At 40.9% G+C, this 57671-nt stretch carries 57 protein-coding genes and 1 tRNA gene (1 of these 58 running past the window's edge); 46 read left to right on the top strand and 12 right to left on the bottom strand.

Going from position 1 to position 57671, the window contains the following annotated elements; genetic code table 11:
* Window positions 1–711, top strand: partial view of a 3-oxoacyl-ACP reductase FabG gene (fabG, locus tag OFO12_RS00290; protein WP_270869050.1) — the 3' portion only. The gene continues 33 nt to the left of window position 1, outside the view; only the last 711 of its 744 coding nucleotides appear in the window; its start codon lies off the left edge, out of view; it ends in the stop codon at window positions 709–711.
* Window positions 712–838: 127 nt separating this feature from the next.
* Window positions 839–1453 (top strand): hypothetical protein, encoded by a 615-nt coding sequence (locus OFO12_RS00285; protein WP_270869049.1) that lies wholly within the window; start codon window positions 839–841, stop codon window positions 1451–1453.
* A gap of 471 nt (window positions 1454–1924) precedes the next feature.
* Here OFO12_RS00285 and OFO12_RS00280 read toward each other — a convergent pair whose 3' ends face one another.
* Window positions 1925–2905, bottom strand: coding sequence for a helix-turn-helix transcriptional regulator (locus OFO12_RS00280; protein WP_270869048.1), 981 nt, complete (start codon window positions 2903–2905; stop codon window positions 1925–1927).
* A gap of 117 nt (window positions 2906–3022) precedes the next feature.
* Between OFO12_RS00280 and acpP the strand changes: the two genes are divergently transcribed.
* The 4 genes from acpP (at window position 3023) to rho (ending at window position 6855) form a co-directional block, all read left to right on the top strand.
* Window positions 3023–3256 (top strand): acyl carrier protein, encoded by a 234-nt coding sequence (acpP, locus tag OFO12_RS00275; RefSeq protein ID WP_270859356.1) that lies wholly within the window; start codon window positions 3023–3025, stop codon window positions 3254–3256.
* A gap of 29 nt (window positions 3257–3285) precedes the next feature.
* Window positions 3286–4500, top strand: a complete 1215-nt coding sequence (locus OFO12_RS00270) for a beta-ketoacyl-ACP synthase II (protein ID WP_270861947.1) — start codon at window positions 3286–3288, stop codon at window positions 4498–4500.
* A complete protein-coding gene (gene accA / locus OFO12_RS00265) occupies window positions 4500–5435 on the top strand; it encodes an acetyl-CoA carboxylase carboxyl transferase subunit alpha (protein ID WP_270861946.1) in 936 nt (311 codons plus the stop codon). The genes OFO12_RS00270 and accA overlap by 1 nt, the downstream gene beginning before the upstream one ends.
* Before the next feature lie 64 nt (window positions 5436–5499).
* Entirely contained in the window at window positions 5500–6855 is a 1356-nt protein-coding gene (rho, locus tag OFO12_RS00260; RefSeq protein WP_270859359.1) for a transcription termination factor Rho, read from the top strand.
* 56 nt (window positions 6856–6911) lie between these two features.
* Here the strand turns inward: rho and OFO12_RS00255 are convergent, their stop codons facing one another.
* The 6 genes from OFO12_RS00255 to OFO12_RS00230 form a co-directional block, all read right to left on the bottom strand.
* Window positions 6912–7535: a hypothetical protein gene (locus OFO12_RS00255; RefSeq protein ID WP_270869047.1), complete on the bottom strand. Its 624-nt coding sequence runs from the start codon at window positions 7533–7535 to the stop codon at window positions 6912–6914.
* Window positions 7536–7686: 151 nt separating this feature from the next.
* Complete coding sequence (locus OFO12_RS00250) at window positions 7687–9636, bottom strand: tetratricopeptide repeat protein (protein WP_270869046.1); 1950 nt, start codon at window positions 9634–9636, stop codon at window positions 7687–7689.
* A complete protein-coding gene (locus OFO12_RS00245; protein WP_270869045.1) occupies window positions 9633–10553 on the bottom strand; it encodes an ABC transporter permease in 921 nt (306 codons plus the stop codon). The genes OFO12_RS00250 and OFO12_RS00245 overlap by 4 nt, the downstream gene beginning before the upstream one ends.
* Window positions 10553–11341, bottom strand: coding sequence for an ATP-binding cassette domain-containing protein (locus OFO12_RS00240; protein WP_270869044.1), 789 nt, complete (start codon window positions 11339–11341; stop codon window positions 10553–10555). The genes OFO12_RS00245 and OFO12_RS00240 overlap by 1 nt, the downstream gene beginning before the upstream one ends.
* 140 nt (window positions 11342–11481) lie before the next feature.
* Window positions 11482–12345: a signal recognition particle-docking protein FtsY gene (ftsY, locus tag OFO12_RS00235; RefSeq protein WP_270869043.1), complete on the bottom strand. Its 864-nt coding sequence runs from the start codon at window positions 12343–12345 to the stop codon at window positions 11482–11484.
* Window positions 12345–12932: a TlpA family protein disulfide reductase gene (locus tag OFO12_RS00230; protein WP_270869042.1), complete on the bottom strand. Its 588-nt coding sequence runs from the start codon at window positions 12930–12932 to the stop codon at window positions 12345–12347. The genes ftsY and OFO12_RS00230 overlap by 1 nt, the downstream gene beginning before the upstream one ends.
* Before the next feature lie 81 nt (window positions 12933–13013).
* On the opposite strand from OFO12_RS00230, the gene OFO12_RS00225 reads away from it, so the two are divergent.
* The 19 genes from OFO12_RS00225 (at window position 13014) to OFO12_RS00135 (ending at window position 29851) form a co-directional block, all read left to right on the top strand.
* Window positions 13014–13631: a 5-formyltetrahydrofolate cyclo-ligase gene (locus OFO12_RS00225; protein ID WP_270869041.1), complete on the top strand. Its 618-nt coding sequence runs from the start codon at window positions 13014–13016 to the stop codon at window positions 13629–13631.
* Window positions 13564–15117, top strand: a complete 1554-nt coding sequence (gene rny, locus OFO12_RS00220) for a ribonuclease Y (protein WP_270859364.1) — start codon at window positions 13564–13566, stop codon at window positions 15115–15117. The genes OFO12_RS00225 and rny overlap by 68 nt, the downstream gene beginning before the upstream one ends.
* 19 nt (window positions 15118–15136) lie before the next feature.
* Window positions 15137–15709 carry a lipid-binding SYLF domain-containing protein gene (locus OFO12_RS00215; RefSeq protein WP_270861941.1) on the top strand — a complete coding sequence of 191 codons (573 nt, stop codon included), beginning with the start codon at window positions 15137–15139 and terminating at the stop codon, window positions 15707–15709.
* A gap of 23 nt (window positions 15710–15732) precedes the next feature.
* The gene (locus tag OFO12_RS00210) at window positions 15733–16305 is read left to right on the top strand and encodes a DedA family protein (RefSeq protein ID WP_270869040.1); all 573 of its coding nucleotides are present in this window, start codon (window positions 15733–15735) and stop codon (window positions 16303–16305) included.
* Window positions 16298–16732, top strand: a complete 435-nt coding sequence (locus OFO12_RS00205) for a ribonuclease domain-containing protein (protein WP_270869039.1) — start codon at window positions 16298–16300, stop codon at window positions 16730–16732. The genes OFO12_RS00210 and OFO12_RS00205 overlap by 8 nt, the downstream gene beginning before the upstream one ends.
* A complete protein-coding gene (locus tag OFO12_RS00200; RefSeq protein WP_270869038.1) occupies window positions 16732–16989 on the top strand; it encodes a barstar family protein in 258 nt (85 codons plus the stop codon). Before OFO12_RS00205 ends, OFO12_RS00200 begins: the two co-directional genes overlap by 1 nt.
* An 81-nt stretch (window positions 16990–17070) precedes the next feature.
* Complete coding sequence (gap, locus tag OFO12_RS00195; RefSeq protein ID WP_270869037.1) at window positions 17071–18075, top strand: type I glyceraldehyde-3-phosphate dehydrogenase; 1005 nt, start codon at window positions 17071–17073, stop codon at window positions 18073–18075.
* 1 nt (window position 18076) lies between these two features.
* Entirely contained in the window at window positions 18077–19288 is a 1212-nt protein-coding gene (locus OFO12_RS00190; RefSeq protein WP_270869036.1) for a phosphoglycerate kinase, read from the top strand.
* Window positions 19285–19977: a triose-phosphate isomerase gene (locus OFO12_RS00185; RefSeq protein ID WP_270869035.1), complete on the top strand. Its 693-nt coding sequence runs from the start codon at window positions 19285–19287 to the stop codon at window positions 19975–19977. The genes OFO12_RS00190 and OFO12_RS00185 overlap by 4 nt, the downstream gene beginning before the upstream one ends.
* Window positions 19974–20792, top strand: a complete 819-nt coding sequence (fabI, locus tag OFO12_RS00180; RefSeq protein ID WP_270859372.1) for an enoyl-ACP reductase FabI — start codon at window positions 19974–19976, stop codon at window positions 20790–20792. Before OFO12_RS00185 ends, fabI begins: the two co-directional genes overlap by 4 nt.
* Window positions 20793–20845: 53 nt before the next feature.
* Window positions 20846–21826, top strand: coding sequence for a 3'-5' exonuclease (locus OFO12_RS00175; protein ID WP_270869034.1), 981 nt, complete (start codon window positions 20846–20848; stop codon window positions 21824–21826).
* Window positions 21804–22655 (top strand): DNA ligase, encoded by an 852-nt coding sequence (locus OFO12_RS00170; RefSeq protein ID WP_270869033.1) that lies wholly within the window; start codon window positions 21804–21806, stop codon window positions 22653–22655. The genes OFO12_RS00175 and OFO12_RS00170 overlap by 23 nt, the downstream gene beginning before the upstream one ends.
* 45 nt (window positions 22656–22700) lie before the next feature.
* Window positions 22701–23690 carry a UDP-glucose 4-epimerase GalE gene (gene galE / locus OFO12_RS00165; RefSeq protein ID WP_270868074.1) on the top strand — a complete coding sequence of 330 codons (990 nt, stop codon included), beginning with the start codon at window positions 22701–22703 and terminating at the stop codon, window positions 23688–23690.
* A gap of 1 nt (window position 23691) precedes the next feature.
* On the top strand, window positions 23692–24138 hold the full coding sequence (locus tag OFO12_RS00160; protein ID WP_270869032.1) for an acyltransferase: 447 nt from the start codon (window positions 23692–23694) through the stop codon (window positions 24136–24138).
* 120 nt (window positions 24139–24258) lie between these two features.
* The gene (pglJ, locus tag OFO12_RS00155; RefSeq protein WP_270869031.1) at window positions 24259–25386 is read left to right on the top strand and encodes an N-acetylgalactosamine-N,N'-diacetylbacillosaminyl-diphospho-undecaprenol 4-alpha-N-acetylgalactosaminyltransferase; all 1128 of its coding nucleotides are present in this window, start codon (window positions 24259–24261) and stop codon (window positions 25384–25386) included.
* Window positions 25379–27550: an STT3 domain-containing protein gene (locus tag OFO12_RS00150; protein WP_270869030.1), complete on the top strand. Its 2172-nt coding sequence runs from the start codon at window positions 25379–25381 to the stop codon at window positions 27548–27550. The genes pglJ and OFO12_RS00150 overlap by 8 nt, the downstream gene beginning before the upstream one ends.
* Before the next feature lies 1 nt (window position 27551).
* Entirely contained in the window at window positions 27552–28679 is a 1128-nt protein-coding gene (locus OFO12_RS00145) for a glycosyltransferase family 4 protein (RefSeq protein ID WP_270869029.1), read from the top strand.
* Window positions 28672–29277 carry an undecaprenyl phosphate N,N'-diacetylbacillosamine 1-phosphate transferase gene (gene pglC / locus OFO12_RS00140; RefSeq protein ID WP_270869028.1) on the top strand — a complete coding sequence of 202 codons (606 nt, stop codon included), beginning with the start codon at window positions 28672–28674 and terminating at the stop codon, window positions 29275–29277. The genes OFO12_RS00145 and pglC overlap by 8 nt, the downstream gene beginning before the upstream one ends.
* Complete coding sequence (locus OFO12_RS00135) at window positions 29264–29851, top strand: acetyltransferase (RefSeq protein WP_270869027.1); 588 nt, start codon at window positions 29264–29266, stop codon at window positions 29849–29851. Before pglC ends, OFO12_RS00135 begins: the two co-directional genes overlap by 14 nt.
* A 205-nt stretch (window positions 29852–30056) precedes the next feature.
* On the opposite strand, the gene OFO12_RS00130 is transcribed toward OFO12_RS00135, so the two are convergent.
* Window positions 30057–30245 (bottom strand): hypothetical protein, encoded by a 189-nt coding sequence (locus tag OFO12_RS00130; protein ID WP_270868060.1) that lies wholly within the window; start codon window positions 30243–30245, stop codon window positions 30057–30059.
* 136 nt (window positions 30246–30381) lie between these two features.
* Here OFO12_RS00130 and OFO12_RS00125 point away from each other — a divergent pair, with 136 nt between their 5' ends.
* The 14 genes from OFO12_RS00125 (at window position 30382) to OFO12_RS00060 (ending at window position 44831) form a co-directional block, all read left to right on the top strand.
* Complete coding sequence (locus OFO12_RS00125; protein ID WP_270869026.1) at window positions 30382–30723, top strand: hypothetical protein; 342 nt, start codon at window positions 30382–30384, stop codon at window positions 30721–30723.
* Window positions 30724–30802: 79 nt separating this feature from the next.
* Entirely contained in the window at window positions 30803–31537 is a 735-nt protein-coding gene (locus tag OFO12_RS00120; protein ID WP_270869025.1) for a DUF3944 domain-containing protein, read from the top strand.
* A gap of 41 nt (window positions 31538–31578) precedes the next feature.
* Window positions 31579–32958 carry a WG repeat-containing protein gene (locus OFO12_RS00115; protein WP_270869024.1) on the top strand — a complete coding sequence of 460 codons (1380 nt, stop codon included), beginning with the start codon at window positions 31579–31581 and terminating at the stop codon, window positions 32956–32958.
* Window positions 32959–33296: 338 nt separating this feature from the next.
* Window positions 33297–34391, top strand: coding sequence for a UDP-N-acetylbacillosamine transaminase (gene pglE / locus OFO12_RS00110; protein ID WP_270869023.1), 1095 nt, complete (start codon window positions 33297–33299; stop codon window positions 34389–34391).
* Window positions 34388–36178, top strand: a complete 1791-nt coding sequence (locus OFO12_RS00105) for a polysaccharide biosynthesis protein (RefSeq protein ID WP_270869022.1) — start codon at window positions 34388–34390, stop codon at window positions 36176–36178. The genes pglE and OFO12_RS00105 overlap by 4 nt, the downstream gene beginning before the upstream one ends.
* Before the next feature lie 2 nt (window positions 36179–36180).
* On the top strand, window positions 36181–36792 hold the full coding sequence (hisH, locus tag OFO12_RS00100; RefSeq protein ID WP_270861924.1) for an imidazole glycerol phosphate synthase subunit HisH: 612 nt from the start codon (window positions 36181–36183) through the stop codon (window positions 36790–36792).
* Window positions 36792–37499 (top strand): 1-(5-phosphoribosyl)-5-[(5-phosphoribosylamino)methylideneamino]imidazole-4-carboxamide isomerase, encoded by a 708-nt coding sequence (gene hisA / locus OFO12_RS00095; RefSeq protein WP_270869021.1) that lies wholly within the window; start codon window positions 36792–36794, stop codon window positions 37497–37499. Before hisH ends, hisA begins: the two co-directional genes overlap by 1 nt.
* A gap of 27 nt (window positions 37500–37526) precedes the next feature.
* Entirely contained in the window at window positions 37527–38363 is an 837-nt protein-coding gene (locus OFO12_RS00090; RefSeq protein ID WP_270859394.1) for a 50S ribosomal protein L11 methyltransferase, read from the top strand.
* Window positions 38356–40293 (top strand): ATP-dependent zinc metalloprotease FtsH, encoded by a 1938-nt coding sequence (gene ftsH, locus OFO12_RS00085; RefSeq protein WP_270869396.1) that lies wholly within the window; start codon window positions 38356–38358, stop codon window positions 40291–40293. The genes OFO12_RS00090 and ftsH overlap by 8 nt, the downstream gene beginning before the upstream one ends.
* 1 nt (window position 40294) lies before the next feature.
* Window positions 40295–41032, top strand: a complete 738-nt coding sequence (gene pssA / locus OFO12_RS00080; RefSeq protein WP_270859396.1) for a CDP-diacylglycerol--serine O-phosphatidyltransferase — start codon at window positions 40295–40297, stop codon at window positions 41030–41032.
* Window positions 41033–41114: 82 nt separating this feature from the next.
* A complete protein-coding gene (locus tag OFO12_RS00075) occupies window positions 41115–42632 on the top strand; it encodes a 2-isopropylmalate synthase (RefSeq protein ID WP_270861921.1) in 1518 nt (505 codons plus the stop codon).
* 146 nt (window positions 42633–42778) lie between these two features.
* A complete protein-coding gene (atpE, locus tag OFO12_RS00070; RefSeq protein ID WP_270859398.1) occupies window positions 42779–43117 on the top strand; it encodes an ATP synthase F0 subunit C in 339 nt (112 codons plus the stop codon).
* A 32-nt stretch (window positions 43118–43149) separates the two neighbouring features.
* Window positions 43150–43235, top strand: a tRNA-Leu gene (locus tag OFO12_RS00065).
* Window positions 43236–43433: 198 nt separating this feature from the next.
* Window positions 43434–44831, top strand: coding sequence for a carbon starvation CstA family protein (locus OFO12_RS00060; RefSeq protein WP_270869020.1), 1398 nt, complete (start codon window positions 43434–43436; stop codon window positions 44829–44831).
* A gap of 265 nt (window positions 44832–45096) precedes the next feature.
* Here the strand turns inward: OFO12_RS00060 and OFO12_RS00055 are convergent, their stop codons facing one another.
* The 4 genes from OFO12_RS00055 to OFO12_RS00040 all read right to left on the bottom strand — a co-directional run bounded on the left by OFO12_RS00055 (window position 45097) and on the right by OFO12_RS00040 (window position 49640).
* Complete coding sequence (locus OFO12_RS00055; protein ID WP_270869019.1) at window positions 45097–46062, bottom strand: helix-turn-helix transcriptional regulator; 966 nt, start codon at window positions 46060–46062, stop codon at window positions 45097–45099.
* Between the two features lie 52 nt (window positions 46063–46114).
* Window positions 46115–47518 (bottom strand): anion permease, encoded by a 1404-nt coding sequence (locus tag OFO12_RS00050; RefSeq protein ID WP_270869018.1) that lies wholly within the window; start codon window positions 47516–47518, stop codon window positions 46115–46117.
* 18 nt (window positions 47519–47536) lie between these two features.
* Complete coding sequence (purB, locus tag OFO12_RS00045) at window positions 47537–48892, bottom strand: adenylosuccinate lyase (protein ID WP_270860740.1); 1356 nt, start codon at window positions 48890–48892, stop codon at window positions 47537–47539.
* 262 nt (window positions 48893–49154) lie between these two features.
* On the bottom strand, window positions 49155–49640 hold the full coding sequence (locus tag OFO12_RS00040; protein ID WP_270869017.1) for a YbaK/EbsC family protein: 486 nt from the start codon (window positions 49638–49640) through the stop codon (window positions 49155–49157).
* A gap of 91 nt (window positions 49641–49731) precedes the next feature.
* Between OFO12_RS00040 and mnmG the strand changes: the two genes are divergently transcribed.
* The 7 genes from mnmG to OFO12_RS00005 all read left to right on the top strand — a co-directional run bounded on the left by mnmG (window position 49732) and on the right by OFO12_RS00005 (window position 57418).
* Window positions 49732–51603 carry a tRNA uridine-5-carboxymethylaminomethyl(34) synthesis enzyme MnmG gene (gene mnmG / locus OFO12_RS00035; protein WP_270869016.1) on the top strand — a complete coding sequence of 624 codons (1872 nt, stop codon included), beginning with the start codon at window positions 49732–49734 and terminating at the stop codon, window positions 51601–51603.
* 496 nt (window positions 51604–52099) lie between these two features.
* The gene (locus tag OFO12_RS00030) at window positions 52100–53662 is read left to right on the top strand and encodes a cyclic peptide export ABC transporter (protein ID WP_270869015.1); all 1563 of its coding nucleotides are present in this window, start codon (window positions 52100–52102) and stop codon (window positions 53660–53662) included.
* Between the two features lie 108 nt (window positions 53663–53770).
* Window positions 53771–54094 (top strand): c-type cytochrome, encoded by a 324-nt coding sequence (locus OFO12_RS00025; RefSeq protein ID WP_270869014.1) that lies wholly within the window; start codon window positions 53771–53773, stop codon window positions 54092–54094.
* A gap of 103 nt (window positions 54095–54197) precedes the next feature.
* On the top strand, window positions 54198–55172 hold the full coding sequence (bioB, locus tag OFO12_RS00020; RefSeq protein WP_270869013.1) for a biotin synthase BioB: 975 nt from the start codon (window positions 54198–54200) through the stop codon (window positions 55170–55172).
* Window positions 55173–55226: 54 nt separating this feature from the next.
* The gene (locus OFO12_RS00015; protein WP_270869012.1) at window positions 55227–55850 is read left to right on the top strand and encodes a riboflavin synthase; all 624 of its coding nucleotides are present in this window, start codon (window positions 55227–55229) and stop codon (window positions 55848–55850) included.
* Window positions 55814–56653: a polyphenol oxidase family protein gene (locus OFO12_RS00010; protein ID WP_270869011.1), complete on the top strand. Its 840-nt coding sequence runs from the start codon at window positions 55814–55816 to the stop codon at window positions 56651–56653. The genes OFO12_RS00015 and OFO12_RS00010 overlap by 37 nt, the downstream gene beginning before the upstream one ends.
* A 9-nt stretch (window positions 56654–56662) precedes the next feature.
* A complete protein-coding gene (locus OFO12_RS00005) occupies window positions 56663–57418 on the top strand; it encodes a hypothetical protein (RefSeq protein WP_270869010.1) in 756 nt (251 codons plus the stop codon).
* The last annotated feature ends 253 nt before the right edge of the window (window positions 57419–57671 follow it).

Below are 57671 nucleotides of genomic sequence, written 5' to 3'. Positions count from 1 at the left end.
GGCGCAAGTAGAGGAATCGGCGCAGATATCGCCAGAGTGCTAGCTAGCATGGGGCTTAAAGTATGGATCAACTACCGCTCAAAGCCTGAGCTAGCCGACGCGCTTTTAGAAGAAATTCGAGCTGGTGGCGGCGAGGGCGCTGTGGTGAAATTTGACGCGACAAACGAGGCTGAATTTTGCGAAGCGATAAATGCGATAATCGAGTGTGACGGCGAACTAAGCTACCTCGTCAATAACGCAGGTATCACAAACGACAAACTAGCCCTTCGTATGAAGCTCGAAGACTTCACTCGCGTAATTGACGCGAATCTCACTTCGGCTTTTATCGGCTCACGCGAGGCACTAAAAGTAATGAGCAAAAAACGCTTCGGAGCAGTCGTAAATATCGCCTCAATCGTCGGAGAAATGGGAAATGCAGGGCAGGTGAATTACAGCGCGAGCAAGGGCGGTATGATAGCGATGAGCAAGAGTTTCGCCAAAGAGGGTGCGAGTCGCGGAGTGCGCTTTAACTGCGTGACACCGGGCTTTATCGCTACTGATATGACAGACGCTCTAAGCGATGAGATCAGAGCGAACTACGAGGCAAATATCCCGCTTAAACGCTTCGGAAGCGCGCAAGATGTGGCGCACGGCGTGGCGTTTTTGCTTAGCGATTATGCTAGCTATATCACCGGCGATGTGCTTAAAATCAACGGCGGACTTTATATGTAACCAAATTTTGCCGAATTTTCGGCAAAATTTTAAATTTTCTTCTTAAAATTCTACATTTTTATTTTTTGACACAATATGACAAAAAATCCATGTAAAATTGCTCCAAATCAAAAACAAGGAGCAAAAAATGGAAATTTCACTCACAAGAGCGTTGGCTGAGATTAAGTTGATTGATAAAAAGTTGCAAGGCGGGGATTACAAATTAGCCAAAGTCGCAATAAACGGCGTTTTGGTAAATGCTAGCAACCAAACTCCGCAAGATTTCTTAAAATACGCCAATGGCGTGCTGGATAGCAGGGCGGATTTGCGCAAGAAAAAACGCGCGCTAAAAGGCGCAGTTGCCAAGGCAAATGTGCAAAACACCATTAAAATCGGCAAAGAAGAGCTATCTATCATCGAGGCTATCGAATACAAGGGCATTGTGAGCGCCTGGATCGATGAATTATCTATGATGATTGCTTACCTTGATGAGGCGGCGAAAATCAAGGAAAAAGAGGAAGCCAAAACCGAGGAAAAGGCGCAAAAAACGCTAGAATCTATCTATGGCGCGGCCAAAAACAGCTTGCCTAAAGATACGATTGAACAAACTCTAAAAAGCTTCCGTGATGCCTATAAAATCGAGATTATCTCGCCACTTACTTTGGAAAAAGCGATCGCGCAAAAAGACGAGCTAGTCATGCTTTTAAGCGAGATTGATTTGAGTCTGTCTGAAATCAATGCTAAAACGATGATTGAAATCTAACCTCGCGCAGGTTTGCGAAATAGGGCGAAATTCGAGATTTGATACCGCCCTAGCGAGCATATCGAAAACGAGCGAAAAAGGAGACCAAGAAAGCGCCACTTGGCAAAAAACGGCGCGCTAACAAACTATAAAGATTTGCTAAATCTTTTAGAGACTGTGTATCTCTCTGGCTCATAACCAGAATCAGGCTTGTTGCCTGAGCCGCTTAAAGTGCAAAATTTATAGTTTAAAATGCAAAAATTAAATTTCAAATTTAGTTTTCGCAAAGTTGAAATTTTATGATGCGTGCTAATTTTACGCGCCTTAAAGTTATTTAAAATCCTAGGTAAGGTTTTATAAGTTTTTTTCCTTAATCTTGCTTGTTTGGACTAGGCTGATATGCTCGCTAGGGCGGTAGTTTGGGGGCAGAAATGAAACAGAATTTTGCCTATTTGCGTAGGGAATTTAGCCTGAATTTGCCATTAAATTTAGCTAGGAATTTGGTTTTTGTGGCGGTAAATTTCCGTGTGTATTCTCATAAAATTCCCTAGCTATGCCCTTCACGATACCTTCTAGTTTGCGCGGGGCTAGGACTTTTATGCGCGGAAGCCACTGCTTGATGATGTTTAAAATTTCGGCGAAATTTGTCACGCTAAATTCGACATTTATGCTCCCGTCGTCGTTTTCGCAAACGATTTCTTGGGTGGGGTAGAATTTTTTGAGCCTGAAATACTTGGCGTGTTCTTGCGGGATTTGCAAAATTACTTTGATTAAATTCGCCCTGAAATTCGGCGAATAGCTAGCCCATGGCGAGTTTATGAAATGCAAAAAATCTAGGTAATTTTGGTCGCGCTTAAACTCTTTCCCGCTAAATTTGACCTCGCTCATCATCGCGATTCGAAAAATCACATGCGCGTGCTTGTGCGGGCGTTTTTGCAGTCCTGCGAGGTAGAAATTTTGCTCCATAAACATTATTTTATATGGCTGGATTGTAAAGTGCGAAATTTTGCCCGCGTTTGTGTATTTAAAGGAAATTTCTTTTTTATAAGTTATCGCGCGCTCTAAAATTTTAAACATTTCCCGCCTAGCAAAAATTTCCTCGTAAGGCTTGTGTTTAAAGATATATGGGCTCTCGTCTAGGTTTTTTAAAATTTTATCTTGCATGGATTTGCTTAAATTTTTTGAAATTTCTAGGCTGGATTTGTGAGAGAGTTTTATGATTTCTTTAAGCATAAAAAATTCGCTCGAATTTAGCATATTTTCAAAAATCACTTTTTGCGAGCTTTGGTAATTTCCGCCCCCCAAATGCACGAAAATATCGCCAAAAATTTCTTTGATGACCTCCAAATCTCGCCTTAGCGTGCGCTCGCTGACGCTGTATTTATCCGCTAAATTCGCCAGATTTAGCACACTGCCTTTTTGCAAATCATATATGATTTCGATCACGCGTTTGACCGAGCTATCTTTACTCAAAATTTAACTCCAAATTTTATAATGTCAGGGCGCGTATTATAGTAAAAATGTTTAAATTTCGATACTTTAAGCAAACTTATTATAATATAACGAGTTATTTTTTTAAAGGAGTTCCAAATGGCAGCATTTGAAGATGTAAGAGATGTAGTTGTGGAGCAACTTAGCGTTGCACCTGATCAAGTAAAACCAGAAGCAAAAATTATCGAAGATTTGGGCGCTGATTCATTAGATGTAGTTGAGCTAGTAATGGCTTTGGAAGAGAAATTTGGCATCGAAATTCCAGATAGCGAATCAGAGAAATTAGTAACAATCGGCGATGTCGTAAGCTATGTAGAAAGCTTAAATAAATAATTTAAATTTTAAATTTTAAGGAATTGATCTTGAAAAGAGTCGTAGTAACCGGAATTGGCATGATTACAGCCCTTGGCCTTGATAAAAAAAGTAGTTTCGAAAACATTTGCAGCGGAAAAACCGGAGTAGGCAAGATTACACTTTTTGATGCGAGCGAATTTCCAGTTAGCATAGCAGCCGAAGTTAAGGATTTCGATCCTAGCGTGGTTGTCGAAGACGGCAAAGAGATCAAGAAAATGGATAGATTTATTCAACTAGGACTAAAAGCTGCCGCAGAGGCTATGAGTGATGCTAAATTTAGCGAATTTGACGCTGATGAGTTTGGTATCAGCTCAGCCGCTGGAATCGGTGGTTTGCCGAATATTGAGATCAACTCAAATGTCTGTTTGCAGCGTGGTCCTAGGAGAATTTCTCCATTTTTTATCCCGTCTGCACTAGTAAATATGCTAGGCGGATTTATTTCTATTTATCACAATCTCAAAGGTCCAAATTTAGCCAGTGTTACAGCTTGTGCGGCATCTACTCACGCTATCATCGAGGCGGCGAAAACTATCCAAGTCGGTGAAGCGAAAAAAATGTTAGTCGTTGGCGCTGAGGCTGCGATTTGCCCTGTCGGTATCGGTGGATTTGCCGCTATGAAGGCACTTTCTACTAGAAATGACGATCCTGAGCATGCAAGCAGACCGTTTGACGGGGAGAGAAATGGCTTTGTTATGGGAGAGGGCGCAGCTGCGCTTGTTTTAGAGACTTACGAGGACGCAGTTGCAAGAGGGGCTAAAATTTATGGCGAGCTTATCGGATATGGTTCTAGCGGTGATGCGTATCATATCACTTCGCCTACGCTTGATGGTCCGCTTCGCGCTATGAAAAAGGCCTATAAAATGGCTGGCGAACCAAAGGTTGATTATATCAACGCTCACGGCACATCTACTGCGGTAAATGACAGAAACGAAACAGCAGCTCTAAAAGAGCTATTTGGCGCAAATGTCCCGGCTGTAAGCTCTACAAAGGGTCAAATCGGGCATTGTCTTGGAGCAGCTGGTGCGATCGAGGCAGCGGTTGCCCTACTAGCTATGGAAAGTGGAATTATCCCTCCTACAATCAATCAAATTTCAAAAGATCCAGAGTGTGATTTGGACTATGTCCCAAATACTGCGCGCAAAGCACAGATTGATTGCGTTATGAGCAACAATTTCGGCTTTGGTGGCACAAACGGATCTGTAATCTTCAAAAGAGTGAAATAATGGCAAGTTATCTTGATTTTGAAAAATCTATTAAACAAATAGATGATGATATCGCCAACGCAAAAATTCGTGGCGATGAGGACGCGGTTGAGATTTTAAACAAAAATTTAGAAAAAGAGGTCGCTAAAATTTACAAAAATCTTAGCGAATACCAACGCTTGCAACTAGCCCGCCACCCAGATCGTCCTTATGCGATTGATTATATCAGAGCACTTTTAAAAGACGCTCACGAAATCCACGGCGATCGCGCGTATCGCGATGACGCGTCGATTGTGTGCTACCTAGGTATCATCGGCACACGCAAAATCGTCGTAATCGCAGAACAAAAGGGTCGTGGCACAAAAAATAAATTAAAGCGAAATTTCGGTATGCCTCACCCAGAAGGTTACCGCAAGGCTCTAAGAGTGGCGAAATTAGCCGAAAAATTTAATCTGCCTATTTTATTTTTAATCGACACTCCGGGTGCATATCCTGGAATCGGCGCCGAAGAGCGCGGACAAAGCGAGGCAATCGCGCGAAATTTATACGAACTTAGTAATCTACGCACTCCAACAATCGCCGTAGTTATCGGCGAGGGTGGAAGCGGTGGCGCGCTAGCTATCGGCGTAGCCGATAAATTAGCAATGCTACAAAACTCAATCTTTTCAGTTATTTCGCCAGAGGGCTGTGCGGCGATTTTGTGGAACGATCCAGAAAAAAGCGAAGCAGCGACAAAAGCGTTAAAGATTACCGCTGAGGAGTTAAAAGAGCTTGATCTAATCGACGATGTCATCGAAGAGCCTAAAATGGGCGCTCACAGGGACAGAGACGCCACGGCGAAACTGCTAGGAAACTATGTTTTAGCCGAGCTTGACAAGCTAGCAAATCTCTCAATCGATGAGATTATCACTCGCAGACAACAAAAAATTCTAAAATTTGGTGCGTTTAAGGAATAAAATTTTATAATTACAGCTACCTTTTACCGCCAAATTTTAAATCTTCAAATTTCAAAGAGGAACAATGGAAAACACTAAGGAAAATTCAACCCAACAGACCCAAACCGCCCCACAAGCACCAAATCACACGAAAAAAGTTCATGCTAAAACTCATGTCCCAGTAGAGGGATATCAAATCGAAGAGCTTCGCGCTATGGATTTAGAAAATCTTGTCGCAATCGCTGATGAGCTAGGTGTGGAAAATTCTCGCGAATTTCGCCGCCAAGAGCTCGTGTTTGAGATACTTCGCATGCAGACAAAACAGGGCGGATTTATTTTATTTACCGGAATTTTAGAGGTTACACCTGAGGGATACGGCTTTTTGCGAGGAATCGACTCAAACCTTAGCGATAGCGCAAATGACGCCTATGTCAGCCTAAGCCAAATTCGTAAATTTGCCCTTCGTGTGGGCGATATCGTCACAGGTCAGGTCAGAGAACCAAAAGATCAAGAGAAATATTATGCGCTTTTAAAAATCGAAGCGATTAATTACAAATCAATCCAAGAAGCCAGAGAAAGACCGCTTTTTGACAACCTTACTCCGCTTTTTCCAACTGAAAAATTACAGCTCGAATACGATCCGATGAAACTAACTGGTCGCGTGCTAGACCTTTTTACGCCGATTGGCAAGGGTCAAAGAGCGCTTATCACAGCTCCACCTCGCACAGGTAAAACCGAACTTATGAAGGAGCTGGCAAACGGAATTACGAGAAATCACCCAGAGGTCGAGCTTTTGGTGCTTTTGGTAGATGAAAGACCAGAAGAGGTTACCGATATGGAACGCAGTGTGCGTGGCGAGGTGTTTAGCTCGACTTTCGATCAGCCTGCGTTTAACCATGTGCGCGTGGCTGAGCTCGTGATCGAAAAGGCAAAACGCGCCGTCGAAATTGGCAAAGATGTGGTGATTTTGCTCGATAGTATTACCCGCCTTGCACGCGCTTACAACACCGTAACCCCAGCTAGCGGTAAGGTGCTAAGCGGTGGTGTCGATGCCAACGCACTTCACAAGCCAAAACGCTTTTTTGGAGCGGCGCGAAATATCGAAAACGGCGGATCGCTTACTATCGTGGCGACTGCGCTAATCGAGACGGGATCTCGTATGGACGATGTGATTTTCGAGGAATTTAAAGGCACCGGAAATAGCGAGATTATCCTAGATAGAAATATCAGCGATCGCCGAATTTACCCAGCGATTAATATCACAAAATCAGGCACGAGAAAAGAAGAGTTGCTCCAAGGTGCGCAAAATTTGCAGAAAATTTGGGCTATTCGCTCTGTGGTTTCTACGATGGACGATGTCGAGGCACTGAAATTTTTATACCCAAAAATCCTAAAAACCAAAAACAACGCAGAACTTTTATCGATTATGAACGAGCAGTAGAAATTTTGCTTTTGCTTCTATGCAAAAGCAAAATTTTTATTTTATCTTCTACAATTTTAATTTATTTCAAAAGTTTTTAGTTTTTTATAGAGTTCGGCATTATGTAGTTCTCTGCAAATGTCTTTATTTTCATTTATATTTTTTGTTTCTATAATGTATTTACTGCCACTTTCCTTCAAAACCATCTGAGCGCAAAATTCTATTTGCTCCTTTGATTTCAAGCCTACACTATATTCTATTGGTTTGCCTACTTCAAGTTTTTGTTTTAATGCTTCATTTTTAAAATGTCTAACCGTGGTCATAGATTGTAAATCCCTAAATTCTCCACGCAAAGAAAAATCATCTCTTATCTGTTTTAGTGCAGTTTCAAACTCTTGCGAGTAAGCAAGTCCAATTGGTGTTGTTTTTACTTCTTGTCTAGTCATCCCAATGCTAAGCATACCTAGTAGCATTGGTGAAGTAGCAAAGGCGATAATGATTAATATCCAAGAAATAATCGCAACTAATTTTGAAGCAACTCCTTTAACCGCCTTAATCGTAGCGATAATCGCACAAACAAGAGCAAGTGGAACAAATAAAATTCCTAAAAAGAAAATTCCTAAAATAGCAAATACGATAGCCAAAATTCCAGCCGCATTGCCACTACCTTGATTGACAACTATGATTTTTTCATCTGCCATAAAAACTCCTTAGAAAAAATAAAGAGTGATTATAGCCCCCCCCGTTAAAATTTGCTGAATTTAAGCTTAATACATAAATTTTACGCGTAGTACTTGGAATTTGGAAAATTATATTAAATTTTTATGGACGAGTAAAACTCGCCCATAAATTTTATTTCGCATTTTTTGCTTTTTTATACATTTCGCATGAGTTGTATCGCTCTGAATTATCGCCCAGATCGCAACCTTCGCCGTAATACTCAGTGGCCTTTGCCATATTTTTCTCTACGCCTACGCCATCATAATACATTGCCCCTGCGTTTCTGCACGCACTGGCGTATTCGCCCTCGCAAGCTTTGTGGTAAAATTCCAATGCTATGTCGTAATCCTGCCTTACAACATCGCCTTTGTAATAGACATTTCCAGCGTAGTTGCATGCACGCATATTTCCTAGCTCGCAGGCTTTTTTGTAGGCTTTTGTCGCCTTTCTGCCGTCTGGTTTGATATGTATCATATAGGCGTTTCTGCCGTATCCGTTCCAGTATAATTCACCTAGCTTAAAGCAATCCTCGGCACTATCCTTTTCGCAAGAATTCTCTAAATCTCGAAGCTCAATCCATTTTTCTAAATTTGCGCAGGCTTTTTCGATACCATTATCGCACGCCTTAAAAAGCGCGTTTTTGGCTTCATCGTATTTGTAGCTTTCTTTTTTGTATTCGATTTCTGCTGCGTTCATACCCCAGATATTGCACGCTTCGTAGTTGTTTAGCTCGCAGGCTTTTTTGTAAAATTCTTGTGCTTTGGCTAAATTTGGCGCAATGTATTGGAAATATCTCTCACTTTCGTTTCCGTGTGCGTGCATTTTGCCTGCTTGCAAGCACGCATCAGAGCTGTTTGCGTCGCAGTCTTTCTCAAATTCGCTAAGTGTGTATAGCGCGCCTAAATTTTTGCATGCGATTTTGACATCTGCGTCGCAAGCCTTGCGGTAAAAGGCCCTTGCTTTACCAAAATCCACATTTATCGTATCGTCTGGGTTGGTGCGACTATTGTGGCCGTCTAGGTAGATTTTGCCCACCATGTAGCAGCTGCCGTTGATATCTAGCCCGCACGCTCTATCATAGAGCCTTGCGGCTTCGGCTACTTCGTGATCTCTGCCGGTTGAGAGATAAAAATCAGCCAACCAATGGCAATTTAGCGCGTTTTCTAGCCCACTTCCAGCCTTGCAAAGCTTTTCGTGATTTGCGGTTAAAACTACGATTTTTTCTTTTAGCTCGTCGATTTTACGCTCTTTTTCTTGTCTGTCTTTGATATCGAAAATCCCCATAGATCGCTCGGTTGCGACGATTTGTTTTTGGCAGCCTGTTACGATATTTCCGTCGCAGGCGCGTTTGGTAGCATTTAGTGCGGTTTCTCTATCTTTGCTCGATAAATTGTTGTAGTTTTTCATATAGATATTTGCCACTTCGTCGCAAGATTTCGCCTCGCCACAATCGCAGGATTTTTGAAATACTTTTAGCATTACAGCTTCGCTTACGGTTTGGTTATTTTCGTAGTTTATGCCTTGTAGGTAGTATTTCCTGCCGTCCCCTGGCTCGCATGCCTTATCCTCTAAGGCTTCGAGCGGTTTTAGGGCTTTGATTTTAGCATCAATCTCTTTTTGAGCCTCTTCTTTTTGCCTTTTTATCTCGTCGCTCATACATTTTTCGTTGCCAACAAGGGCTTCGAATTTTGCCTGGGCCGGCTTAAATTTTTTGTTTTCAAAGGTATCTTTGTAAATTTCACTTGCTTTGTTGCAGTTGCCCTCGTTTTCGTAAATTTCGCCCAAATTTACGCAACTTTCGTGGTGATTTAGATCGCAAGCTTTGAGATATAGCGTTTTTGCGTTTTTGTTTTCTTGCTTTGAGGCAAAAATCGCGCCAGCCTTGTTGCAACCTACGGCATAGTTTAGCTCGCAGGCTTTTTGGTAAAATTCCTGCGCCTTTGCGTTATCTCCACTTTGCTCGTAGGCTTTCGCGCTTGCGAAGCACTCTTTGGCGTCCCCGCCTAGGCACTCAGCGTCGTTAGCGTTCGCAAAGCCAAACGCAAAGCCACAAACAAATAAAAATTTGGCAAAATCTTTCATATTTGTCCTTTATTAAATTTCAAATTTGATTTTTTAAATTTCGGCGTGTTTAAAAAGATAAAAATTTTCTGCGCTAAGATGAAGTAAAACGCGCATAAAATCGTTATTAACAGCAGGTCGTATATCCACATACTCACGCCAAATGCGCTTTTGTGCGAGCGGAAAAACCCTGATTTGTCCTCATCGGTGATAATCGTGGCTTTTAGGGAGTTGTTCATATTTTGGTAGTTGCCGTTTTCGTCGATTAGCATTTTATAATTTGCCGTTACAAGTGCTTCAAACCCCACAGGTATAGGCATGATGATAGCAGGTGGTGGCATACGCTCATAGTCGCTTTGCCATAAAAATATCGCCTTGTGAAGTTTGTCGTAAGGCACAAGCCCGCTTAGCATGATTTGAGGCACGAGCAAGATCGCAAGGCTGATTGATGCCATTTTGTCGTTATGCACGAGGCATGAAGCCACCAGAGCCATAGCGTAAGAGCAAATGAAAATAAACGAGCAAATCAGCCAGTTTGTGCTAATTAGCACGCCTTCTGGGATTTGGAGCATGGATTTGGCTGAGATTGTGAGCAAATAGCACTGAAAAATGCCAATTATCAGCGCGACGCTAAATTTCGCGGCGAAAAATTTATACAAACTAAGCCCACTACGGCTAAATTTACGCATTAGCTCTTTGTCGCCGTAAATGTCATAAATGCCCTTTAAAATCCCCAAAAACGCCGCTGAAATGGCGATAAAAAAGAGATAATCCACATAATGGTCGTTGTCTATGAAACTATCGCTGTGAGAGAAAATCCACGCGATAAAATACCCCAAAAACCACGCCACGCCAACCACGCCAAAGATGAAGTATTTGGCGTTGCGTAGGGTGTTTCGAAGAAGCTCAATCTGGGTGAAATTTAAAATATCTTTCATCATATACTCTTTAAAAATTCATTGTATTTTTTGTGAAGTTCGAGCGTATCAGCTCCCGCATAATCGCAACCTAAATGTTCGCTAAAAAACTCTGCTAAGCTCATAAATTTCGTCGTTGCTAGGCTAGTTGGTTTTTTGCAATTTTCCTTTTTGATTTCTTCAAAAAGCAAAATTTTATCAAACATCTTTATCATCTCTAAATTTGGCTGGTGAATTATCACCATGACGATTTTAGGGGCGTTCATGCTTTTGCCGTCGGCTATGTCGCGAAGGCTCTGCAAAACCTGGATACTGCCTGCGGTGCTAAGCCCGCTGGTTGGCTCATCGGCAAAGAAAATTTCATTGCGTGATAAAAGCATTTCCATTGCGATATTTACTCTTTTGCGCTGACCGCCACTAATCGCCCATTTGCCGCCTTTATATACTGGGCTGTTTCGCACCTTGCCCAAATTTAGGCTACTAATCACTTCGTCAATGCGCGAAAATGCCACGCCGTGCAATCTGGCGTAGTGTTTGAGATTTTCATAAACACTAAATTCTTTTATCAAAATATCATCTTGCGTAATCAGCGAGATTATATTTTGGTCTAAATTTGGCGCACCATTTATGCCAAACTCGCCATTTTCGCATTTTGCTTCGCCAAAAAACAGACCCAAAGTCGTGGATTTGCCTACGCCACTTGGCCCCATTACAGCTACCATTTCGCCACTATTAGCGCGAAAGCTTAGTTTTGATACAATAGGATTTTTCCCGTATGAGAGGGTGCAATTATCCGCATAAATTTGCATTTTTCGACCTAAATTTTGAAATTTTAACAAAGTCAGATTATATTCTTAACGCACTTATATTGGGGTTAAATTTGGCTAAATTTAAAAAGAATTTGCAAATTTAGTTTTTTATAAATTTGCAAATTTAAAGTGAAATTTCTCTATTCAAAAAGCCCATCGACTAGGGTATCGACAAACTCATCTGGGTTAAATTTGATCAAATCGTCCATGCTCTCGCCCACGCCGACATACAAAATCGGGATTTCTAGCTCGCGCGCAATCCCAAAAAGCGCGCCACCTTTTGGCGTGCCGTCGAGTTTGGTGATGATAATACCATCAAGCTTGGTGATTTCATTAAAAGCTTTGGCTTGGATTACGCTGTTGTTTCCCTGTGTCGCATCAAGCACGATGATTTTGCGATGTGGCGCACCCTCGCAGGCTCTGGCTGAGATACGCACGATTTTTTCTAGCTCGTTTGCTAGGTTTTTTTGGTTTTGAAGTCTGCCGGCTGTATCGATTAGCACGCGATCTAGTCCTTTGGCGACGGCTGAGCTAATGGTGTCAAATGCCACAGCCGCAGGGTCGTGGCCTTGCGCGGTAGCGATGATAGGGACATTTATGATTTGCGACCAGCGTTTTATCTGCTCGACTGCGCCCGCCCTAAATGTATCACACGCGCCCAAAATCACGCTATTTCCAGCTTTTTTGTATAAATTTGCCAGCTTTGCGACAGAGGTTGTCTTGCCTGCGCCATTTACGCCAAGGATTAGCTCGACATAAGGCTTAGCAGGGGTGAAATTTTCGTGTTCATACATAAAATATGTCTTCATTACACGCTTCAAATCGGTCTTTTCGACGAATTCGTTAGGCGGGAGATAAAATATAATTTCCTCGATGATTTCATAATCCACATCGGCTTCTAAAAGCATTTCTTCAAGCACTTCTTTTGAAATTTTGCTTTTGCCGCGGGCCTCCTTCATGGCCTCGATTGTCTTGCTAAGACCTTTTTTAAAAAAATTAAACATTATAAAATTTTCTCCATTTCGAGTGTTAAAATTTCTTCGGGAATCAAGCCGAAATATTGAGCGCTAAACTCGCCTTTTTTGTCATAAACCACCAAATACGGGATTTCTGAAATGCCTCCAAGTGTGCCTGTGAAAAAATCATTTGCCTCGCCATAGGCTATTTTAAATTTGGCTTTTACCTTTTTTTCATACTCTTTTAGCTCATCCAATGAAATCTCATCAGCTATCAAAACAGCCACTACATCGAGCTTATCGCCGTATTTTTCCACGAGCGCATTAAGCGCGCTTGCTTGGATTGTGCAAGCATCACACCACGAAGCAAAAAAGGCAAAAAGCGTGGTTTTGCCACCATTTTTTATGCTAAAACCATTTTTGTTTTTTTGCATATTTAAAATTTGATTATTTGTAAATGTGAGCGAAAACGGCGCAGTGTAATTGGTGCCAATAGTGCTTTCTGCGGGGATATTTTCATTTTCGGCGCTTTGGGTTATCTCTGGCTCGCTATTTGCGCTTTGCTCGTCCTTTTTCTCGCACCCAGCAAGGACGAAAAAACCCATGAGCAGAGCTAGTAAAATTTTAAATTTCATTTGTTACCTTGTAAATTTTGATGTGGAATTATACTTAAACTTGCTAAAATAGCCGTTAAAATTTAATACAAAGTTAAAATCGTGGAAAAAAATGAATTTAGGAAAATTTGCAAATCTAGGCTTAAATTTCGTGCCAAAATTTCAGCCAAATGCACTTCGTATATCATTTCTAGGCGCATTGCGAATTTAATCCGCGCTCTTGGTGCGCGCAAAATTTTGATTTTTTTGCCACTAAAATACGAGCCCGAAATTTTGTTTTTGAAAAATTTAATGGGTAAAAAATGCGAATTTTATCTTCCACTTATAACGGATATTAATTTAAAAATGGTAAAATTGCGACTTCCTTTTGTCAAATCGCATTTTGGGTTGCGTGAAACACTGCCCCAAAACGGCTATTTTGGCAAGGTGGATCTAGCGGTTATTCCAGTGGTTGGAGTAGATGGAAGGCTCGCTAGAATAGGACATGGTAAAGGATATTATGATATGTTTTTTTCAGGTCTAAAACACAAACCTGCCGTGGTTTTTGTGAGCTTAGAGGATTGTTTCACAAATGAAATTTTATCTTTGAGCCATGATGTGGTAGGTGATTTTTACATTACTCCGAGCAAAAATTACTTTAAAAGAGGAAAATATGATAGAGATCTTAATCGCCTTGTGCGCTCTTGCGGTGGGCGCTGGCATAGGGTATGGGGTAGCTAGAAAAATCAATAACGCAAATTACGATGTATTGATTGAACAAGCAAAAGCAAAGGCAAAAGCCATAGAATTCGAAGCCGAGGGCGTGCTTAGGGATTCTAAAATTTCAGTTCAAGAGGCTGAATTAGAGGCTAAAAAGAAATACGAGGAAAAGTCAAATCATCTCCAAAAAGATTACAACCAAAAATTCAACGAACTGAACAAAAAAGAACAGGCTCTTTTAACCGAACAAGAGGTGCTTAAAAACAGCAAAGCAGATGTAGAAAATGCGAGAAATGAAGCTAAATTTCTCTACGATGAGGGCGTAAATTTAAAGAAAAATTACGAGGAAAAACTAGCCGAATCGCTGAAAGTTTTAGAGCGCGTGGCTGGATTTACGCAAAGTGAGGCAAGAGATGAAATTTTGCGCAAGGTCGAGGAACAATCACGCATAGATATCGCTCATATCGTGCGCAAACACGAGGAAGAGGCGAAAAAAGAGGCTAGAAAAAAGGCAAATTATATCATCGCTCAGGCAACTTCGCGTTTTGCTGGCGAGTTTGCGGCTGAACGCCTAATAAATGTCGTAAATATCAAAAACGATGAGCTAAAAGGCCGAATTATCGGTAAAGAGGGTCGCAATATCAAAAGTTTGGAAATGACGCTGGGCGTAGATGTCATTATCGATGATACGCCAAATGCGATTATCGTTAGTTCGCACAATCTTTACCGCAGGGCTATCGCTGTGCGCGTAATCGAGCTTTTGATTGAAGATGGTAGAATTCAGCCAGCTAGAATCGAGGATATTTATAAAAGAGTTTGCGATGAGTTCGAATCGAGCATTTTGGAAGAGGGCGAAAATATCGTTATGGATCTAGGCATTGGCAAACTGCACCCAGAAATTTTAAAGCTCATTGGAAAGTTAAAATTCCGTGCAAGCTATGGTCAAAATGCCCTTGCGCACTCGCTTGAAGTAGCGCATTTGGCAGGAATTATCGCAGCTGAGACAGGTGGCGATCCAAAACTAGCCAAAAGGGCCGGACTTTTGCACGATATCGGCAAGGCTCTTACACACGAATACGAGGGCTCGCATGTGGATTTGGGTGCAGAGGTTTGTCGCAGATACAAAGAGCACCCAGTCGTGATTAATGCGATTTTCGCTCACCACGGACACGAGGAGGCTACAAGCGTAGAAAGTGCTGCTGTGTGCGCAGCTGACGCGCTAAGTGCGGCTAGACCTGGGGCAAGGCGTGAAGTATTGGAGAGCTTCCTAAAAAGGGTTAATGATATAGAGACAATCGCACTTGGTAAAAACGGTGTAAAACAAGCTTATGCAATCAACGCTGGACGCGAAATTCGCGTCATTGCCAATGCAAAATTAATCAACGATGATGAGGCTGTGCTAATCGCAAAAGAGATCGCCGAGGAAATCCAAGACAAGGTGCAATTCCCGGGCGAAATCAAGGTCAATGTCATACGCGAGCTTCGCGCGGTTGAAATCGCAAAATAAATTTAACTAAGGATAAAAAATGAAAAAAATCATACTTTCACTTTTGCTTTTTGTGGGCGCACTTTTTGGAGAGGACGAGCTTTTGATAAATAGCGCGGGCGCGTATTCGTCTGTGATGAAAAGCAACTCTGCGTATAAATACCTAGCTAATGAGGCCGAGGCTGTGCTGATTTTCCCAAGTGTGAAAAAGCTAGGCTTTATCATAGGCGGAATGTATGGCGAGGGCGTCATTGTCTATAAGGGCGGTCAGGTAAGTGCTGTGGATATTTCAAACGCTAGTATCGGGCTTCAAATAGGCTATGAGGATAATTATTTGGTAATTTTCGTGATGAGTGAGGCTATGATAAATAAAATGCGCAAATCCCAAATCACCCTCTCAGGCGACGCGACAGCCGTGGTTGGCAATTACAGCGCGGATTCTGGCAGACTTGATATGATAAATAAAGATATGTATGTTTTCACAAGCAAGGGTGGATTTTTCGCCGGAGTAAGCCTAGGCGGCTCTGTCATAGAAACCAAAAATAGCGTGGCTTTCGATACTTCCACACAAGAATACAGGCTTTTAATGCAGGTTTTAGGGCGAAATTTTTAGGCTAGATTAAGTGGGTAAATTTCATGGATTCTATGTTTGAAAACCTCCATACTTGGGGATATTTACTACTTTTTTTATACACTTTGGGCGGTGGATTTATCGCCTTGGTGGCTGCTGGAATTTTAAGCTTTACAGGCGAACTTAATATTTGGGTTTGCATAGCCGTAGCCTGCGTGTCGAATTTCTTGGGCGATACTGGGCTGTTTTGGGTCAGTCGCTACAACAAAAAAGATATTATGCCATACCTAAAAAAACAGCGCCGAAATTTGGCTTTGTCGCAAATTTTATTCAAACGATACGGCGATAGGATAATTTTAATCCAAAAATTCATCTATGGGCTAAAAACCTTAGTTCCAATCGCCATTGGTATCACAAAATACTCGTTTTTGAAATTTAGCATTTTAAACGCGGTTAGTTCGCTTGTATGGGCGCTTATCATCGGACTTTTGAGCTTTTATGCAGGCGATTTCGTCCAAGAAATCTACTCTCATATCAAAGAAAAACCTTATATCGCGCCACTAATCCTAGCTTTGGTTGTAGCAGCGATAATTTGCTATTTTAAATTTGCAACCAAAAAAAGAATCAAAGGTGAGTAAAAAATTTCTAAATTTTGCCCTGATTTTCGGGGTTTTAGCATTAGTTTTATTTTTATTTTATGGCAAAAATTCTATTTCGCAAAGCGCGCAAACCCAAAATAGCGAGCTTTGCATTAGCAAAGAGTGCGTGAGCGAGCATATCAAAGCGCACGGAAAACTGCCTTCAAATTTCATCACCAAAAAGCAGGCAAACGCCCTTGGTTGGAGCGGTGGCGATCTGCACGCATACGCGAAGGATAAATCGATCGGTGGCGATAGGTTTGGAAATTACGAGCGCGCGCTTCCTATTAAAAAGGGCAGAATTTACACAGAGGCTGATATTGATTACAATGGTGGTGCTAGGGGTAAAAAACGGCTAGTGTTTTCAAACGACGGCTTGATTTTTTACACAAAAGATCATTACAAGAGCTTTGAGAGGGTGCAATAATGAAGCAAATCACAATCGACGCAGCCAAAGTAAAAAGCAAAGCCGGGCTTTATAAATTTATCGCCAAACGCCTAAATTTCGAGCTTGATTACATTACAAATCTAGACGCACTTTATGACGCACTAACCGAGAGAAGAGAGGCTGAATTTATCATAGAAAACGGCCAAATTTTAAAAGATAAATTTGGCGAATTTTATGAAATTTTGCTAAGTGTTTTCGAAGATAGTGGCGTGAAATTTAGCGTCAAAAACAGCTAAAATTTAATCCATTTTACCGTTAATTAACCCAAATTTTTGTAATATTATAAGATTTTTAAAATTTCATTTTAAGGAAAAATTATGGCAACAAAAATTGCAATTAACGGCTTTGGACGCATCGGCAGATGTGCAGCCAGAATCGCGCTAAATCGCGATGATGTAGAGCTAGTGGCTATCAACGATACCGCTAAACGCGACCTTACTAGATACTTGCTTCAATACGACACAGTTCATGGGGAATTTAATAAAAAAGTTGAAATCATAAACGACGATTACATCGCAGTAGATGGCAAAAAAATCAGAGTTTATAGCACCAGAGACGCTAGCGAGCTCGATTTCGCGGGGCTTGGTGCCCAGGTCGTGCTAGAATGCACGGGAGCATTTTTAACCACAGAAAAATGCAAACCATTTTTGGATAACGGCATTAAACTTGTCGTTATGAGCGCCCCTGCTAAGGACGACACTCCGACTTATGTAATCGGCGTAAATCACGAAAACTACGCAGGCGAGAGCGTGATTTCAAACGCTAGTTGCACCACAAACGGACTTGGCCCTGTGGCTAAAATTTTAGACGATGAGCTAGGTATCGAAAAGGGCTTGATGACTACAATCCACGCTTATACAAACGGCCAAAGCCTAGTCGATGTCAAATCACGCGATTTCCGCAGAAGTCGTGCGGCAGCGTGCAATATCATACCGACTACGACAGGCGCAGCCAAGGCAATCAGCTTGATTTTGCCACAGCTTAAAGGCAAAATGCACGGACAAGCTGTGCGCGTGCCAGTAGCAAATGTCTCAATGGTAGATTTGACCGTATCGACCAAAAAAGAGACCACAGCTGACGAGCTAAATGAAATTTTTAGAAAATACGCTAATGGCGTAATGAAGGGAATTTTGGTCGTCGATGATGACAAACGCGTATCAAGCGATTTTTGCACTTCGACATTTTCGACAGCAGTGGCGAGCGATTGCACGCAGGTGATTGGTGGAAATTTAATCAAAGTGCTAAGCTGGTATGACAACGAGTGGGGTTATAGTAACAGATTGGTTGATTTAGCGGTTTTCGCAGCGTCAAAAAGGGGTTAAAATGAGCCAAATTTTAGATATTAAGGATTTGAATTTTACAGACGGCGCGAAAGTTTTTATTAGATGCGATTTTAATGTGCCTATGGACGAGTTTGGCAATATCACAGACGATCGCAGAATCCGCTCATCAATCCCTACGATTCGCTATTGTTTGGATAATGGTGGTTGCGTGATTTTGGCAAGCCACCTTGGCCGCCCAAAAAACGGCTACGAGGAGAAATTTAGCCTTCGCCCTGTGGCAAAAAGACTTGGCAGATTGCTTGATCGCGAGGTTAAATTTGTCGATGATATTGTAGGAGAGCGCGCTAGCAAGGCAGTTAGCGAGCTAAAAAAGGGTGAGCTTTTATTACTAGATAATTTGCGTTTCGAAAAGGGCGAAACCAAAAACGATACTGAATTAGCCAAAAAACTAGCTAGTTATGGTGAATTTTATGTCAATGACGCATTTGGCGTATGCCACAGAGCGCACGCAAGCGTCGAGGCTGTGACGAAGTTTTTCGACAACGAGCACAAAGCGGCTGGATTTTTACTACAAAAAGAGATTAAATTCGCCGCTGATTTGATCAAACGCCCAGCTCGTCCTTTCGTCGCTGTAACTGGCGGTAGCAAGGTAAGCGGAAAGCTCCAAGCCTTGCATAATCTACTCCCAAAAGTCGATAAACTCATCATCGGTGGCGGTATGGCTTTTACATTTTTAAAGGCCGTCGGATACGATATCGGAAATTCGCTTTTAGAAGAGGATTTGATCGAAGAAGCAAAAAATATTTTGCGCAAAGGCAAGGAACTTGGCGTTAAAATTTATATCCCAGTTGATACTATCGCAGCGCCTGCTTGCTCGCAAGATTCTGTTATGAAGCGCGTAACGGTTCAAGAAATCCCAGCTGGCTGGATGGGGCTAGATATCGGACCTGCGACCGTGGCGCTTTTTAAAGAGGCGCTTGATGATGCGCAAACTATCTGGTGGAACGGCCCTATGGGCGTGTTTGAGATCGATAAATTTGCGCGCGGAAGTATGCGTATATCGCACTTCATCGCTGATAGTGACGCTACGACCGTCGTGGGCGGTGGCGATACAGCCGATGTGGTCGAAAGAGCCGGAAACGCCGATGATATGACATTTATCTCCACAGGTGGTGGGGCTAGCTTGGAGCTAATCGAGGGTAAAGAGCTTCCTGGCGTAAAAGTCCTAACTATCGAGGATAGCGAGCAATGATACTAGCCGCAAATTTAAAATGCAATCACACTAGGGCTAGTTTCGAGCGTTATTGCGAAATTTTAAATGCAAATTTGGGCGATGAAATTTTATCAAAGCACCAAATTGTGGTATTTCCGCCAAGTGTAGCTTTTAATTCGCAAAATCACAAATTCACGCAAGGCGCACAAAATTTCTACCCATGCCAAAACGGCAGTTTCACAGGCGAAATTGGCAAGGAAATGCTGGGTGAGTTTGGTATAAACTGCGTTTTAATCGGACATAGCGAAAGGCGCGAAATTTTGGGCGAAACAGACGAACTAATCGCGCGAAAATTTGAATTCGCAAAGGCAGAGGGCTATAAAATCATCTTTTGTATCGGCGAAAACGAGGCTGTGTATAAAGAGGGCAAAACCAAGGATTTCCTAGCCTCTCAGCTTGAAAAAATCGATTTAGATTACCAGAATTTGGTTATCGCTTACGAGCCGATTTGGGCGATTGGCACGGGGAATACAGCCACGAGCGCGATAATTGATGAAATTTTAAGCTTTTTGCGTACCAAAACAAAGGCGCCTTTGCTTTATGGCGGAAGCGTAAATTTAAAAAATATCGCCGAAATTTCGCAAATTTCAAGTTGCGACGGCGTTTTAGTGGGAACGGCTAGCTGGGAAGCAGAAAATTTCATAAATCTAATCAAGGAAGCAAAATGATACTAAAAGGCAAAAAAGGGCTAATCGTCGGCGTTGCAAATAACAAATCTATCGCTTATGGCATTGCGAAAATTTGCCACGAGCAGGGAGCAGAGCTGGCTTTTACATTTTTAAATGACGCTTTGAAAAAGCGCGTCGAGCCGATTGCAGCGGAGCTTGGAAGCGATAAAATTTATGAGCTAGATATCAACAACGACGAGCATTTGGCGAATTTGCGCGCGAGTTTAGAAAAAGATTTTGGCAAATTTGACTTCGTGCTTCACGCTGTGGCATTTGCCCCACGCGAGGCACTTGATGGCAAATTTATCGACACTACAAAAGAGGCTTTTAATATCGCTATGCAAACCTCGGTTTATTCGCTGATTGCGCTTACAAATGCAGTCGAACCGCTATTAAATGACGGCGGAGCGATTTTGACATTAAGCTATCTTGGCGGCGTGAAATTTGTCCCACATTACAATGTCATGGGCGTAGCAAAAGCTGCGTTAGAGAGCTCAGTTCGCTACCTAGCGCATGATTTGGGTGAGCGCGGAATTCGCGTAAATGCGATTTCAGCGGGTCCGATTAAAACTCTCGCAGCTAGTGGTATCGGCGATTTTCGCCTAATCCTAAAATACAACGAAAAAAATGCCCCACTCAAACGAAATGTGGATATTTTCGAAGTCGGCAAATCTGGCGCGTATTTGCTTAGCGACTTTGCCAGTGCAGTTACGGGCGAGATTCACTATGTCGATTGCGGTTATAACATAATGGGCATGGGCGACATCGCCACCGATGACGAGGGCAACACAATCTTAGCGATTGATAAAAACTAATCCTTTTATCCGCCGTTTTGGCGGATAAACTAGCTTGATTTTATGGAAAATTTATGAATAAAAAACAATCTTACATTTGCGTTTTTGACTGCGAAACTGTGCCTGATACTGCGGCTTTGCTTCGAATTTTAGACAAAGAAATCATTAATGAGTGCTATGATGAATTTGACAAAAAAAAATATGCCAAAATTTTGCTTGCTGGAATTGATGCGAAAATTCAGAGCAAAAACGATAGCGTCTCAAATACTCTGCCTAAAATTTATGGCGATGAGCCGATTTTTAATGATGATAAAAGCAAAATTTTAAACCACAAAAAGCTCTCAATCGCGGCAATGGCGCATTTCAAGGAAAAAACAGGAAGCGAGTTTTTGCCTATAAATTTCCACAAAGTCGTAAGTATCAGCGCGGTTTTGGCTGATGAATTTGGCAAATTTGTGCGTGTAAGCACCCTGCAAGCAGATGATGAAAAGGGCAAAATCAAAAAATTTATTGATTTTATCAACTCACACAATCCGCGCCTTGTAAGCTTCAACGGGCGTGGCTTTGATTTGCCGATGATTATGGTGCGCGCAATGGTGCATAATATCAGCGCCAGCGAGTATTTTTGCACTGATGATAAGCTTGCAAACAAGGATAAATGGACGAATTATCGCTCGCGATATGACGGGGTTTTTCACCTCGATTTGCTCGATCACATTTGCGATTTTGGCTCTGTTAGGGGGCTCAAACTCGACTTTTTGTGCGCGTCTTTGGGACTGCCTGGCAAATACGATGTGCATGGCGATCAGGTTTTGGAGCTGTTTTATGACGAAAAGGGCGATAAAATCGACGAATACTGCCAAAGCGACACGCTAAATACATACTGGCTTTTCCTAAAATACGAGCTTTTGCGTGGCAAAATTTTGCTAAATGATTATTTGGATAATCTAAATTTGATGAGCGAGTATCTGCAAAAACACTGCGCCGATATGGGATATAGCGAGATTTTTTGCGAATTTATCGCGCGCGAGATTGAGAAATTTAAAAATGAATAAATTTGCAAAAACGCTTTTTTGTATTTTTTTATTTTTCGCAAATTTGGCTTTTGGCGATGAATTTCGCCCAATGCTGCTGAAAGAATACAAAAAAGGCATGGATATCTCAGGCTGGGTCGTAAGCGAAAAACTCGACGGAATCCGCGCCGTATGGGACGGCAAGACGCTTCGCTCGCGTAAGGGCAAAATAATAAATGCTCCCGAATCTTGGACAAAAGGATTTCCAAATTTTATGATCGAAGGCGAGCTTTGGAGCAGGCGAGGGGAGTTTGAAAAAATCGCTTCGATTGTGAGCAAAGCCACGCCAGATGAGCGTTGGAGCGAGATTAAATTTTATGTTTTTGATATGCCAAATGAGAGAAAAAATTTGTTTGAAAAGATGAAAATTTTATCAAATTTCATTGAAAAAAACGGCGTGCAAAATTTAGTCGTAATCCCGCAAACTCCGGTTAGTTCGCACGAACAAATCGAAGAAATGCTAAATTTAGTCGTTGATAGTGGCGGTGAGGGGCTGGTGATCCGAAATCCATACGCGCTGTATGAGAGCGGGCGCAGTGCAAATATCCTAAAATACAAAAAAATGCGCGATAGCGAGTGCAAAATCACGCACATAAACCCAGGATATGGCAAAAACAAGGGTAAAATGGGCTCGGTAACTTGCGTGGATATAAAAAGTGGAGTGAAGTTTAAAATAGGGTCTGGTTGGAGCGATGAGTGGCGCGCAAAACCCCCTAAAATCGGCACTATCATCACTTATCAATACCAAAATTTAACGAGTGAAAAAAAGCCTAGATTTCCTACATTTTTGCGCCTGAAACCCGCAATTTAACAAATTTGGGTATAATCAAAAAATTTTTTTTAAAAGGAAAATGATATGAAAATTTTAGTTACAGGTGGCGCTGGATACATCGGCTCACATGTTTTAAAGCAACTTTTAGAATCAAATCGCCATGAAATCGTGGTTGTCGATAATCTTTGCAAAGGCTCAATGAAGGCAATCGACGCGCTTAAAAGCGTAGGCGAGTTTGAATTTATTAAAGAAAATTTGGAAAATTTGCCAGTAATCGAGGAAATTTTTAAAAAAGGAAAATTTGACGCGATTATCCATTTCGCGGCGTTTATCGAGGTTGCCGAGAGTGTGAAAAACCCGATAAAATACTATCTAAACAACACCGCAAACGCGATAAATTTAATCGCGCTTTGCCAAAAATACGGCGTGAAAAACTTCATTTTCAGCTCCACAGCGGCGACTTATGGCGAGCCAGAAAACGGCAAAGTAACCGAGGAAAGCCCGCAAGCTCCGATAAATCCGTATGGCAAAAGCAAGCTTATGGTCGAGTGGATACTAAAAGATACAGCCACTGCGAACAAGGATTTTAAATTTGGAATTTTGCGCTATTTCAATGTCGCGGGCGCGTCAAGCGACGGACTAATCGGTCAAAATTATCCAAACGCCACTCACTTAATCAAAATCGCAACCCAAACAATCACTGGCAAACGCGATAAAATGTATATTTTCGGCGATGATTACGACACCAAAGACGGCACTTGCATCAGGGACTATATCCATGTCGAGGATCTCGCGAGCGCGCATTTAGCGGTGCTAGAATACTTGCAAACCAATGACAGCAATGTCTTTAATGTGGGCTATGGCACTGGATTTAGCGTCAAAGAGGTCATCAGCGAGGCTAAAAAGGTAAGTGGAGTGGATTTTGCGGTCGAAATCGCGCCGCGTCGCGAGGGCGATCCAGCTTGTCTAATCTCAAATGCTTCAAAAATTCGCTTCCAAACAACATGGGTTCCATGCCACGAGGATTTAGACGAGATAATCCAAAGTGCGTTGAATTGGGAAAAGAAGATTTAAATTGATATTAAAAAAGATTAGAAATTTTATAAATCGTTTGCGCGGCGAGGTAAGCACAGATTGGCTTATCTCTCGTGGTATGAAAGTTGGTAAAAATTTTGCCAGGCAAACAAATGTTGTTTTAGATCCGCATCATTGCCATTTAATTGAGATTGGCGATAATGTGACTTTGGCTCCGCAAGTTTATATTTTGTGTCATGATGCTAGCACTAAAATGTTTTTAGGAAAGACCAAAACTGCACCTGTAAAAATCGGCAATAATGTTTTTGTTGGAGCTAGAACTTTAATAATGCCAGGAGTTAGCATTGGCGATAATGTTGTCATAGGGGCTGGTTCGCTCGTAGTGAAAGATATTCCGTCTAATTCACTAGCGTTTGGTAGTCCAGCTAAGGTTGTTAATACTCTTGATGATTATTTAGAAAAAATGAAAATTAAAAATAAATGGTAGAATTTAAATATAAAAAAATATGAATTTAAATATATGAGAATTAGTTTTGCAAATGAATTTATATTTTTACTCAAAATTTATAATGCCGATAAAAAATCAAATCAAAAAAGTGATTAAGCGATGAAAAAATTGAGCGTATTTATTTATTCTATGGCTGGTGGTGGGGCTGAGCGGGTCGTGAGCAACCTTTTACCCGAGCTTTGCAAGGCTTACGAAGTGCATTTGATTTTGATGAACGATAGGATTTTTTATGAAATTCCAAATTCGGTGCAGGTGCATTTCATAGAAAAATCTGCCCCTTTTGAAAACGGCTTGAAAAAGTTAATAAAGCTACCATTTTTAGGGCTAAAATATAAAAATTTATGCAAAAAACTAGGCATTGATATTCACTTTGTGTGGATGAATCGTCCTTGTTATGTGGCTGGTTTTGCGCGAATTTTTGGCGATAAAAAACCTTTGATAATCAACGAGTGTTCGACGCCAAGCGTGCTTTATAAGGAGCCGAATTTCAAATCGAAAATCAGCAAATTTTTACTTCGTTGGCTCTATCCGAAAGCTGATTTTATCTATCCAAATTCGCTTGGGAATTTGTGTGATTTGCGTGATAATTTTGGCATAAATCCAGCTAAAATGGGAGTTTTATACAATGCACTAAATTTAGATGAAATCGCGCAAAAATCGCAAGAGAGCATAGAGCAAAAAAAGCCGTTTTTCCTAAGCGTTGGCAGACTTGATGCCGGGAAAAATCACGAGCTTTTAATCCGCGCCTATGCAAAGCTTAAAAACTGCGATAAAGATTTGCTGATTTTAGGCGATGGCGTGTTGCGTGAGAGTTTGCAAAATTTAATAAACGAGCTTGGGCTAGAAAATAGAGTAAAACTGCTCGGTTTTGATAACAATCCTTATAAATATATGTCAAAATGCTATGCTTTCGTTTTCGTTAGCCTTTTTGAGGGCTTTTCAAACGCGTTAATCGAAGCTTTGGCGTGTGGAAAACTCGTCATTTCTAGCGATCATCAAAGTGGCGCAAGGGAGCTTTTGGGTGATGATGAGTGGGGTGTTTTAGTCGGCGTAAATGATGAAGAGGGCACGATAAAAGCTATGCAAAAAGCGATCGATGAGCCTGAATTTGTAAAAATTTATGAAAAAAAGGCTAAAATAAGAGCCGCTTTTTTTGACAAAAAAAAGATAAGCAAAGATTTAATCTTAAAAATTGAAGAGATCGATAAAGGATATAGGGGTGAATAATAGCGCGCAAAACACGCAAAATGGGGCAAATTTGCCACAACAAAAAGGCGGCGTTTTTAAATTTATCAAAAATTTTGAACTCTCCAAACATTTGTTAATTTTGATTGTTTTAGCTTACGGCGTGAGCGTGATTTTTAGGCTGTATTGGGTGTATTGGGCGAGTGAATACTCTCACATACTTTCGTGGAATAATCAAATCATGATCAACACAAATGACGGCTATGCCTTTGCTGAGGGGACGAGGGATTATTTGGCTGGATTTCATCAGCAAAATGATTTAAGCTACATTGATTTTCCCCTAGCCAAGCTAACCGCGTTATTAGCGCAGATTACGCCATTTTCGCTAGAAACCCTATTTTTGTATATGCCGGTTGTTTTTTCATCGCTTATCGTCGTGCCGATTTTGCTCATTTCGGCTGAATTCCGCGCTCTTAGGGCTGGATTTATCGGCGCGCTAGTTGCTTGCGTGGCAAACAGCTACTACAACCGCACAATGGCTGGGTATTATGATACCGATATGCTAAATATCGTCTTGCCGATGTTTATCTTGTGGGCGTTTATCAGGGTTTGCACCAAGGGCGATGCTAGGGCGCTATTTTTTACAGGCGCATTTGGGATTTTTTATCTGTGGTGGTATCCGTCTAGCTTTTCGCTAAATGCGATGATGTTAGGCGCGCTAGTGCTCTACACGCTGATTTTTGCGCGCAAAAATTTGGTGAATTATGAAGCGATAATTATATTTTTGCTAGCGATTTGTATGTTTAATCTATACGCTAAAATTTTGCTTTTTTTGGCGATTTTTTATCTTTTTGCATACAAAAAAGAGCTTGTAAATTTGAGAATTTTGCTTGGTGTGGGAATTTTAGTTTTTGCGATTTTTGTTTATTGCGGTGGATTAAATCCGATTATTTTCCAGGCTAAATTTTACATTTTCCGTTCATTTGCAGATAACCCTGACACGGTTTTTCACTTTTTTAATGTCAATCAAACTATCCAAGAAAGTGGCCTCGTGCCAAAAGAGGTCTTCATGCGCCGAATTAGTTCGAGCGTGATTGTCTTCGTGGTGGCGTGCGTAGGGTATGTGGTGCTGTGTTTTAGGCACAAAGAGTTTTTGCTCTCACTGCCACTTTTGCTTTTGGGCTTTGCGGCAAACAAAGCTGGGCTTAGATTTACCATTTATGCTGTGGGCGTAATGGGGCTAAGCTTTGGGTATATTTTGTATTTTTCGGTAAAACGGCTAAATCTGCCAAAATTTGCCGCTCGTATTATCTTGCTAGCCTTAACTATTTTGGCGCTTTATCCAGCGTGGCAACACATCAAAGCATACACCGTCGAGACTGTGTTTTTCAAAAGCGAGGTTGAGGTTTTAGACAAGCTCAAAACTATCGCCGATCGCGAGGATTACGCGCTTGCGTGGTGGGATTATGGATATGTCATAAGGTATTATTCCGATGTCAAAACCCTAATCGACGGCGGCAAGCACCTAGGCAACGACAACTACCCGGTAAGCTTCGCGCTTTTGGCTGATCAATACAGCTCAGCGCACATGGCGCGCGTAGATGTCGAATACACAGAGCGAAATTTCACCGAGAAATTTCCAAATAAAATAAAGCAAATTTTAGCTGATTACAAGCTCGATGATTTCAATGCGTTTTTGTTAAATTTAAGCTTGCCGGATTTCAAAACACCAGCTAAAACTCGCGATATTTATTATGTCTTGCCAGATCGCATGATGAGTATACTCTCGACCGTGTCGCAGTTTTCGAACATCGACATAACCACAGGCAAAATGAAAAAAGATAAAATTTTCATTGCTAGCGAAAGGTTTTGGCAAGACGAGAGCGGTATAACTATGGATAATGGTATCAAAATCGCAAATAACTTGCTTAGCATAGAGGCCGAGGGCAATAAATTTCCGATAAATACATTTTTCGAAACCAGCCACAACGCTAGTGGCAAACTCGAAGTCAAAGAGATCAAAGTCGATAGTTCGGCGCAATTTTCGATAATTTATATGAAGGATTATGGCAGATTTTTGCTACTTGATAGAGAAATGCTAAATTCGACCTATATTCAGCTTTTTGTGCTAGAACGCTATAAAAGCGATCTTTTCGAGCCTGTGGTCATGAGCCCAGCTGTGAAAGTTTATAGATTAAAGAAATAAAATGGCGAAATTTGGTTTCCTTTCACACTCTGATATGAGTATTTATTTTTTCAGAGCGCCCATTATGCGGGAGTTACAGCGTCTTGGTCACGAGGTTTTTGCGATAGCTCCATGCGGAAATTATACGGCGAATTTGGAAAAAGAATTTATTAGCGTTAATTATGATTTAGACAAAGCTAGTTTAAATCCGCTCAAAGTATCGCAAAATACGGCAAATTTAGCTGGGATTTTAAAAGGGCTAAATTTGGATTTTTTGCAAACTTCGGCGCACAAATCAAATGTTTTTGGCACATTTGCAGCCAAAAAGGCTGGAATTTCGCGTGTGTTAAATTTAGTCGAGGGTCTGGGAAGCTTTTATATCGACACTGACCTTAAATCTCGCATGGTCAAATTTAGCATTGAAATGCTCTATAAAAGGGCGTTTGCGCAAAGTCAAGGTTGCATTTTTGTCAATGATAGCGACCCTGATTATATGCTCTCTCGCGGACTTATTAGCGAGAATAAAATTTTTCGCATTAAAAGTGTCGGCGTAAATAGCGAAATTTTCGCTGAATTTGCTCACGAGCGCGCGAGCCTGCCCGAGATTACAAAGGGCAAAAAAATCGTGCTAATGAGCGGTCGTGCGCTGTGGCATAAAGGAATTGCCGAATTTTACAAAGCCGCTGAAATTTTAAAAGAGCGCAAAGACGCTTGTTTTGTTTTCGCAGGCGATGTTTTTGCAGGGAATAAAAGCTCGGCTGATGAGGCGTTTTTGCGCTCGGGAAATGTCGTTTGGCTAGGGTGGAGAGACGATGTGGCGCAGCTTTACAAGGCGTGTGATATTTTCGTGCTTCCAAGCTACAAAGAGGGCTTTCCGCGCACCGTTTTGGAGGCTATGAGTATGAGTAGGCCTTGCGTGGTAAGCGATGTGAGTGGCTGTATCGAGGCTGTGGAGGATGGCGTAAATGGGCTAATTTGCAAGGTTAGAAACGCGAGCGATTTGGCTAGAAAAATTGAAACGCTACTTGATGATGAGAGTTTGGCGCACAAAATGGGGCAAGCTGGGCGCAAAATGGTGGTCGAAAACTACGATGAGAAAATCATAGCGAAAAAATATATTGAAATTTACAGGAAATTTATCGATGTATAGGGCATTTTTCAAACGATTTTTGGACTTTTTTGGCGCACTTTTTTTGATAATTTTGACTTCGCCACTTATGATTGTAACATATTGTCTAATCCGCAAAAATATCAGCAAAAGTGCGATTTTTACGCAATCTCGCCCGGGTCTGAACGAAAAAATATTTAAAATTTACAAATTTAAAACCATGAGCGACGAGCGAGACGAAAACGGCGAACTTTTAAGCGACGAACTGCGCCTGAACGAATACGGCAAAAAAATCCGCGCCCTAAGCCTTGATGAGCTTCCGCAACTTTTCAATGTCCTAAAAGGCGATATGAGTTTTATAGGTCCTAGACCTTTGTTGCCCGAATATTTGCCGCTTTACAACGAAGAGCAAAAACTTCGCCACAGCGTGCGACCGGGCATAACGGGGTTGGCGCAAGTAAATGGGCGAAATGCCATTAGCTGGGAAAAAAAGTTTGAATTCGACACGCATTACGCTAAAAATTTAAGTTTCGCGCTAGATTTGAAAATCGCACTTTTAACCATAAAAAAAGTTATCAAAAAAGACGGCGTTAATAAAGACGGTATGGCGACAACGGAGAAATTCAATGGAAAAAACTAAAATTTATATTTACGGCGCAAGCGGTCATGGCAAGGTCGTAGCAGATGTCGCAAAAAGTGCAGGTTATAAAGAAATCGTTTTTTTAGACGACAACGGCGAGTTGAAATTTAGCCCTGATTTGCCGAAATTTCCCGTTATAATCGCAATCGGCGATTGCAAAATCAGAGAAAATTTGCAAAAAAAAGTCAGCGAAGCAGGATTTGAAATCGCCACGCTTATACACGAAACTGCCGTGATTTCGCCCACAGCTAAAATCGGGCGTGGCGTGGTTATCATGCCAAATGTCGTGGTAAATGCAGATGCGATTATCGGCGACGGAGTGATTTTAAATTCGGCTTGTGTAATCGAGCATGATTGCGTAGTGGGCGAGTTTAGCCACATTTGCCCGCGCGTGAGCGTGGCTGGAAATACCAAAATCGGGCGTGGCGTGTGGCTTGGGATCGGCTCGTGCGCGATCCAGGGCATAAATATCGGCGAGGGCTCATACATAGGGGCTGGAAGCGTCATCATCTCAGATATCGCCCCATTTAGTCTAGCTTACGGCAGCCCAGCGAGAATAATTAAAAGAATTTAATAAATTTAATTTCGTATGAAATTAAGTGAAATTTGCTATTTATTATTTCAAAAAATTTCATAGTGATAACTTGGATAAATTGTGCGAGAAGTTTATTGCGGACGAAATGAGATTAAGTAAGCACCAAAGGCTTAATGAGCGCAAACACTTTCTATCAAAAAGGACAATTTTAAAAATATAAACGAGTGTAAAATTTTGTGAGATTTTAGTTTTCTTTATCGAATTTTTTCGCTATTTTGCAGAGTTCATCGTGGTTTTGTTTGCTTTTAGCGATAATATCATCAATCGCCAGTCCTTGCATTATGACGCGATACAAATTCGGTCTAGTCTTTTTCCAGTTTCGCAAAGTCTGCACATTTACACCAAGAAACCCCGCAATATCTCGTTTTGTCATTTTTCACCTACTTTTTTTGCGAAAAAGCTTATAAAAAATGTTTTTAAAATCTAACAGCATAATATTTAGCTATTTTTAAAAAGCATAAATGTTAGGCTTTTTTGGTATAATTGGTAAATTTTTTGAAAGGAAAAAGATGAACAACGAAATTGAACCAAGTTATCCGTTCGAAAACGATAAAACTGACTTTAAAATTTTATTTTGTGATAAAAATAAAGAATTTGTAGTGGCTGTTGGCATCAATAAAAAGGATACAAATAGAAGAAAATCGGTTTGTATTAGGTGGCTAATCGGCATAGACGGCAAACATAATGATATTGGCTACCCAAATATTGGTAAAACAAGAACTTGGGTTATGATACATAAAAATTTATTACAAGATTTTTTAGAAATTTTAAATAAAAAAGACGGAGCAAATAGAGATAACATAGCAAAAACTTTAAATGAGTTAAAAAGCAATGAAAAGGATTTTATTTAGCATTTGCTAGTTATAGTTTTTTAAAATTGCTTACTTGATCATTGGTATTGTGAATAGAATTTTTACAAAAGGATATTTTATGGCGTATATTTATGATGAAGATTTAGAATTTTTAGGAAAATTAAGTTCAAAAGATTTAAGCGACTTGGTTGATTTGCTTATTCGTAATCCAAAAGGACAAGGGGAAAGATTAGCTGAAACTTTAAGTATTAGCGATGAATATAAGAAATATGGTGATGACTATCAAAAATATTATAGGCGTATAATAGAAGAGTTTCAACATTTTGGTGGCAATACTATTGCAAACATATTTAGGGGACACGGTGTATGTTATAGGGAAATTTTATGTGATGTTTGCGATAAATTGAAAGTAAATTATAATAAAAAATCAGATGTAGATGTTATTGAAATGAATTTTTTGAATAAAATTTTAGAAATTAGTTTAGATAATATGGATGAAAAACAAAAACGAGAATTAAAAGAAGAATTTGCAAAACAAGGCATTAACATTAAAGGAGAAATAAGTTTAGGTGCAATTATCGCAATTTTCAATGCTGGTGGTTTTGCATCATATCAAGCTCTTTTAATATTTACAAACTACATATGGAAATTAGTATTTAATCGAGGTATTAGCTTAGCAGGAAATGCTGCCTTAACAAGAGGTGCATCTATCGTAACCGGTCCTGCTGGTTGGGCTATACTTGGTCTTTGGACACTCATAGATATTGCGAGTCCTGCTTTTAGGGTTACTATTCCTTGCACAATAATAATATCGCTTCTTAGGAAAAAAATAAAAACAGAAAATCAAAATTAAGGAGAAAATTATGCTGAAAAGAAATTTATTAAGGACATGGCATGGGTATTTTTAAAGATATTTGGGATTTTTTCTTTGGCGATTCTGATGAAAAAAATGACAAAAGAAATAGAACGGTTTATAGACCACCTCGAGCTCCAAAATCTTATGGTTATTGTTGTGGTTATGAAAAGATTTGCAAAGATGGGAAATTTGGACTTAATGATAAAAATGGAAACAGCGTTCTTCCTTGCGATTTTTCTGAAATTAAAGAATTTGATAATAAGTTTATATTGATTAAAAAAGATAACAAATTTGGGCTTATTGACATAGACGGAAATGAAATTGTTCCTTGTCATTTTGATAAAATCAAAAAATTTGATAATAAATTTACACTGCTTGAAAAAAATAATAAATTTCGACTTATTGATAAAAATGGAGATAATATTACTCGTCATATATATGACGAATTGGAAGAATTCAATGATTATATAAAAGTCAAAAAAGACGGCAAATTTGGTTTTATCGATAAAAATGGGAATGAAATCATATCTTGTATTTATGATAAGATTAAAAAATTTAATGAAGATTTTATTCTAACTAGAAAAGATAATAAATATGGACTACTTGATAAAGATGGCAATGAAATTATATCTTGTATTTACGCTTCTTTTCCTTATAGTGATATTCAGAAAATTAACAATGAATTTTTATTGGTTGAAAGAAAAAATAAATATGGACTACTTGATAAAGATGGCAATGAAATTATATCTTGTATTTATGCTTCTTTTTCTTATAGTGATATTCAGAAATTTAACAATGAATTTTTATTGGTTGAAAGAGAAAATAAATATGGTTTAATTGATAGAAAATATCCAAGAGTTATAGATTGTGTTTATGATGAAATTCGCAATTTTAAAGACAGCCTTATTTTGGTTAAACAAAATAATAAATTCGGTTTTATTGATAAAAACGGAAATGAAGTTTATCAATGTATTTTTGATGAATTTAATGGCATATCTGTGAAAAAAGATAGCAAATTTTATATGTTAATTACAACAGATTGCAAATTTTATGTGGTAGATAGAAAAGATGATAAATTAGGTTTTAGTGATAATAATGGAATTGAAATTATACCTTGTATTTATGATAAATTATCTACAAGGATTGTTTATGTTAAAAAAAATGATAAATTTGGAGTAGTGAGTGAATTTGGAGATGAGATATTGCCTTGTAGGTATAATGAAATAAATAATCTAACAAAAATATTTGGGAATATTAAAATTGAAAAAAGCAATGAAGAAGATGATGAAAATAAATTTAAATCTTCAAAATATGATAAAATAGGCGATTGGATTGATGATATATATGTTTTATATAATAGTGATAAAGTATTGCATATAGGAATAGACGGGACTATAATTGACATAACAGTATCGTAGGATGGGTATCCTTGCCCACCTAATGAGCAAGTAAGTGGTTACAATGATAAAATTCAATCCTCATTTTATCTATCCAGCCTAAAATTTAATAAATGCAAAAAATTTGGCGGGTGGGACACTCATCTTATGGCTGATTTCGAAAAAATTTTTACAAATTTCTAGTTTATAAAAAGCAAAATTTATAAATTTGCAAATTTTACAAAACAGCAAAAATAAAAATCATAAATTTATTTAAAAGTGGTAAAATAACGGCTTTTAAATTTTTAAATTTGCAATTTTTTGGTTGCAAATCGCCTAAAAATTAGGCTAAATTTATAAATTTCATCGAAAGAGAGAAAATGGCAAGAATATTTTTAAGCCCCCCAAATATGGGCGGAAACGAACTAGAATACATAAAAAAAGTTTTTGAAAGCAACTACATCGCACCACTTGGCGAGTATGTTAATAGATTTGAAAAATCAGTTTGCGATTACACTGGCGCGAAATCAGCTCTCGCGCTAAATGCCGGCTCAGCCGCACTTCATCTGGCATTGCGAACGCTAGGCATAAAAGACGGCGATGTGGTGCTGGGATCGACTTTTACCTTTATGGCGAGCCTTAATCCAATCTTTTATGAGCGTTGTGTCCCTGTGCTAATCGATAGCGACGAAAGCTGGAATCTAAGCCCTGAGCTTCTAAAAAAGGCAATCAAACTAGCGCCCAAAAAACCAAAAGCCCTAATCCCGACCCACCTTTACGGACAGGCTGCGAAAATGGACGAGATAATGGAGATTTGCGAAAATGAAAATATCGCCGTTATCGAGGACGCAGCTGAGGCACTTGGCGGATTTTACAAGGGCAGGGCACTTGGCACGATTGGCGCGTGTGGTGCGCTAAGCTTTAACGGCAACAAAATCATCACCACAAGTGGCGGCGGAATGCTTATTAGCAATGATGAAAATTTAATCGCCAAAGCAAGGTATTATAGCACGCAGGCCAGAGAGCCACTTTTGCATTATGAGCATTTGGATTATGGATATAACTACCGATTAAGCAATGTTTTGGGCGCGATTGGTGTGGGACAAATGGAAGTTTTGGAAAAACGCGTCGAGCGAAAAAGAGAAATTTTCGCACTTTATAGTGAGCTTTTAAAAGACTGCGCCGAGTTTATGCCAGAAATCGAAAATTCACGCGGAAACAGGTGGCTTACAACCTTGGTTTTCAAAGAAAAAAATGCTCACTTACGCGTAATCGACGCGCTAAATAAAGCCGATATCGAAAGCCGTCCGCTATGGAAGCCAATGCACATGCAGCCAGTTTTCAAAGGCGCATTAAGCGTGGTTGATGGCACGAGCGAGGATCTATTTAGTCGCGGAATTTGTCTGCCAAGCGGAAGCGATATGAGCGACGAGCAGATCGCAAAAGTCGCCGAAATTGTAAAGAAAAGCTTATGATTTTTAGACCGACCAAGCTTAAACGCTTCGCATTTTTTCTGATTTTAGATATTTTAATCTCGATTTTTAGCGTCGCAATCGCCTTTGTGCTTCGTTTCAGCGGTGATATCCCAAACGAATTTTACAAAGGCTTGCTACTAAGCGCGACCCTAATCACCGCTATTCGCATTGCGTATTTGTGGTTTATGAAAATTTACCTTGTGCCGTGGCGATTTTTCGGGCTTTACGAAGCGCGCAAAATTTTCTACACGCACATTTTCACGGCTTTGACATTTTTGGCGATTTTCTTTTTAATGGAAAAGATTTTTAACCCCTTCCCGCGCTCTGTGATTGCCATAGATGCGGCGATTTGCTTTATTTTAATCAGTGGCGTAAGAATCTCAAAACGCATGTTTTTGCTCCACGAAAAGTCAAATTCTAACGCCAATGAACCATGCGTCGTCGTGGGCGCGACTAGCAAAACTGTGCATGTGCTAAAAGGTATGCGCCAACACCACATAAACTACTATCCTGTGGGCGTCGTCGATGGCAGAAAAGAGTTAGTGGGCACATACTGCGAAAATTTCGTCGTGCGCGCAAAAAGCACAATCCCAGAAATGATAAAAGAAAGTGGCGCCAAAACCGCTATCGTGGCACTTTCACTGCACCCAGAAGATCTCAAAGAGCTCTACGACGAGCTAATCGCGTATGGGCTAAAAGATATCAAGCTATTTTCGCTACTAGAAAACGAGCAGAAAAAAATCCGCGACATTTCGATCGAAGACCTGCTCGCGCGCAAACCAAAGGATTTGGATAAAGAGGCGATTAAAAATTTCATCGACGGCAAGGTCGTTTTAGTAACTGGCGCAGGTGGCACGATAGGAAGCGAGATTTGCAAACAATGCTTGAATTTCGGTGCAAAACGGCTGATTATGGTCGAGCATAGCGAATTTAACCTTTATCAAATCAACGAAGCCACGAACGCAGATTCTCGCAACGAATTAAAAATGATAAATATCGTTTATCGCGATGAATTCGATGAAATTTTTGCCGAATTTAAGCCTGATGTCGTGGTGCATGCAGCAGCGTATAAACATGTGCCGCTTTGCGAATTTAATCCGCATTTAGCGGTGAAAAACAATGTCCTTGGCACGAAAAATGTCGTGGATTTATCCAAAAAACATGGCGTTAAAAAGGTCGTTTTAATCTCCACTGATAAGGCTGTGCGCCCTACAAATATCATGGGCACGACAAAGCGAATTTGCGAGCTTTACAGCCTAAATTCGAGCGATGAAGCCACTCAAATCGTGGCTGTGAGATTTGGAAATGTGCTAGGAAGTAGCGGAAGCGTAATCCCGAAATTTAAACGCCAAATCGAAGTAAACGAGCCACTCACCGTTACGCACCCTGATATCGTGCGGTATTTTATGCTAGTTAGCGAAGCTTGTCAGCTAGTGCTTCAAGCGGCCTCAATCGCCAAAGGCGGGGAGCTTTTTGTCCTTGATATGGGCGAACCTGTCAAAATCGCAGACCTTGCCAAACGCATGTTGCAGTTAGCCGGAAAAGAGGAGCTTGGGATTAAATTTGTCGGTCTTCGTCCCGGCGAGAAGCTTTACGAGGAGCTTTTGATCAACGAAAACGATAAAAGCACGAAATATCAATCGATCTTTGTTTCAAGCTTTACAAAATACGATTTAGAAAAGTTAAATTTGCAAATTTCAGAGCTTGTAAATGCCGAAAACTGCGAAGTTGCAAGCAAACTCAAAGAGATTGTGCCGGAATTTGACCATAAATTAAATAAGGATTGATTTTGATAGGAATTGTTGATTATGGTGCTGGAAATATACGAAGCGTGAAAAACGCCCTTAGCTTTTGTGGGGCGAAATTTGAGCTAGTGAGTGAGCCTGAAAAACTTTTAAAATGCGATAAAATTCTCCTTCCTGGCGTTGGGGCGTTTGGCGAAGCAATGGCTAAACTAAAAAGCGCAAATTTAGATGAAGCAATAAGAGAATTTGTCGCAAGTGGGCGGTATTTTTTGGGAATTTGCCTTGGTATGCAACTTCTCTTTGACAAAAGCGCGGAATTTGGTTCGAGTGAGGGGCTTGGGATAATTAGTGGCGAAGTGGTGAAATTTGATGAGAGCAAATTTAGCGAGAGTTTAAAAGTCCCGCACATGGGCTGGAACACGCTGGAATTCACAAGGCAAACACCGATAAATTCGGGACTTGAAAGCTCTGTTTATGCGTATTTCGTGCATTCTTATCACGCGCTTTGCGATGAAGAATTTATCCTAGCAAAGACGGCGTATGGGTATGAATTTCCTAGCGCAGTTTGCAAAGAAAATGTTTTTGGCTTCCAGCCACACCCCGAAAAAAGCCACGAAAATGGCATAAAAATAATTAAAAATTTCACGGAGTTATAATGGAAATTTTACCTGCGATTGATTTAAAAGAGGGCCTTGCTGTGCGCCTTAGCAAGGGCGAAATGGAGAGTGCTAAAATTTATTCAAAAACCCCTTGGGAATTAGCCAAAAAATTCGAAGATTTTGGGGCGAAATACCTGCATTTAGTAGATTTAGACGGAGCGTTTGCAGGAGAGCCGATAAATTTCAAAACGATTGAGAAAATCGTAAATTCGACAAATTTAAAGGTCGAAGTGGGCGGTGGAATCCGCGATGAAAAGCGCATAAAAGACTACCAAAATTTGGGCGTTTATAGATTTATTTTAGGCTCAGTTGCGCTAAAAAATCCAAATTTTGTCAAAGAAATGTCGCCAAAATACAATATCGTCGTAGGAATCGACGCGCTTGGTGGCATGGTCGCAACCGAGGGCTGGGCAGATGTGAGTAGCATTAAAGCGACCGATTTGGCTAAGCTTTACGCAGGAGCGGGAGTTAGCGCGATAATCTGCACGGATATAGGTAAAGATGGCATGCTATGTGGCGTAAATGTGGAATTCACAGAAGCAATCGCCGAAGCTAGCGGGATTGATACGATAGCTAGTGGCGGCGTGAAGAACATTAGCGACATTTTGGCGTGCAAAAACAGCGGCAAAATCGCAGGCGTGATTGTCGGCAAGGCATATTACGAGGGCAGTATAGATTTAGAAAAAGCGTTTAAAATTTTGTGATATTGTAATGGCTTTTAAGGTTTTGAGATGAAAGAATTTTATAATGAAATGAGTGTAAAGAGCCAAAACGGCTTGGAATTTTTCAAAGATTTTGTCTTTGAGCTTGGGATTTCGTGCATAGAAGAGCGCGAGGGCGAGTTTATCGTGCGCGATGAGGATAGCCTAGAAATGGTGAAATTCGCGCTAATCGAATTTAAAGAAGCCTTGCAAAAATCCACAGGGGCGCAAATTTCGCTAGAAATCGAAATTTCGCAAAAGAAAAATCAAGATTGGATAAACGAGTATAAAAAGGGCGTCGAGCCGATTGAGGTGGGTAAATTTTATGTCCGCCCTAGCTGGTGCGAGAGCAGAGCAGGGCTAATCGATATTTTAATCGATCCAGCGCTTGCCTTTGGCTCAGGGCACCACGAGAGCACAAATATGTGTTTGCAAATTTTAAGCGAGATTACCAAAGAGGGTGCAAAAGCCCTTGATGTGGGCTGTGGAAGCGGAATTTTGAGTATTGCGATGAAAAAGCTTGGTGCAAATGTCAGCGCGTGCGATACTGACGAGCAAGCCACTGATGCTAGCGTGCAAAATGCGCAAAAAAACGGCGTGAGCTTGGATAAAATTTGGACAGGAAGTATCGCAGGAGCAGGCGAAAAATACGATTTAGTCGTAGCAAACATAATCGCTGATGTGATTTTGATACTAGCCAGCGATTTGAAAAACGCGCTAAACCCGGGCGCACACCTCGTGCTTTCTGGAATTTTAGAAAATTACAAAGATAGAATAAAATCTGCATTTTCGGATTTGCGCTTCGTGAAAATGGAACAAAAAAACGAGTGGTGTAGCTTTGTTTATGAGAAAGGTGAAAATGAATAATCAAAATAACAAAAATCAACAAAACGGCGGAGGAAATTTTTTCAACAAAAATCCTATTGGTATGTTTGTGGTTTTTGCGCTGATTTTAATTGTGATTTTTAGGGCAATTAGCCCAAATGGTGGCGGTTTTGGCGAGGGTGCGACCCTTGGAAATTTAGGCGTGGGACAGACTAGAAATGTCAGCTACTCAGAGCTAAAATCACAGCTTAAAACAGGTCAAATTTCAATGGTTTCTATCGGCAAAACCACGATAAAAGCCCAAAGTGGCGATACAATGTATGTGGCTCAAAGGGTCGATGATAACGAGCTTGTGAGTATTTTGGAGAGCAGAAATATCCCTTATGGCGCATATAACGAAACAAATTTACTCACAGATTTGCTTTTTAGCTGGGTTTTACCGCTTGTGATTTTCTTTGGAATTTGGATGTTTTTGGCCAATCGTATGCAAAAAAATATGGGTAGCGGTATGCTAGGAATCGGCAGTTCGAAAAATTTAATGAGTGCAGAGAAGCCAAATGTCAAATTTAGCGATGTCGCCGGTGTCGAAGAGGCCAAAGAAGAGGTCAAAGAGATAGTTGATTTCCTTAAAAACCCTGAGCGATACATAAGCTTGGGAGCGAAAATCCCAAAAGGCGTCTTGCTTGTAGGCCCTCCCGGCACGGGTAAGACACTGCTTGCAAAGGCTGTCGCAGGAGAAGCAGATGTGCCGTTTTTTTCGATTTCGGCTTCTAGCTTTATAGAGATGTTTGTAGGCGTGGGCGCAAGTAGGGTTAGAGATTTGTTTGAAACAGCCAAAAAACAAGCACCTGCGATTGTTTTTATCGATGAGATTGACGCGATTGGAAAAAGTAGAAATTCGGGTGGAATCGGCGGTGGAAACGACGAGAGAGAGCAGACCTTAAATCAACTTTTGGCAGAAATGGACGGCTTTGGCACAGAATCTAGCCCAGTCATCGTCCTAGCTGCGACAAACCGCCCAGAGACGCTTGATGCTGCGCTTTTGCGCCCGGGTAGATTTGATAGGCAGGTTTTGGTCGATAGACCTGATTATGACGGCAGAATCGCGATTTTAAAGGTGCATATGAGAGATGTCAAATTTGCCCGTGATATCGATATTGAAGAGATTGCTAGGCTAACTGTGGGCTTTGCGGGAGCGGATTTGGCAAATATCATAAACGAAGCCGCGCTTTTAGCAGGTCGTGAGGCGAAAAAAGAGGTCGAGCAAAAAGACCTGCTCGAAGCAATTGAGCGCGTGGCGATAGGACTAGAAAAAAAATCGCGCCGTGTCAATCCTGTGGAGAAAAAAATCGTCGCTTACCACGAGAGCGGTCATGCGCTCATCGCCGAGCTTACCAAAGGCGCAATGCCAGTTAGCAAGGTTACGATTGTGCCGCGCGGGCTTGGTGCGGCTGGATATACGCTAAATTCGCCGTTTGAAAATAGATTTTTGCACCAAAGATATGAAATTTTCGCTGAAATCGATGTTTTACTCTCTGGTAGGGCGGCCGAGGAGGTCTTTTTGGGCGAGATTACAGACGGGGCTAGTAACGATTTACAGCGCGCGACTGATTGGCTAAAATTTATGGCGGCTAAGGTCGGTATGACAGACGAGCTAGGCTTAATCGTGCTTGAAAAACAGCAATATTCGTTTTTAAACGGCGGTCAGAGCATTAAGGATTACAGCGAGGAAACAGCGGTAAAAATCGACAACTATGTCCGCACAAAGCTCGATGAACGCTACAAAGCTGTGAAAGAGACCTTGCGAGTTTATGCGCCTGCAATCGAGGAAATGGTAAAAACTCTGTATGAAAAAGAGACCGTCGCTGGCGAGGTTATCGTGGAGATTATCGATAAATTTGAAAAAGAAAACAATTTGCCGACGCGTTTGGTGCGAAATTTAGCCAAAGAAAATTCAGAAGAAGAGGCGTAAAATGGAAGAAGAAAGAGGAAAATTAGTATATATTTTGCCAAATCTTTTCACCGCGGCTAGTATATTTTTGGCTATGCTTAGCATTTTTGCTTCGATAAACGGCCATTATGCTAGCGCGATTGCGTATATAATTTTTTCTTTGATTTTTGACGGACTTGACGGGCGCGTGGCAAGGCTTACGCACACGACGAGCAAATTTGGCGTAGAATTTGACAGCCTTGCTGATATAGTGGCGTTTGGCGTGGCGCCAGCGGTGCTGTTTTATTTCGTCATCGGTAAGGATTATGGGCAGGTTGGCACGCTAATTAGCGCGCTGTATGTGATTTTTGGCGCTGTGAGGCTAGCGAGATTTAATGTCACTGTGGGCACCTACGAGCCAAATGTTTTCATCGGTCTGCCGATCCCAACTGCGGCTATTACGATTGCTGTGTGGATTGGGATTTACCTCAAATACGAGGTTTCGTCTGTGTGGGGTGGCGTATTTATCATCGGCATGGCAATTTTGTCGTTTTTAATGGTTAGTAATATCCGCTTCCCAAGCTTTAAAAAGATAAATTTAAAACGGCCAAATGCGATTAAAATTTTGGTTTTGCTCATTGTTGTGTTTTTTTCGTGTCTGTATCTTTTCAAACTCGAATTCCCTGCATTTATCATTTTGCTATACATAGGATACGGGCTAGTGCGCGCGGGGCTAACGCTTATCGGGGTTAAATTTAACAAACAAAGCAAAGAGAACTAAATAATAAAATTTATCAATTCCAACTAAATTTAAGCCTAAAATTGCTATAATCGCCAAATTTTATCAAATGAAAGGGTAGGTTATGGATAAAAATAAAATTATTATTTTTGATACGACATTGCGCGACGGCGAGCAAAGCCCGGGCGCTTCGATGAATACAGAAGAAAAAATCCGCCTTGCACTCCAATTAGAAAAACTCGGCGTCGATGTTATCGAGGCTGGGTTTGCAGCGGCTAGTCCGGGGGATTTCGACGCGATTAATCAAATCGCAAAGGCTACTAGTAAGATTAGGGTTTGTTCGCTATCTCGCGCGCTCGAAAACGATATCAAGGCCGCAGCGCAGGCTATCGCGCCAGCGAAATTTCAGCGCATACACACCTTCATCGCCACTAGCCCGATTCACATGGAATTTAAGCTAAAAATGAAGCCTGATGAGGTCATCAAACGCGCAGTTGCGGCTGTGCAATACGCGAAGACTTTCACAGATGATGTGGAGTTTAGTTGCGAGGATGCGTGCAGAAGCGATGTGGGCTTTATGAAGGAAATTTGCGAGGCGGTTATCGGCGTGGGCGCAACTACGATAAATTTACCAGATACCGTGGGATATCGCTTGCCAAATGAAATTTACGCGATTTTTAAAGAAATGGTCGAATTTATAGATGGTAGAGCGATAGTATCAGCTCACAATCACAACGATTTAGGACTTGCCACAGCAAACACACTAGCGTGCATTGAAGCTGGCGCGCGCCAAGTCGAATGCACCATAAATGGCCTTGGCGAGAGGGCTGGAAATACTGCGCTCGAAGAGATTGCAATGGTCGTAAAAACTAGAAATGACCATTTCTCGCCACTTTATACGGATATAATTTTCAAAGAAATTTATCCATCAAGCCGTCTAGTCGCAAGTATCACAGGCATCGAACCGCAACCAAATAAGGCAATCGTGGGCAAAAACGCCTTCGCGCACGAAAGCGGAATCCACCAAGACGGCGTTTTAAAACACCGCGAAACTTACGAGATTATGAAGGCTGATGATATCGGGCTGGATAAAAACTCTCTCGTGCTTGGCAAACACAGCGGACGCCACGCTTTCAAGGACAAATTAATATCCCTTGGCTATGAGTTAGACGAGGCGCAGTTGCAAGTGGCGTTTGAGAAATTTAAAATTTTAGCCGATAGCAAAAAAGATGTCTATGATGAGGATTTAAGAGAGCTTGTAAATGACGAATTTATGGGCGCGAAAACCAAAGCTTACGAGATCGCGCTTCTTAGCTCAAATGGCTGCAACAAAGGCCACGCAAGCGCGGCTGTCACGCTAAATCACGATGAAATTTTGCTAAGCGATAGCGCGCTTGGAAATGGTGGGGTCGATGCGATTTTTAAAGCGATTGATCGCATAAGCAAGGTTAGTGGCGAGCTCAAAGATTATCAAGTCAAGGCTGTATCCAAAGGCAAAGATGCTCTTGCCAAAGTAACCGTTAAGGTCGAATTTGAGGGCACTGGCGCGATTATGGGGCATGGGCTCGATGTCGATACAATGCTAGCCTCAGCCAAGGCTTATGTCGGCGCATTAAATACATATTTAGCTTCGAAAAAATAAAATTCATAAAGTGGCGAAATTTGGGCGAATTTTGCCACTTTTTTAAACTAATTAAAAGCAAAATTTCACTAGAATACCGCACTCAAAATGTTCTTAGTAGGGGACAGATCCGAAAGGCGTTTTGAAATTTTATTTTGGAGACTTTTATGAAAAAAGTTTTGGTTTTACTTTTCGCGCTTTGTGGCGCAGCATTCGCAGGTGAGGAGCTTAGCGCTTATACTCAAATCGTATCATACTCAGCAATCGCTGTTGGTATCGTTCTTGGTTTTGCCGCTCTTGGTGGCGCTGTTGGTATGGGTAATGCAGCTAATGCAACAATCCTTGGTATCGCTCGCAACCCAAGCGTAGCTAGCAAACTATCAACTACAATGTATATTTCGCTAGCGATGATCGAAGCACAAGTTATTTATGCGCTTGTTATCGCATTTATCTTGCTTTTCGCTAATCCTTTTGTTACAGACGCTCTTACAAAAGCAGCTGCGTAATCACTCGCCCGCACTTTCGCGGGCTCTTTCATGCGACCATGGTGGAATTGGTAGACACGCTATCTTGAGGGGGTAGTGCGCTTCGCGTGTGCGAGTTCAAATCTCGCTGGTCGCACCATAAATTTTATCCAAATTTACTATTTCAAATTCGCCCATTAACGAAATTAAACAAAAATCACGCAAAAATAACATTTTTTCTAAATTTTAAGCAATATTATTTGTAAATGCTAGATAAATTCAAATTAAATTTATGTAACATTATATACAATTTTACAAACAATTTTTTTTGTTTTGAATTCTTTTTCGAGGAGGCAAAATGCTTTGGTTTTTCTTTTGTGTAGCGCTTCTGATTGGAGCGTTTTTTACATACGGAAAATTCGTAGAAAGTGTTTTTGGTGCCAGTGCTGAGCGCAAAACTCCTGTGCATGACATGGCCGATGGCGTGGATTATGTCAAAATGTCAGATTGGAAAATCTATCTGATCCAAATCCTAAACATCGCCGGTCTTGGACCTGTATTTGGTCCGATTATGGGTGCGCTTTATGGTCCTGTGGCTATGCTATGGATCGTCATCGGAACGATTGTAGCAGGTGCTGTGCATGACTACTTTTCTGGTATGTTGAGCGTGCGCGCAAACGGTGCTTCTATCCCTACCGTCGTAGGTGTGCAGTTAGGAAACTGGGCGAAACACTTTATGAACATTTTCGCTCTTGTATTGCTTGTGCTCGTTGGTGTTGTTTTCACAACTGGTCCTGCTGGCCTTCTTAAAGGCATTACAGGTATGGAAGCTGGTATTTGGGTAATCATCATTTTTGCTTACTATTTTATCGCGACACTATTTTCAATCGATAAAATCATCGGTAGATTCTATCCGATATTCGGTGCTTTGCTGATTTTCATGTCAGTTGGTCTTACGATTGGATTTATCGTTAGTGGCAGAAGCTTCTATCCAGAGGGTCTAAATTTCTTCGTAAATATGGATCCAAAAGACCTTCCACTATGGCCATTGCTTTTCGTTACTATTAGTTGTGGTGCGCTTTCAGGCTTCCACGCTACACAATCACCGCTTATGGCTAGATGTATCCAAAACGAAAAATCAGGTAGAATGGTTTTCTACGGCGCAATGATTGGCGAGGGTATTATCGGTCTTATTTGGTGCACACTTGGTCTAAGCTTCTATGAGACCAGAGAGGCTCTTGCGGCAGCTGGTAACCCAGCACAAGTAGTCCATGAGATCTCAAAAACACTTCTTGGACCTGTTGGTGGTATCATTGCGGTTCTTGGTGTCGTTATTTTGCCTATCACATCTGGTGATACTGCGTTCCGTGCGGCTCGTTTGATTATCGCTGATTTTTTCAAAATGCCACAAAGAGATATCGTAAAACGACTTTTCATTGCCGTTCCGCTATTTGCTATCGGTATCGGTCTATCTCAAATCGACTTTGGTATCATTTGGAGATATTTTGGTTGGGCGAACCAAACAACTGCGACTATCATGCTATGGGCAGCGTCAGCCTACCTATACCGCAGAGGTAAATTCTTCTGGGTTACTTTGATCCCAGCAATCTTTATGTCAAATGTCGTAATCGCTTACCTTGTAAATGCGAAAATCGGCTTTAACATGCCTATGACTATCGCGACAGCGGCTGGTATCATCGGCACTATCGTTATCTTGCTACTATTTTTCAAACTCAAAAAAGTTAGCGAAGAATAATTCATAAGGGGCAAATTTTGCCCCTTTTTTAAATTTTAAAATTTTAAATTTTATCCATTTTTTAAAATTTGTTCCACCGCGCGAGTAAAATCTGCCAAATCGAAGCTTTGCATTAAAATTTGAGCGTTTTTATAGCTAAATAGTATCCTGCCATACCACCTACGGTCGAATACACTCTCGCAAGTCGCGGTAAAACGCTAATTCTAGCACTTGAATCGCTCTATCTCTTGGCGCAAACGCAAATGAAGAGCGAGTGAAATTTAGGCTAAATTTGCAAATTTAGCCTATCTAAATTTTTCCCAAATTTTAGATAATCCATAATTAATTTATCAAATTTATCCCTTGTTGATTTCGGCGAAAGTATTACAAAATCAGGAAACCAACGCCTTGCTAGTGGCATTAGCATATCATCGCTACTTATGGTAAATTCGACCACTCGCCATAAATTTTCTAAAATTTCATCGGTGATTTTTTGCGAAGCGAAAAATGTCTTTTTTTCGAAAAATTTAACCACTTTTGGCGAGATAGCCACTCGCACCACAAAGGGCTCGGCTCTGTATCCGTCAAAAAATGTTTCTAAATTTTGTATAAAATTTTCTGTGTATTTGTCGGTATAAAAAGTGTTTTTAAGCAACCTAATCTCATCTATAAAATTCACTCTTAAAACCTCGAAACCGCTGTTTTTATCGCACTCTCTAAGCGTTGCGACGGACCAATTTCCCTTTGAATAAATAAGCTTTAAAATTTTTACATTTTTTAAAATTTCATTATCGTATTTTAAATTTGTATATTTTTTAAATTTAATCGCTTGTTGAAGTTTGGCAAAAATATCTAAATTCGGCGTTTTTTCGTGTGGCGAGCCTTTTATTAAAAAAATTTCGCTTAGCTCTTTTTCTAGTTTTTCATCGACTTTTTTGTGCGCTTGTGGCAAAAATTTACTAAATCCGGGATTTATGATATGGAGCAAATCGATGAGTTTTTCGCTTTCGTTTTGGTATTTGTTGGGGCTGATAAAGGTTTTGAAAAATTCTGTATTTTTGCAGATATAGCTTCCTTTGGCGAGTTTTGCGATAAATTCTTCGCCAAAAATCTCTCGCAGATCTTTTACATATCTTCTGGCTGTGCGGGTTGAAATGCCTGTTTGTAGGGCATAATCCTCGATGATTATCTCTTTTCCGCTAACGAAATCTTTAAGCAATTCCAAAATTTCAAAAACTTTTTTATTTGCCATGAAAAATCCAAATTTAAAAATCAAAAAGAGCGGAAAAATCCGCTCTTTTATTTTACCATAAACCTAGAACTTTCCACCAAATTCCGCCTATAATCGTCCAAATAAACAGATTTATCAGCGTTGTGATAAATCCTAGCCTCCACCACTCATTTTGGGTGTTGTAACCTGCACCAAAGATTATCGGTCCAGGAGCACCGCCGTAGTGAGTGATTGGCATCATGAGATTGCTTGCATAAGCAAACACGAGCGCTACGAAAACAGCAGGAGCTCCCGCTGCGATAGCAACTGCACCAAAAGCCGCATACATCGCAGTAATGTGTGCTGTTAAACTAGCAAATAAATAGTGCGAATAAACATAGATTAAAAGCAAAATTCCCATTATCAAAATCCAGTTTATATCGCCCATACCGCCTGCGACGGTGTCTGAAAACCACTTGATAAAGCCAAGTTTATTTAAACCGCCTGCAAGTGCGATTAGCGCACCCATCCACATTAGCGTATCCCATGCGCCTTTTTCGCCGATTACATCGTTCCACTCTAAAATTTTTAAAGCAACCATAACACAAACCGCTATCATACCGACATTGGTCGCATTTATGCCTGTTAGGGTGCCGGTTGCCCATAAAAGCAATGAGCCGATAAAAACGCCAAGCATACATTTTTCACTTTTTTGCATAGGTCCGATTTTTGCAAGTTCGGCTTTTGCGATTTCTTTGCCTTGTGGAAACGCCTTTATCTCAGGCGGATAAATTTTATAAAGCACAAAGGGGATTATTATAAGCGAACAAATCGCAGGAACAATCGCACCAAGCGCCCACAATGTCCAGCTAATCTCCACACCAAATGAGCTTAACGCTAAGCTTGCAATCAGCGGGTTTCCTGCCATAGAGGTTAGAAACATACCATTTGTAATGGTGTTTCCTTGCCAAAGCGTTTGCATGAAATATGCTCCTGCCTTTTTTCTGCTTCCCTCATCAGGCTCAGAACCTAACGCCTTAGCTAACGAATTTACGATAGGAAATAAAATTCCACCAGCCCTAGCACCACTACTTGGCATAGCAGGGCTGATAACCGCATCGCTTATGACGATGGAGTAACCTAGCTTTAAGGTGCTATCTCCCAAAAGCGAGATGATTTTATACGCAATGCGCCTACCAAGCCCTGTTTTGATAAATCCGCGCGCTATCATATACGCGCTTACGATCAACCAAATAGTCGAATTCCCAAAACCAGCTAATGCTTCTGCTGGTTTCATTGTTTTGGTTAAAATCGTAATCGTAACACCGATAAACGCAACCGCTCCGATTGGAAGCGGTTGCAAGATAAGACCTAAAATTGTGGCAAAAACTATGGCAAAAAGATGCCATGCTTGATCGCTCACAGCCTCAGGATGCGGACAAAACCATATAAGAAGTCCTATAATAACGACTAGAATTCCTTTTGTAAGCTTATTCATAGCTTATCCTTTTTAAATTTATCCGAAGTATTTTTTACTATCTTCGATAACTCTATCTACAAAAGTAGCACTCAATCCGACATATTTTTCAGGTTGCATGATTTCTTCTAAATCTGCTCTTGTGAAATATTTACTAACCTCTTCGCGCTCTAAAAGATCATCAATTACTGGTTTGCCGTCTGTGAAGGCTTTCATACAAACTTCATAAACGATTTCGTGCGCAGTTAAACGACCAAGCTTTTCGCCTAGGTGTAGCATTACGGCTTCGCTTAGCATTGCGCCTTTTAGTGCGTTGAGATTTCTTTTCATATTTTGTGGATAAACAAGTAAATTTTCTAAAATGTCGTTGATTTTTTCAAGCGCACCCGCGATTAAAATAGAGCTTTTTGGAATTGCGTCCCACTCGACCGCCTCGCAACCCCAGTCGCGCTCGTTTTCGCACTCCATAGCCTCTACCATTAAAGGTGCTTGTGCGCGGACAATTTTAGTTAGAGCGATTACGCCTTCGCAAACTTGCGGATTTCGTTTATGTGGCATAGTAGAGCTTCCTACTTTTCCCATGAAAAACGGCTCTTCAACCTCGCAAATTTCAGTTCTTTGAAGACTTAAAATTTCTCTTGCGATGCGTCCGATTGTTCCTGCGATTATCGCTAGCGTAGATACATACTCAGCCATGTGATCTCTGCTTGGGTGCCATGAAATCACAGGGATATTTAAGCCCAAATCCTCCATCATAAGTTTTTGCATTTCTAAGCCTTTGCCCTCTTGGCTAGCCATAGTGCCGACCGCACCGCTTAATTGACCAACTAAAACTCTTGGAGTAATCTCTTTTAATCTATCAAGGCTTCTGCGAATTTCTTGCGCCCACATTGCAGTTTTAAAACCAAATGTGATAGGTAAAGCGTGTATTACATGCGTTCTACCAGCCATAACTGTGTTTTTGTGCTCGGCTGAAATTCTCAATGCCTCTTTGTAGGTTTTTTCTAAAAGTTTTTTGATAAGCGGTAAGGCTTCTTTGATTTGCAAAACCATACCATTATCCATAATATCTTGGCTTGTCGCACCCCAATGCACGAATTCGCCACTATCATCATCAAAGACCTTTTTAAATTCTTTTAGCAAAGGAACGATTGTGATAGAGCTTTTGTAGTTTTCACCTATCGCGTCTAAATCTAAAAGCTCGGCTTTGGCAAATTTTGTGATTTGCTCGGCGCGTCTTGGCTCGATAATGCCTAGTTTTGCTTGCGCTCTTGCAAGAGCAGCTTCGGTATCTAGCCATTTTTGCGCTTTGTTTTCGTCGCTAAAAATCTTTCTCATCTCTTCGCTGACGAACATAACTCTAAAAACTCTACTATCTACAACACCTGATGCCATTTTGCACTCCTTAAAAAGAAATTTATTTTTCTAATTTTCTTGGCAAAATTTTACTGAATAAAAATGTCAGAAATTGTCCGTTTGGATTTTAAAAAATTTGGATTGTCGAAATTTTAATTAAAAAAAGTGCGCTGTTTTGGGAATTTGTTGAAATTTTGCTAAATTTGATTTATTTAAATTTAAGCCCAAATTTAGGGAATAATTTTAAAAATAGTGTCAAAATTTGTCCGTTTAAATTTAAAAAAGCCAAATTTTTATTTGGCTAAATTTTAGCGAATTTTACCAGCTTTGGATTTGCGATTTTTTGGTAATCTTTCGCGTTTAAAATCACCGAGTGATCGAGCAAGCCTGCGTTAAATGCGATTTCGTCATATCGCTCAAAAAGCGCAGGGTCGCAGACTAGAACTAGCTTTTCGTGGAAGCTAAACGGCGGCACAGAGCCAAAAACGCAATCGCTTAGCTCCAAACCCTCTGCTGGCGATACTAGCGAAGCGCGGTTTCGCTCAAACACCCTTGCTAGCGCGCTAAGGTCTGCTTGCATATCGGCTGGAAGCACAGCTAGGGCATAGATTTTTTCTCCGCCACCTTTTAGGGTGCAAATCAAAGCTTTTGCACCCTGTCCAAGCTCGGTGCCTCTTGCTTTTGCGACCTCTGCGCTAGTGCCTACGCTATCGTGAGTTACTACGCGAAATTTCGCTCCGTTAGCCTCTAAAATTTCAACGATTTTATTAAAAATTTTCTCGCTCATTTTCAATCCTTTTTAAATTTTAAAAGCTCAATTTTACCAAAATTTCATAGAGTTTTTGATACTATCGCACGCAAAATTTTAAAGGAAAAATATGAATTATGATGTGATAGTTATAGGCGGCGGACACGCTGGAATCGAGGCTGCGCTAGCAAGCGCGAAAATGGGCGTGCGCACACTTTTGATTACGATTTTAGTTGAGCAATTAGGCGCTGCAAGCTGTAATCCAGCAATCGGAGGCCTAGCTAAGGGGCATTTGGTCAAAGAACTCGACGCTCTTGGCGGTCAAATGGGGCGCACCACCGATGAGTGCGGGATCCAATTTCGCATACTAAACGAGAGCAAAGGCCCAGCTGTGCGTGGTTCGCGCGCGCAAATCGATATGGATAAATATCGCATTTATATGCGAAATTTGCTTTTAAACACGCCAAATTTGGAGCTCACGCAGGAGATCGCAACCGAAATTTTAAGCGAAAATCGTGATGATGAAATCATCGTGCGAGGCGTGAAAACCCACCTTGGCAACGAATACACCGCCAAAAAGGTCGTCATCACCACTGGCACATTTTTAAACGGCCTTGTGCATGTGGGCGAAAGCACCATAGAAGCGGGGCGCGTGGGCGAATTACCATCGAAAAATCTCTCAAATTCGCTCAAATCTTTCGGGCTAAAAATGGGCAGGCTCAAAACCGGCACCTGCCCTAGAATTGACGCAAAAACAATCGATTTTAGCGTCTTAGAGCGTCAAGACGGCGACGAAAATCCAAAGCCATTTAGCTTCCGCACCGAAAATTTCGCGCCAAATCAGCTTCCATGCTACATTGCCTACACAAACGAAAAAACTCACGAGATAATCAGCTCAAATTTCGCCCGCGCGCCGATGTTTACTGGGCAAATTTCAAGCACGGGACCAAGGTATTGCCCTAGCATAGAAACCAAAATTTACGAATTCCCAGATCGCGAACGCCACCATGTCTTCGTCGAGCCCCAGACTGCGCAGGCTAGCGAGTATTATGTCAATGGACTTTCGACTTCGCTGCCTTACGATGTGCAAGTGGGCTTTATCCGCTCGATTAAGGGCTTTGAAAACGCCAAAATCGTGCGCCCAGGATACGCTATCGAATACGACTATGTCGATCCAACTGAGCTCAAACACTCTTTGGAGTGCAAAAAGGTCTCGGGGCTGTATCTTGGCGGACAGATTAATGGCACCACAGGCTACGAGGAGGCTGCGGCGCAGGGGCTTATGGCGGGCATTAATGCAGGCCTTGCCGTGCGCGCCAAAGAGCCACTAATCTTGCGCCGCGACGAGGCTTATATCGGCGTGCTAATCGATGATTTGGTCACCAAAGGCACGAAAGAGCCATACCGCATGTTCACTTCGCGCGCCGAGTTTAGGCTACTTTTGCGCGAGGATAACGCGATTTTGCGCCTTGGCAAATATGGCCACGAAATAGGGCTGATTGATGATGAAATTTATAGCAAAATTTGCAAGATTGAGGGCGAGACGAGGGCTGGCGTGGAGCTTTTAGAGGCCAAAGAGCTCACGCCAAACAAGGCAAATTTGGCGTTTTTATCTGAGCTTGGCGAAGAGCCGATAAGCCAAAATGTAAGCCTGCAAAAAATCGTAGCCAGAAAGAGCTTTACAAAAGAGAAATTAAAGTCGCTCGATCCGATTTTTGCGGGATTTTGCGATGAGAGTTTGGAGCAAATTTTAGTCGAGTGCAAATACAAACACTACATCGCCGAACAGCGCGCCAGTATCGATAAAATGAAGGATATGCTAAGTGTGAAAATCCCTGAGGACTTCGATTTTCGCGCGGTTAGCGGGCTTAGCAATGAAGTGGTTGAAAAACTCGAAAAATTTGCCCCGCCGACGCTGTTTGCTGCAAGTGAGATTTCAGGTGTAACACCTGCTGCGATTGATATTTTGCACATTTATATCAAAATGCGCGGGAAAAAATAAAGGAAATGCGAAGCATTTCCGAAAAATTAAATCAGCTAAATTTAAAGCGAAGCTTTAAATTTAGCCACTTCTAAGGTTTTACAGGGGTGGGGGTTGGTAAGGGGGAGGGTAGCGTCTCCTAAAAAGCGCGCCCTCCCCCTTACAAGAAAAGCAAAATTTCGCCTAAAATTTAAAAAAATCGTTCAATGCTAAATTTTAGATTGAATTTTGAATTTAAATTTTTCTGGATTGCTTCGAAAACTTCGTTTTCTCGCAATGACAGCAAATTTAGCGTAAGGAATTTTAAAGTCGTAGATTGCTTCACTTTCTGCGAAAGCTCGCAATGACAGATTTAACAAATTTGCCTGTCATTGTCATTGCGAGTAAATTTCGGGGCAGTGTTTGGGGGTTGCGCTAGCGAAATGCGAAATTTTAAAATTTCAAATTTACCAAATTTAAAATTTATAAAATTTTTTGTGCTTAAATTCCGCGATTAAACAAATTTAAGGACAAAATTTTGAAACACTACAAAGGTTTTGGCAAGCAAATTTTGCTAATGATTATCTTTAATGCCGTTTATAGTGGCGCTGGAATCGCGATTTTGGCGTTTATCAACAAATATTTGCTAGGCGAGGGCGAGAAAACGACCTCGCTGATTTTTATGTTTTTTGGGCTTTTGGTGCTGTTTTTGGCTCTATCAGTCGCTTCACGCGCCGTGCTTTGCGTGATTGAGAATAACTTCGTCTTCAACCTGCGCTCAAAGGTCATCAAACAGATAATCGATACGAAATTCGAGTGCATTGAGGCCGCGTCAAAGGCGAATTTGCTGGCGTCGCTAAGCTCTGATATTTCGCGCCTGACTGACGGATTTATGCGCATTAGCGAGCTAATCCAGGGCGGTATGACGGTCGTGTTCGCTGGAATTTACACGATTTACATTTCGCCGAAAATGTTTTTGTTTTTGTTCGTCTGGATCGGCGCGCTGATGATTTTAAACCAGTTAATCATGCGCAAAGTAATGCAAAATTTCGACGCTTACCGCAAAAACGAGGACGAGCTTTACAAGAACTATTCTAAGGCGATTGAGGGGCACAAGGAGCTTTCGCTAAACATAAAAAAAGCGCGCTATCTTTACGAAAATGAGTTTATCCCAAACGCAAACAATCTGCGCCAAACCTCGCTAAAAGCGCAGGTTTATCAGGCATTTGCGGGGAATTTTATGAGCGTGATGATGTTAGGCGCTGTGGGTGTGGTGCTATTTTGGGGGCTAAATGGTGGCGCACAAGCCCTCGCAAATGCCGTAACAATCGCGCTTACGATACTATTTTTGCGCGCGCCACTGATGATGCTCGTTTTCTCTTTCCCAAGCATTTTGCGCGCCAAAATCGCTTATCAAAAAATCGAGGAATTAGGGCTAGATCCGCATGTGGCGGGATTTGAAATAAAAAATTTAGCCCCGTGGCAAAAACTCGAATTAAAAAATGTAAGCTTTACCTATAAAAACGGCAAATTTGGCGTGAAAAACCTAAATTTAGCCATAAATTCGGGCGAGGTCGTGTTTCTAGTCGGCGAAAACGGCAGCGGCAAATCGACGCTGTTTATGATTTTATCAGGACTTTATGGCGCACAAAGTGGCGAAATTTGCGTAGATAATAAGGCAGTAAGTGCAGATGATTTGCGTTCATATAGCAACAATATAAGCGCGGTTTTTAGCGATTTTTATCTGTTTGATTATATTGTGGGCGATGAAAATACTGCGCGCGAGTGGTTAGAGATCATGGAAATTTCGCAAAAGGTCAGTATCGAAGGGGGCAAATTTAGCACCACAAATCTCTCCGCAGGTCAGCGCAAACGCCTAGCACTCGCGGCTGCGCTTAGCGAGGGGCGCAAATTTATCATGCTCGATGAGTGGGCAGCAGATCAAGACCCACACTTTCGCGCGCACTTTTACGAGTGCATAATCCCAAGGCTCAAAGAGCGCGGATACACGATATTTGCGATAAGCCACGATGATAAATATTTCGGTGTGGCGGATAAAATTTATAAAATGAGCGGGGGCGAAATTTCGCAAATTCGCTGAAATTTCGCCATAAATTTTGTCGGATTAATTTTTCTTTGATAAAAATTTAATTTTAATTTACAAAATTTAGATTATACTTCACACGCAATTTAACTGAAAGGATCGAAAATGAAAAAAGTTTTCATCGCATGTGCTGCATTAGCGGCAATTAGTTCAAGTGCTTTTGCTGCTGACGGAGAGGCGCTATTCAAAAAATGCGCAGCATGCCACGGCGCAAACGCTGACAAACCTTACCTAGGCGGTAAAGTTCCAGCGCTGAACACACTTGCAAAAGACGATATTGTCGCTAGTATCAAAGGCTATAAAGAAGGCACTGTCGGCGACGGCGGTAAGGGCAAATACGGCATGGCTGGCGTAATGAAAGGCCAAGTCGCAACACTAGATGACGAGTCAATCGCAGCATTGGCTGATTTCATCGAAAGTAAAAAATAATCCCCCTTTTTAATCAATTCTAGCCTGGCGCGTCCCCCTCGCGTCAGGCTTTTTTAATTTAATCAAATTTATAATCCTTGAAATTTCGAAATTTGGAGCTTTTATGAGCGATTTAAATTTTATAAACGAGATGAAAAACAAGGCTATCGTCAGTGAGAGTTTAAGCAAAAATGAAGCGTTAAATTTAGCCAAAACTAGCGATTTGGACGCACTTTTGAGCACGGCAAACGAGATTAGGCAAATTTGCTGTGGCGATGAGTTTAATTTTTGCTCGATTATAAATGCGCGTTCTGGCAAATGCTCGGAAGATTGCAAATATTGCGCTCAGTCTGCGCATTTTAAAACAGGTTGCGAAACTTACTCGCTTTTGGATGCTACGCCCGTTTTGCAAATGGCACAGCAAAACGAAAAGGCAAAAGTTCATCGCTTTTCGCTCGTTGCCAGTGGTCGCGGGATAAGCGAAAATGACAAAGATATGCCAAAAATCGAGCAAATTTATCGTGCGCTAAGAGAGCAGACGAATTTGCACCTTTGTGCTTCGTTTGGGCTTGCGAGCGTGCAAGCCTTGCAAAAGCTTAAAGATAGTGGCGTGAAAACCTATCATCATAATTTAGAGACTTCGCGCAGATTTTATCCGCGAATTTGCACCACGCACAGCTATGATGATAGGGTGCAAACTATCAAAAACTGCCACGCTGTCGGGCTTGATGTGTGTAGCGGCGGGATTTTTGGGCTTGGCGAGAGCATGGAAGATCGCATAGATATGGCGTTTGAGTTGCGAGAGCTTAGCGTAAGCTCCGTGCCGATAAACATTTTAATGCCGATTTCAGGCACTCCGCTTGAAAACTGCGCTCCGCTTAGCGAAGAAGAAATTTTACGCTCAATCGCCGTGTATCGATTTATTTTACCGCGTGTTTATCTGCGTTTTGCGGGCGGACGCGTAAAGCTTGGTAAAAGTATCGAAAAGGCGCTAAATTCCGGCGTAAATTCGGCTATTACAGGGGATTTTCTCACCACCACAGGGGATAGCATAAGTGGCGATATGGCGCTTGTTTCTGCGCTTGGATTTAGGATATAAATTTGCGAATTTAAGCTGTTTTTTGTAAAATTTCGCAAAAATTTTGGAGAAAAAATGTTTAACGGACTAATCAGAGAAATCGCCGAAGTTGCTAGTTTTAGCGGAAATTCGCTTCGAATTCGCGCTAAATTTCGCCCTGAGCGTATCGGCGATAGTATCGCTATAAACGGTGCGTGTCTTAGCGTAACGCAAATTTTATCTGACGGCTTTGTCGTGGAGATTTCGAGCGAAACGGCAGGGCTGATAGCCACGCAAAATTTCAGAGGCAGAGTGCATATCGAACCTGCTATGCGACTTGGAGATCGCATTGACGGGCATTTGGTGCAAGGGCACATCGACGGCGTGGGCGAAATCACAAAAATTACAAAGCTAAAAAGCGGATATGATTTTTTTATAAATTTGCCAAAAAATTTAATGCCGTTTGTCGCAAATAAAGGCTCGGTTGCAATCGACGGCGTTAGCCTTACCATAAATGAAGTCTTGCCTAGCGGAATTCGCCTAACCATAATCCCGCAAACTATGAAAGATACGCTATTTGGCGAGTTTAAAACGGGGCGAAAAGTAAATGTCGAAACCGATCTGCTCGCAAGATACGCAGCGCGAATTTTGGGCTTTGTGGGCGAGAAAAAAGAGAGTTTGTCGTGGGATCAGGTGAATTTGATTTCAAGCCTTTACTAAATGCCTTTAAATTTGGCTTTACTGATAAAATTGGGGTAAATTTTGCTGATACTGCGCCGAAAAATTTTAACGGCGAAAATTTGGGAAAATTTGGCAAATTTAACCTTGCTTTTCATGTTGGCGATGAATTTGAAAATGTGCTAAAAAATCGTTTTAAACTGGCAAATTTGCTAGGTTTAGAGTTACGAAATTTGATTTTTATGAACCAAATTCATAGCGATAAAATTTGCGTTGTAGATGAGAAATTTATGGCTGAATTTGGGGCGAAATTTGATAAATTTTTTGAATTTGGCGAATTTAGAGATTTTAGCGAAAAAACGCAAAGCGAATTTGTGAAAATTTTCCCTGAGTGCGATGCTATGGTCACAAATTTGCATGGCGTGGGGCTGTGTGTCATGGTGGCTGATTGTTCGCCTGTTTTGCTGCTTGATGAAAAAAGCGGCGCAGTGGGCGTGGCTCACGCAGGGCGAAATGGCGTAATGCAAAAAATAGTAACCAAAACTGCACTTAAAATGAGTGAAATTTACGGCACGGAAATTTGCGATTTAAGCGTGATTGTGGGGGCAAATATAAGGGGCGAGTGCTATGAAGTAAGCGATTTGGACCTTGGCGAATTTAACGCCTTTAAGCGTGGAAATAAATTTGATATGAATTTGGCTTTAAAGGCTGAATTTAGCGAACTTGGCATAAAAAAATTCACATTTAGCAAATTTTGCACTCATTGCGAAAATCATCTTTACTCATACCGCCGAGACGGCGTAACAGGTCGCTTTTGTGGGTTTGTGGTGAAAAATAGAAATTAGGACTTTAAAATGGAATTAAAAGAATTTATAAAATTATCGGTAAATGTGCTAAAAGATAAGACGCCATATATGGAACAAAAAAATTTAATAAGTGATATTTTTAAAAAAACCGAAAATATTCTTATTAGACTTACCATAATTGACTCGTTGTATTCTACGCAAATGAATAAAAGATTGTATGGCTTAAATGACTTAGCCAATGAAATCGGTAATAGAGATTGGGATAAAGAAATTCAAAATTTCAAAGATAACAAACCAAATAAAATTAGTAAATTATTGGATGAAAAATATGGAATAAAGAAAAGTGGTAGAGAATTCGGACAGGCTAGGTCGTTGATTTCAAAATATATTTATTTTGCAACAAATTATAACTTTCCAATCGAAGATAGACTAGTAAAAAAAGTATTAAATGCGGTTTTAAAATATTTTGAATATAGCAAAATTGATATGGATAAAAACGATATATTAAGGGAGTTAATTATTTTTTGTGATAATTGTGAAATAAAATATTCAGATTTCGATAATTTATTATGGTTGTTAGGCAAAATCAAAGAAGGCTCTTTGGCTTCAATTGTCGATAAAGAAAAATATGAAAAAATAATTGAAAAATTAGAATTATCAGATATAGCTAAAAGTAAGGTTTTTGATGAGAAAATGGCTGAAAAATTAAAAAATATAAATGAAATAGATAAAATCAAGAATTTAATATCTAATGACTTCTATGAATTTTTAAAATTTGCCAAAAATATTAAAATAGAAAAATAAAAATATCCATTGTTTTAAGGGCAAAATTTGACTTTTGCTTGTCATTGCGAGCGAGTGTAACGAGTGAAGCAATCCAGTGAAATTTAAATTCAAAATTCTACTTAAATTTAGCATTGAATTATTTTTTAAATTTAGCCTGCGCTGTGAAATTCTTTGTAAGGGGGAGGGCGCGCTTTTTAGGAGACGCTACCCTCCCCCTTACCAACCCCCACCCCTGTAAAACCTTAGAAGTGGCTAAATTTTAAAAAGCGTT

It is taken from the genome of Campylobacter sp. JMF_04 NA10, assembly GCF_027737655.1.
Classification (GTDB): Bacteria; Campylobacterota; Campylobacteria; order Campylobacterales; family Campylobacteraceae; genus Campylobacter_B.
The sequence above is the reverse complement of the archived record's forward strand: the minus strand, read 5'-3'. Positions and strand labels throughout refer to the sequence as shown.

Coding starts and splice junctions, on each gene's coding strand:
- OFO12_RS00285 (WP_270869049.1), top strand. CDS start 839: ATGGAAATTTCACTCACAAGAGCGTTGGCTGAGATTAAGTTGATTGAT.
- acpP (WP_270859356.1), top strand. CDS start 3,023: ATGGCAGCATTTGAAGATGTAAGAGATGTAGTTGTGGAGCAACTTAGC.
- accA (WP_270861946.1), top strand. CDS start 4,500: ATGGCAAGTTATCTTGATTTTGAAAAATCTATTAAACAAATAGATGAT.
- rho (WP_270859359.1), top strand. CDS start 5,500: ATGGAAAACACTAAGGAAAATTCAACCCAACAGACCCAAACCGCCCCA.
- OFO12_RS00255 (WP_270869047.1), bottom strand. CDS start 7,535: ATGGCAGATGAAAAAATCATAGTTGTCAATCAAGGTAGTGGCAATGCG.
- OFO12_RS00250 (WP_270869046.1), bottom strand. CDS start 9,636: ATGAAAGATTTTGCCAAATTTTTATTTGTTTGTGGCTTTGCGTTTGGC.
- OFO12_RS00245 (WP_270869045.1), bottom strand. CDS start 10,553: ATGAAAGATATTTTAAATTTCACCCAGATTGAGCTTCTTCGAAACACC.
- OFO12_RS00240 (WP_270869044.1), bottom strand. CDS start 11,341: ATGCAAATTTATGCGGATAATTGCACCCTCTCATACGGGAAAAATCCT.
- ftsY (WP_270869043.1), bottom strand. CDS start 12,345: ATGTTTAATTTTTTTAAAAAAGGTCTTAGCAAGACAATCGAGGCCATG.
- OFO12_RS00230 (WP_270869042.1), bottom strand. CDS start 12,932: ATGAAATTTAAAATTTTACTAGCTCTGCTCATGGGTTTTTTCGTCCTT.
- rny (WP_270859364.1), top strand. CDS start 13,564: ATGATAGAGATCTTAATCGCCTTGTGCGCTCTTGCGGTGGGCGCTGGC.
- OFO12_RS00215 (WP_270861941.1), top strand. CDS start 15,137: ATGAAAAAAATCATACTTTCACTTTTGCTTTTTGTGGGCGCACTTTTT.
- OFO12_RS00210 (WP_270869040.1), top strand. CDS start 15,733: ATGGATTCTATGTTTGAAAACCTCCATACTTGGGGATATTTACTACTT.
- OFO12_RS00200 (WP_270869038.1), top strand. CDS start 16,732: ATGAAGCAAATCACAATCGACGCAGCCAAAGTAAAAAGCAAAGCCGGG.
- gap (WP_270869037.1), top strand. CDS start 17,071: ATGGCAACAAAAATTGCAATTAACGGCTTTGGACGCATCGGCAGATGT.
- OFO12_RS00190 (WP_270869036.1), top strand. CDS start 18,077: ATGAGCCAAATTTTAGATATTAAGGATTTGAATTTTACAGACGGCGCG.
- OFO12_RS00185 (WP_270869035.1), top strand. CDS start 19,285: ATGATACTAGCCGCAAATTTAAAATGCAATCACACTAGGGCTAGTTTC.
- fabI (WP_270859372.1), top strand. CDS start 19,974: ATGATACTAAAAGGCAAAAAAGGGCTAATCGTCGGCGTTGCAAATAAC.
- OFO12_RS00175 (WP_270869034.1), top strand. CDS start 20,846: ATGAATAAAAAACAATCTTACATTTGCGTTTTTGACTGCGAAACTGTG.
- galE (WP_270868074.1), top strand. CDS start 22,701: ATGAAAATTTTAGTTACAGGTGGCGCTGGATACATCGGCTCACATGTT.
- pglJ (WP_270869031.1), top strand. CDS start 24,259: ATGAAAAAATTGAGCGTATTTATTTATTCTATGGCTGGTGGTGGGGCT.
- OFO12_RS00145 (WP_270869029.1), top strand. CDS start 27,552: ATGGCGAAATTTGGTTTCCTTTCACACTCTGATATGAGTATTTATTTT.
- pglC (WP_270869028.1), top strand. CDS start 28,672: ATGTATAGGGCATTTTTCAAACGATTTTTGGACTTTTTTGGCGCACTT.
- OFO12_RS00135 (WP_270869027.1), top strand. CDS start 29,264: ATGGAAAAAACTAAAATTTATATTTACGGCGCAAGCGGTCATGGCAAG.
- OFO12_RS00130 (WP_270868060.1), bottom strand. CDS start 30,245: ATGACAAAACGAGATATTGCGGGGTTTCTTGGTGTAAATGTGCAGACT.
- OFO12_RS00125 (WP_270869026.1), top strand. CDS start 30,382: ATGAACAACGAAATTGAACCAAGTTATCCGTTCGAAAACGATAAAACT.
- OFO12_RS00120 (WP_270869025.1), top strand. CDS start 30,803: ATGGCGTATATTTATGATGAAGATTTAGAATTTTTAGGAAAATTAAGT.
- OFO12_RS00115 (WP_270869024.1), top strand. CDS start 31,579: ATGGGTATTTTTAAAGATATTTGGGATTTTTTCTTTGGCGATTCTGAT.
- pglE (WP_270869023.1), top strand. CDS start 33,297: ATGGCAAGAATATTTTTAAGCCCCCCAAATATGGGCGGAAACGAACTA.
- OFO12_RS00105 (WP_270869022.1), top strand. CDS start 34,388: ATGATTTTTAGACCGACCAAGCTTAAACGCTTCGCATTTTTTCTGATT.
- hisA (WP_270869021.1), top strand. CDS start 36,792: ATGGAAATTTTACCTGCGATTGATTTAAAAGAGGGCCTTGCTGTGCGC.
- OFO12_RS00090 (WP_270859394.1), top strand. CDS start 37,527: ATGAAAGAATTTTATAATGAAATGAGTGTAAAGAGCCAAAACGGCTTG.
- ftsH (WP_270869396.1), top strand. CDS start 38,356: ATGAATAATCAAAATAACAAAAATCAACAAAACGGCGGAGGAAATTTT.
- pssA (WP_270859396.1), top strand. CDS start 40,295: ATGGAAGAAGAAAGAGGAAAATTAGTATATATTTTGCCAAATCTTTTC.
- OFO12_RS00075 (WP_270861921.1), top strand. CDS start 41,115: ATGGATAAAAATAAAATTATTATTTTTGATACGACATTGCGCGACGGC.
- atpE (WP_270859398.1), top strand. CDS start 42,779: ATGAAAAAAGTTTTGGTTTTACTTTTCGCGCTTTGTGGCGCAGCATTC.
- OFO12_RS00060 (WP_270869020.1), top strand. CDS start 43,434: ATGCTTTGGTTTTTCTTTTGTGTAGCGCTTCTGATTGGAGCGTTTTTT.
- OFO12_RS00055 (WP_270869019.1), bottom strand. CDS start 46,062: ATGGCAAATAAAAAAGTTTTTGAAATTTTGGAATTGCTTAAAGATTTC.
- OFO12_RS00050 (WP_270869018.1), bottom strand. CDS start 47,518: ATGAATAAGCTTACAAAAGGAATTCTAGTCGTTATTATAGGACTTCTT.
- purB (WP_270860740.1), bottom strand. CDS start 48,892: ATGGCATCAGGTGTTGTAGATAGTAGAGTTTTTAGAGTTATGTTCGTC.
- OFO12_RS00040 (WP_270869017.1), bottom strand. CDS start 49,640: ATGAGCGAGAAAATTTTTAATAAAATCGTTGAAATTTTAGAGGCTAAC.
- mnmG (WP_270869016.1), top strand. CDS start 49,732: ATGAATTATGATGTGATAGTTATAGGCGGCGGACACGCTGGAATCGAG.
- OFO12_RS00025 (WP_270869014.1), top strand. CDS start 53,771: ATGAAAAAAGTTTTCATCGCATGTGCTGCATTAGCGGCAATTAGTTCA.
- bioB (WP_270869013.1), top strand. CDS start 54,198: ATGAGCGATTTAAATTTTATAAACGAGATGAAAAACAAGGCTATCGTC.
- OFO12_RS00015 (WP_270869012.1), top strand. CDS start 55,227: ATGTTTAACGGACTAATCAGAGAAATCGCCGAAGTTGCTAGTTTTAGC.
- OFO12_RS00005 (WP_270869010.1), top strand. CDS start 56,663: ATGGAATTAAAAGAATTTATAAAATTATCGGTAAATGTGCTAAAAGAT.